This window comes from Paraflavitalea speifideaquila (assembly GCF_032395985.1).
GTDB lineage: Bacteria > Bacteroidota > Bacteroidia > Chitinophagales > Chitinophagaceae > Paraflavitalea > Paraflavitalea speifideaquila.
Genome location: NZ_CP135920.1, coordinates 670,706 through 725,962, shown reverse-complemented (window position 1 = coordinate 725,962; position 55,257 = coordinate 670,706). Strand labels below are relative to the sequence as shown.

The following is a 55,257-nucleotide window of genomic DNA, read 5'->3' as shown; positions in this document are numbered from 1 at the left end:
CAGTGGCATCCATCCAGAAGCCATTAATGGATATCTGTTTGTTCCTTGCAGTATACGCATAGTTTACATCCTCATCACTGGGTCCCATATGGAAGGTTCCAGGTGGTATGTAGACCATGCCGGGGGCTTGGTCAAATTGTACTTGGCTGCCGGAGATACACCATGAAGCTGGCCATCGCTCGGCAATCCTTTGATGACTTCCCCAGCCCACATCCTGTAGCAATGGAAAACATTGCCGCAACGGCTGTAAAGGCGGATAGGTTTTTCATTTTCATCATATTAAAGGGTATTGGGCAAAAATAATGTTTTACCGACTTCATCACAAGTTTAGAATTTATTTTTTAAAACTGCAATACAGAACTCCAGCATAGGAATAAACGATGCTTGAAACCAGATTATTGTATTCTGAAAAAGATTAAGTTTTACACATTTTCCATTAATTGGACCAATGCATCTGCCTCATTTACAGGCTGTTGGCAAGCATAGGCCTGGCACAGAAAAATAACTGTGCCGGCTGAATAAGGCTTATTGGCCAACAGGGGAAATTCCTGATTTGAGGGTTCAGAGGGAGCGGATTGAAGTACGTGGATAGGTATGAATCGTCGTAAAACATCCTCGCGAAGCATTGCAAAATTCCCGCCAATAATCGCTATCTCAGGGATAGTATAAGTAAGCGCCTGGATCATCGTTGCCCATACGCCAAATGACCCCGGATACCTACTTACTGTTTGCTGCAACAAGGCACAGATCTGAACACTTCGCTCACGCCACCCGGGTACATCAAAAATAATACCCAGGCAATAAAGGTTAATGGCCATCACTGCATTGCCCGAAGGCACAGCCCCATCATACACTTCCTTTTACGTACGATAATATCGGCCTGTCCGGTTGGTGTAAAGTAGAAAAACCCGTATCAGTCTCACTAAAATTATCAAGTACATGGGTTGTAAGGGCCCGTGCCTGCTCTAAATAGGCCTTATTGCCAGTAACCTCCTGTAGCTGCAACAATGCCTGAATAAGGCAAGAATAATCGTCCAGGAAGGCGGGATACCTGGCCACACCCTCTTTGTAAGTATGGTGAAATGCCCCATCCGGCCCCTGAAAACGTCCCAACAAAAAGCCATATTCCGTTCCGCCAGCTCCCGGTACAGATCATCTCTCAAAGCTGCAGCAGCCTTGCAATAAGCATGGTTCATAAGGGCATTCCAACCCAGCAATTGCTTATCATCCAACAAGGGCCTGATCCGCCGGTTCCTATATTGCATCAATAGGCCACGGCACCGATCCATCCGGTGCCATAACTCCTCCACGGAGAGGTGGTGTTGGGTGGCAAACACCTCCGGGGCAGTTTTAATGTTCAGTATATTCTTATGCTCCCAGTTACCCGTTTCACTTACATCATAGAATGCGCAAAACAACTCCGCATCTTTCCCAAGCAAGGCATCTACCTCCTGTTTGTCCCACACATAGTACTTTCCCTCCAACCCTTCACTATCCGCATCAAGAGCCGAATAAAAGCCAAATTCGGGCGACAGCATTTCACGTTCTGTAAAAGCAAGGGTTTGACGGATCGCCCGCTCGTATAAGGGCTTGTGGGTGAGTTGATAAGCCTCGCTTAAAACAATTACCAGCAAGGCATTATCGTACAGCATTTTTTCAAAATGAGGTACTAGCCAATCGCCGTCTGTAGCATATCGGGCAAAACCGCCCCCACCTGGTCATAGATACCGCCTTGTATCATCTTATCTAAACTTAAACAGGCTTGCTCCAGCGCAGCAGGATTTTTAGTGTAGTAGTAATGATGCAGCAGGAATTGAATAGTAAAAGTTTGGGGAAACTTGGGCGCCCGGCCAAACCCTCCCTCTTCCTGGTCGGCATTCTTCATGATGTTGGTAAACATCAGCAAAGTCTTATCCTTGCTAAAAGTAGTGGGAAGGTCAATTGCCAGCTCTGTCACCTGCTGCAGACCAAATTCATTCGATCTTACCAGGTGCTGGGTGAGGTTTTCCGCCTGGTCTTCAATGGCCTGTCGTTTATCCCGGAAGGCATTGGAAACCCCGGTAAGTACATCCTTCCAGGAAGGCCGGTTGGCCACCGGCCGGGGTGGAAAGTAGGTGCCTCCGTAAAAGGTTTACCGGCAGGCGTAAGGAAAACATTTAAGGGCCAGCCCCCGCTGCCCGTCATCGTTTGCACAGCATCCATGTAAATATGATCCAGGTCGGGGGCGCTCTTCCCGGTCGATCTTGATATTGATAAAATGCTCATTCATGAGCATAGCCGTGTCTTCATCCTCAAAGCTCTCCCTTTCCATCACATGGCACCAATGACAGGCTGCATAACCAATACTGACCAGGATGGGCTTATTTTCCGCTTTTGCCCTGTCAAGCGCTTCTTCACCCCAGGGATACCAATCCACGGGATTATGGGCATGTTGCAATAAATAGGGACTACTTTCTTTGATAAGCCTATTTGTGGCCATAAAAGGTCAGATTGAGTATTGAAAATTGAGCATTGAACATTACCCGCAAAAGTGCTCAATGTTCAACATACTCCCGATGAATATCGGGACAATTCGCAATAAAATAAAACGACCTTATTTTTTTCTTAAAAATACCCGACAGGTATTGTTCCAGGGCGGCTACCATGGAAGGTGCCTGTGGTTGGGGAGCTTTAATGTCCAAAGTAAGACCGGCATCTTCAATGGCGCGGGATGTATTGCTACCAAAAGCGCCAATACGTGTACCATTTTGCTTAAACCGTGGACAGTTATCAAAGAGGCTTTTTACACCGCTGGGGTGAAAAACAAATAATATCGAATTCGGTATTGTCCAGCACTTCTTTTACATCATTGCTGATGGTGCGGTACATAAAGGGCGTTGCATAGCCACAATTGTTACTCTTCAGCCAGCCCACGATCTCATTATCCTGCTGATTTTCAGAGCATGGGTAGAGGAATTTCTCGTTCTCTTTGTGCTTGTTCACTACATCAAACATGCTTTTATTGGTGCCATCGGCCCCATAAAACACTTTGCGTTTGCGATAGAGGATGAATTTTTGGAGATATAAGGCGACAGCCTCGGTAATACAGAAGTATTTGGTATCCTGCGATACACTTACTTTCATTTCTTCACAAATACGGAAGAAATGGTCAATAGCATTGCGGCTGGTGAATATGACAGCAGAGTATTGCGCAATTTCAATCTTTTGGCGGCGGAATTCCTTGGAGGGAATACCGTCTACGCGGATAAAAGGATGAAACTGCAATTCCACACTGTACTTCCTGGCAAGCTCGAAGTAAGGTGATTTGTCGGTCTCTGGTCTAGGTTGGGTGATCAATATTTTTTAATCACACTAATCGAATTAGGATCAGTTGCTACGTTTTTAGCCCCGTTTTTTACCATATTTGTGCCGTATGGATTTGCAAATTAATAACTTCTTTCCACAAAAATCAATAACACCTTGTAAATCAGCAATAGGGGTGCTATTTCAAAGGCGCAAAGGTATACAAAAAAATGGAACCGACTTACCTTTATTTCGCTTCGTATTGGTTTATAAGAGATTATGAATCGATAAGCCAGTGATAATGCCAACATTATGAATGCCAGCGTCATTGTAACCGGTAAAAACGACCCATACGGGAAGGCCATCAGTATCAAAACCGGCACCAGGATAATACCGACCATCTTATTAACCATAAAGATGATAAATATGTAAGTATCGGTTGCATTGCTCACATTGAAGATCCAGCCGATTATTTTGAGAATGATGAACTTACCCAGGTAGATGGCCAACACCAAAAGACACCCATAACCCCATAATATCCACAGGTTTTGTTCGGGTGTTAGCTGAAAATATAAGGCCACAAAGGCCAGAAACATCCCGCCTGCACACACAAAAAGTACATTCAGGAATAAGGAAGGTAAGGGGCCTGCGACAATTGCTCCCGGAGTTGCTGCTGTCGCATAGTGGCACGGAAGAACAGGGTGGTAATATTGCTCAGGTACTTATAGAAGAATATCCGGATAATGGCATAGTAAAACAGGAGCCCAAAGAGAAAATAGAATAAAATATCCGTGTTGAAAGCCCCGTCATTCTTTAACAGCAGTACCCGGGTATGGCCCTTGAGTTGATAATAGGGATGGTTGCGTAAAACTGCCTGAAAGCCTTCCAGGGTATTTTCGGGCGGGTGATCTTCCTTAGGCAGGATGGCCAATGGAGCCGCCGTGTCTCGCTGAATAGTATCCTTTATGGCTTTAACTGGGGGCTGAATGATTTTCGCACTGGTATCTACCTTTTTCCTGACAATGGGCGTTTTTTTTGATACTGGTGTCTTTTTTACCACAGTGTCCTGCGGCTTTGGAATGGCTGTATCAGGTTGCCGCACAGTAGAATCACCCTGAACTTGTGCATAGGAATACTGGAGTAGCAGGATACAATAAAAGACAAGTAGTACAATTTTTTTCACCAGCAATAATTGGGTGGGCAAAAGTATTAAGAATCCTGAACAATGAATGGAGAACGACAAAGTATATCAATTCATTATCCAAAAAGACAGAAGTTTGTGTAAGAACAAGTAGCCCAGGAATAGGCAGTGCCCCAACAAATGGGATCATCATGTCAAAGCAGGAATGCCGAACTACCTACCAGGCCGATTGAAACCCTAGAAATAGTTCACATACCCAAAATGGATCTTGGCCTGCCGGAGGTTGAATTTGGCATCATCCCGTTTTCCTGCTGCGTAAGAAATATTGAAGATACCCGCCTTGGTTTCAAATGCCATTCCTAGCCCAAGTCCCAAATAAGTATTGCTCTTGTTTACCGAGGGCAAGGTATTTTTGCCCAGCCCAGGTCGGTAAAGGCAAACAAAAAGGAATTCTGGCCCAACAAATAACGGTATTCAACCGTGCCCACTGCATAACGGGAGGCAAATATGCTTTCTTCATCAAAACCACGTAGTAAACGATAACCTCAATCTGGAACAATTCATTCCTGAAAATGCTGGGACTCTGGAACCAGGCCCCGTTTACCGCTGTTTTGAGGGTAGAAGCCCGCGTAAGCCTGAAATAATGGGCAGCAGCCAGCTTAACCTTGAACTGATAGGCGTTCATATTCACCGTATCATACAAGCTATTAAAATTGAAACTGGGATCAGCGGCATCCCTGAGCTTAACAATGGAACTGTTCTTATTGATCTTTTTTTGGTGCCTGCTGAAACATTGATCACAAATTCATTACCCCTGCGTGGATTATACCGGTAATCGGTATTGAACCACTCATAATTGATCCCTACATTCACCGACCTGACATCAGCTTCTATCGGCAAGCGACGCGAATTCTTAACCTGCAATGTATCAACTGTTAACAAGCTGGTACTCAGGTTTTGAATGTATACACTGCCCGTTTGATTGGAAGAAAGGGCATATTGCAGGCCCAGCAGCAGGCTAATATTTACAAATGAAGAATCCTTTTAAAGAGATCAAACCCAAAGTTGATGCCGAAAGGGGTATTAAATAGATAAGGATAGGCAAAAGAAAGGTTGAGCCGGGGAGATTTCACCTGTATCTGCTGCCAGTTTAATCCGATGGTTTCACCGGCGCCGAAGGCATTCTTTAGATTAATGGTAGCTTCGCCCGTAACCAATAATTTGTTGCTCGCCAATTGATCATTGGCTGGTAAAAACCCACCAACACATTGATCTGGCTGCTTTTTTTAGGAGCCAGGTAAAGGTTCAGGATAGAACCCGTTCCCAATAAAGTCATATCCCAGGGTTGCTGTTCTTGTACATAGGGCAGCTCACTGAGTTTTTACTCACCATTTGCAACTTCTCTTTTTTGAAAATAGTACCATTGGGGATACCCAGGTATTGTTGCAAAAATACCGGCGAAAGCTTGGCATTTCCCTTATTATAGATGCTGTCAATCTTGTACAAAGGGCCTTTCTCCACCTTTAAGGTAGCCTGGAAAGTATTTTCCTGCAAGGTTATACTATCCAGTCTGGTACTGGCAAAGGGGTAGCCATTGTTTTCCAGGTAATCCAGTATTTTCTGTTGCAGGTTTTGAAGTTGCTGAAAATCCAACGGCTTTTGAACACTTATTTTTCCCTCCCCAGTTCACTTGTTCCAGTATTTTGCGGTCGACAGAATCAGTGTTTATCCGTGTCCATTTCAGCGGCTCTCCCACAAATAGCTTGATGGTGGCAAAAAGCGTATCATAATACACACTGTCTATCGAAGCTGTGGGATATCCCTTGGATTGAAGGAGTGCGGGTATATTGCTTACATATTCGGCACAAAGCCGGTCATTCTTGAAATCGGTTTGCAATTTCAATTTTTGGTGCACAAATGCAGAATCCCTGTCTACGGAAAGGATGTGTAGCCGGTATTGCGCCTGGAGTAGCATGGGCAATAGGAAGAAGATGACAAAAGGGCCTTTCTGTGCATGTTCTGATATACTGCTACCTTTGTCATCATCCATTTCAAAAATTGAACTGTAATATCCGATAAAAATACGGAACGCAATGGCAGGCATTTACCTACATATACCCTTTTGCAAACGTGCGTGTCATTATTGCAACTTTCATTTCTCTACCTCCCTGAGCCTAAAGAACGATTTTTAACCGCTTTATTGAAAGAGATCGAACTCCGGCCAGAATACCTGCAAGGAGAACAGGTAGAAACCATTTATTTTGGCGGGGGTACGCCTTCCTTATTGGAAAAAGAGGAACTCCAAAGCATATTAACCTCCCTTCACACGCATTATACCGTCAGCAACGATGCCGAAATAACCCTGGAAGCCAATCCGGATGATATAAGTGAACCCACCTTATTGCATTGGCAACAGGCGGGGATTAACCGGCTGAGCATGGGTGTACAATCTTTTTTGAAGAAGACCTGCAATGGATGAACCGGGCACATACTGCCCGGCAAGCTATCGACAACCTGCAACTGGCCCTCCATCATTTCAACAACCTTACCATTGACCTGATCTATGGCACCCCCACCCTTACCGATGAGCGGTGGAAGCAAAATGTAACCCAGGCTATCAACCTGGGCATTCCACACCTTTCCTGTTATGCATTGACAGTTGAACCTAAAACCGCGCTGGACAGTATGATCCGCAAACACCAGGTGAGCAATGTAGAGCCCGACGATCAGGCCAGGCAGTTCCTGCAGTTGATGGACTGGACAGCAGCAGCGGGTTATGAACATTATGAGATCTCTAATTTCGCTTTACCAGGACACCGCAGCCGCCACAACAGCGCCTACTGGCAAGGTGCCCACTACCTGGGCCTGGGCCCTTCGGCTCATTCCTTTAATGGACAAAGCAGGCAGTGGAATATAGCCAATAATGCCCTGTATATTCAATCATTGAAACAAGGTACCATACCTTTTGAGGTGGAGACCTTAACAGCCGACCAACGGCTGAATGAATACATCATGACTTCCCTGCGTACAATGGAAGGCCTTAGCCTCCAGCAGGTACAACAATTAAGTGGAGAAAAAGGCAGTAAGGCATTGCTAAAAAACAGTTCCCGCTTTATCGAGCAACAGTTATTGCAGGAAAAAGACGGGCGGCTGGTACTAACCAAACAAGGGAAACTCTTTGCCGATGGGATTGCAGGCGATTTGTTTGTATAAGGAAACATCAACATAAACAAAATATCCAGGGTACTATCACCTATATGTAATTGAAGTAATACTTGCTAACGATCAATGCTGCCGCTTGTGGCTTTTGAGGTATTTGACCAGTTCCACTACGGAGAGTACCCCTACTATGAGGAGTATCGCAATGGGGCCATATGATTGAAATGAGAGGGGCATAATATTGTATGTAAGTTACATTTTTAGACCAGTACCTCTTCTATTAGTTTAAAGCCATCTCCAGGTTTAACATTTTGCCATAATATGTTATAAACGGCAGTTGCAATGGGCATGTCGGCCTGTATCGTTTGATTAATATCAAAGATGCATTTGCAGGCATAGTACCCTTCTGCTACCATGTTCATTTCCAGTTGGGTAGCCTTTACGGAATAGCCTTTACCGATCATATTACCAAAAGTGCGGTTACGGCTGAACAAGGAATAGCAGGTTACCAGCAGATCCCCCAGGTAAACAGACGCCGAATAATTGGCCGCTTTACGGTGGGTAATGGGATCTTCTTCATGGATACCCACTTCAATATGCTGTATGCCTACCTTTTTAAGAAAACCAGCCATTTCATCGGCACAGTTGGCAATAAGTACACTTAGGAAATTATCACCATACTCCAGTCCATGCGCAATACCCGCTCCCATAGCATAAATATTCTTCAGGATCGCGGCATACTGCACGCCATATACATCATTATTAACTACCGTATTGATGTATTCCGTCTTAAAATAAGTCGCTATTGCTTCAGCAAATGTTACATCCACCCCGAAAAAGTGAGGTAAGACAATTTTTCCGCTGCCACTTCTTCCGCATGACAGGGGCCCATTACTGTAAAATAATCTGATTGAGGCAGGTCATATTCCGCTGCCAGGTAATCATTCAGCAGCAGGTTCTTTTGTGGCAGAATGCCTTTTACAGCCGAGATGACCTTTTTCCTTTAAAGGCATTTTTGTCCAATTGCTGCAAAGTGTCCAATAAATAAGCCGATGGCACGGCAATCAGCACACAATCGCTGTTGGCTACTACCGACGCTACATCAGTACTGAGGGTTAATAAGGAAGTATCGAAATATACGGAATGCAGGTAATGGGGATTGTGGTGCCTTTGTTGCAGGTGCTTAACCACCCCCTCTTTACGTATATACCAGTGAATGGGGTTTTTATTATCAGTAAGGATCTTTGCCAATGCTGTTGCCCAGCTACCGCTGCCAATAACTCCTACGCTCATGGATATCGTTATTTGGCCCAAAAGTAAGTAGGAAAGTCCGAAAGTTGGAAAGTCTGCTGAATGCCTAAAAGGAAGTGGTGACACCTATCTCTAGAGAGGTGACACGGCTTTCGTATAAAGGTGAGTCACCCTGCAGCGCTGCTACGCCGGGCAGCAGGGCTGTTGTGTACCCACAAATAATAGCTTTGTGACTATGAATCAAAGCAATTATAATTACTTATTCGGGGATAAACGAATAGAGCGTCGCGGGGAACAATTACTAAGTTCTTTATTTCGAGCAGGTTATAGTAGTATTCAATCGATATCCAATAGTCGTGCAGAACAAAAAGGATATTATCGTTTTTAAAGAATGATAAAGTACAAGAAGACCTGTTGATCAGGGAGATGGTAGAGCGTTGCGGTAAGGTAAGTGCTGGCAATGTAGTTTTATCGATACAGGATACCACCGAGATCAATCTATGTGATCATAGTGGACGGATCCTCTATGATGAGAGTCTTGGTCCGATCAACGATACGATAAGAGGGATAGGCTTTAAGTTACATCCGAGCCTGGTAATAGATGCCCGAACGAGCTATCCCTATGGGTACTCGGGTATTGAGGTGTGGTCCAGGGAGCATCAGAGACAGGAAGTGTCGCATTATGTTCAGCAGCGCATGAGTGTATCAGAAAAGGAGAGCCAGGTATGGGTGGATTCCAATGAACAGACTTACAAGAGCCTGTCGGCAGCCCAGGCAGTGATCATTATTCAGGACAGGGAGGGCGATTTTTATGAACAGTTTGCCATGGCTCCCCAGGATGGCAAGTTCTTTTTGCTGGTACGCAGCAACCATAACAGGCGGCTGGAACAGGGTGTAAAGCTTTGGGATCATATAGAGGGATTGCCCGTAGCGGGTCATTATAGGACAACCATCAGCTATCAGCATAAAGACAAAACCAGGAAAAAGAGGGAGGCTGACATAGCCGTAAAAATTGGCAAAGTAAAGTTAAAGAAGCCTCATAAGAAGGCAGCGTCCATGCCAGGGTCATCGGTACAGTTAACCGTAATAGAGGCGCGGGAGGTAAACACAGACTTTGAAGACCCGATATTATGGCGTCTATATACTACCTGGCCGGTAGAAGACTTTGAACAGGCCCATACGGTGATAGAATGGTACAGATGCAGGTGGTTTATCGAGGAGGTATTTAAAGTGCTAAAAAGGAATGTTTTAATATTGAAGGCAGTGAGCTGGAAAGTGGTTGGAGCATCCGCAAACTTACCCTCATGCTGCTGGACACGATCATTAAGTTGTTTCAGATGTCAATTGCCTACGGTATGGAGGAAGGGGATAGTCCTGATACGGGAACAATGTTTGAGGATGAGGAAGTAGCGTGTTTGGCAAATATCAATAAAAAGGTACAGGGCAAAACAGAGAAACAATCAAATCCCTTTCAGCAGCAAAACTTAGCCTGGGCATTTTGGATATTAGCACGACTGGGGGATGGAAAGGATATGCATCCCAAAGAAAACCAGGGTTTAATACCCTGATAAATGGACTAACTAAGTTTTACACCATTTATCAGGGATATGCTTTACAAAAAGATGTGGGTACACAATAGCCCTGCAGCGCTGCTACGCCGGGCAGCAGGGTGGCCCACCTTTTCTACCTTGCAAGCGAAAGGTGTCACGGCTCTTAGCCTTATTCGTTGCGTAAGGTGTTTACCGGGTTCACCAGTGCAGCCTTGATGGCCTGTATACTTACGGTGATCAGTGTGATGGCAATGGCTGCCAGGGCCGCCAGGGCAAAAACCCACCAGGTAATTCCAATACGGTATTCAAAATCCTGCAGCCATTGGTTCATGATATACCAGGCAATGGGCGCCGCTATAATAAACGCAATACCCACCAGCTTTAAAAAATCTTTCGACAACAGCGATACGATACCCGTCACGCTGGCGCCCAACACCTTCCGGATGCTGATTTCCTTACTACGCTGGCGTGCGGTGAAAGTAGCCAGGCCAAATAGTCCCAGACAGGCTACAAAAATGGTGAGCCCGGCAAAGATGCCCAATATGCGGCCCGTATGTTGTTCCGCCCGGTACACCTTGGTAAATTGTTCATCAAAAGGTATAGGCAAATGGGGCACCCGTACCCAGCCGTTCCCATTTGTTTTTATCGTGCTTACCAATCCCGCAATGTCTTTCGTATTGGTCTTAATGATCAGCGTACCATAGCCATCATTCAAGGTCATGACCAATGGTGAGATTCGTTCATGCAATGATTTGAAATGAAAATCCCTTACTACACCAATTACGCGATAAGTTGTTTTTTTGCCGTCGTTATCACTATGGGCAATCATCTTCCCCAACGCATCTTTATCCCATCCCATGGCCGCCACAGCGGTTTCATTCAAAATAACACCCATGGAATCAGTACCAAACTCCTTGGAGAAGTTTCGCCCCGCCACCAGTTCCATACCCAGCGTAGGAATATAATTGTAGTCTACTTCGTAGCGAAGCGTTTTAATTTGTTCCGCCGTATTGTGCTCGTACACAAAAAAATTGTTGCCATTGGAAGGGCCGGCCGGCAAATACCAGGAGGCCGTTATACTGGCAGCCCGGGGTCTTGCGCTATTTGTTGATGTAGTACCTGTTGCTTTTGCTGACCCAGCATCCAGGTTTCAGGCAGTATTAAGACCTGCTCTTTGTTATAGCCCAGTTTTTATGCTGGATGTAAGAAAGCTGCTTGTACACAACAGCCGTACTCACCATCAGCGTAATGGAAATAAAGAATTGAAAAACCACGAGGCCGCTACGCAGACCGGCGCTTTTTTTCCCTGATACCATCTGCCCTTTTAATACAGCCACCGGTTTAAAAGAAGAAAGGAAAAAGCGGGATAACCACCGGCCAACAAACCCGTGATCAAACCCAGCAACAATAAACCCGGCAGCAGCCAGCGGTTATTGATCAATTCCAGCCGGAGGTTTTTGCCTGCGATGCTATTAAATATGGGCAGCGCCAGTTGAACCAACACTACAGCCAATACCAACGCAACGGTGGTGAGTAAAAAAGATTCCAGCAAAAACTGTCCTACCAATTGACCTTTTACAGAGCCCATGACTTTTCTGATGCCTACTTCTTTAGCCCGCTTACCGGCACTGGCTGTAGATAGGTTCATAAAATTGATACAGGCTATCAGCAGCATAAACAAGGCGATGGCGCTAAATATGTATACATACCTTATATCGCCAGGCGCTTCAAAATCATTGGTGAAATCAGAATGCAGATGTATATCAGTAAGTGGCTGCAGGTACAATCCAATATCATTACCGCCCTTTCTAAATTCGGCCAGGCTAAGCCCCATAGCCTGCTTTAATTGTGGCCCCATATACTTTTCTACCGTAGCAGGCAACTTCGCTTCCAGTTGTTTGTAATTATATCCCTCGGGCAATACCAGGTAAGTAAAATAGCTTGACTGCATCCAGGACGTAGACCGGGCATTCTGCTGGTTGGCCATGGACACAAACATGTCGAAATGAAAATGTGAGTTCTCCGGCACCTGATCAATGAGCCCGGTTATTTTATAGGAGGCATTCCAATCTTTAAACTCCAGCAGTTTCCCAATAGGGTTTTCATTCCCAAAATATTTTATCGCCAGGGCCTTTGTAATGACCATCGTATTGGGCAACAGCAATGCTGTTCGGGCATCACCTGCTATAAGCGGCAGTGTAAATACCTGGAAAAAATTGGAATCAACGTAAGCAAAGGTCTTTTCCTTAAATGTTTTATCTCCATAGGTTACCAGTGGCGATCCGCCAAAGGATATACGGGTAGCTTCCTGTACCTCGGGATAGTCACTCACCAATGCCTGGGCTACCGGCGGAAATACATTGGCCTCCCGCATTTGCTCGCCCTTTACATGACCACGGAATACCACCCGCACCATACGGTCAGCTTTTTTATTATAGCGATCATAGCTCAGCTCATGCCGTACAAAAAGCATAATGATGAGGCAGGTACCTATACCAATGGCCAGGCCCAATACATTGATAGCAGAAAAAGCACGGCTTCTCCACAGATTACGTAAGGCAATTGTTAAGTAACTCTTTATCACAGAATTGTTTTTATTATGGAAAGCCAATGCAATGCCACTTTACTAGGCCATTGGCAATCAGTTCCTAATCATGTTACAGACACTTGCATCGGTGTCCGGTTTTGTTACAGAGACCGTCCAGTTTTGGGAAGTTCCCACCCCTTTTACCCGAGGTGACACCTTTCCCTTGCGACACAAAGGAAAGGTGTCACCTCTTTACTCCCCTTTTGAGCCTCCTATAAAAAACACAAGGCTCAGACGCAAACGCCTGAGCCCTGGTTACAGCGGTGACTCCTTTTCTTTTCAATTAAGATAAAAGGTGGGCTCCCGCACTGCTGCGGGACCGCGCTGCTATGCCGGGCAGCAGGGTGACTCACCTTTGTTCTAATAATTTTCTCTTCCGAGGTGACACCTTTACCCTTGCAACGCAAAACGAAAGGTGTCGCCTCTTTTACTGTTATTACTATTTCTTTGTTTCAAACAGTTTATCCGCCGGCACTACTTTCACCTTCTGGCCATCTTTAAGCGTTTTGCTGATCACATTATAAGGCGCTGTAATGATCTCATCCCCTTCTTTCAGGCCGCCCAATATTTCAATATAATTGATATCCTGTATACCCGTTCTCACCTTTACCCTTTTTACAGTACCACCAGGCTGCAATACAAAAACAACCTCATCCAGCTCACTCGACAAACCGGGTTTCGTTTCTTCCTGGATACCTTCTTCTTCTTTTTTATCCTTTTGTCCGGCCACTACATTATCCGTTCCTTTTTCACGGGTAGTTACGGCATTGATCGCCGATGCCAATACATTGGGCTTGGTAAGGGTTTGTATATCTGCACTGGCATTCATACCCGGCCTGAAAGGAAACTTCCTGGGTTTGGAAGGGTCCAGCAGGTCCTTATATGAATCCCTTAAGATGCGGATATGTACTTTGTAGTTGGTCACATCATTGGCAGTAGCAGCCGCAGCAGTACCCGCAGTCGTATTGCTGCTGGCTATCTTGGTAACTATGCCTTTGAACTTGCGGTTATTGTAAGCATCCACTTCAATCAGGGCCGAATCGCCCAAATTGACTTTAGGAATATCATTTTCGCCCACATCCACCTGTACTTCCATTACACTCAGGTCGGCTATGCGCATCATTTCCGTTCCCGCCATCATGGAGTTACCTACTACGCGCTCCCCTTTCTTTACATTCATGAGCGACACTACGCCATCCATCGTGGCCAGAACGGCCGTACGGCTAAGGTCTTTATCAGCCCTTTCCAGGCTGGCCTGGGCACTGGCGATGGAAGCTACCCCACTGCGGATATTTTGGACAGCAGCATTATAATTGGCTTTGGCAGTCTTCAGGTTATTATCAGCCTGGTCAAACTCTGAAGCCGAGATCACTTTTTCAGCCGCCAATTGCTTCTGGCGGTCATAAGTGCGCTGGGCCAGGTCCTGTGCCGATTTGAGGCTTTCCAACTGTGCCCTGCTGTTCTCCACACTGGCCTGCTGCTGATCTACTACCGCAGCAGCCTGGTTGCGTTGGGTAGAATAAATATCTGCATAGATACGGGCCAGTACAGCGCCTTTTCTTACGCTATCACCTTCGGCATATTTCAATTCCACGATCTCACCGGAAATATCGGGACTGATCTTTACTTCAATTTCGGGGTATACTTTTCCACTGGCATTAACGGTTTCAATAATGGTGCGTTTGGCCACTTTTTCGGTGGATACTTTTAAGCCTTCCTCTTTGCCGATCACGCCGCCCGATTTAAGCGCCAGCAACGCTACGACCAGGACGATAAGGATTATAATGATCCACCAGAGTTTTTCTTCTTCATTGTTATGTCGGTTTCGTTAACGTGTGACGTCTGATTTGTTAGTTGGTTGGGGTTAAAGTTTAATGCCCTGGCCACGATAAAATTCCAGTACTTTCAGTTTAAACACATAATCATACTGTGCCAGTACCAGGTCTATCTTGGACCGGAATAAGTTGTTCTGATTGGTGAGAAGGTCAATTGTATTCAACAATCCGATCGTATAGCGCTTCGAAGCAAAATCGTAGGCTTTCTGGGCAGTCTCTACTGATTTCTTGCCAGCACTGAACTTTTGCAGCGAAGCCGTAGCATCCGTATAAGCCTTATAAATATCCTGTTTCAGCGTAAGGTTATCCTGTGTCTTTTGAAGTTCCGCCGTTTGCAGGTTCAGCTTTGACCGGTCTACAGCTGCCCGTAAATTGCCCCCGTTAATATGGGCACACTTACACTTACCCCAATGGATTGGCGGAAGTTCTGATCCAACTGCTTAAAATAACCCAGTTTACTTTGATTATAAGCAAAATCCGGCGCAGTGACGTCATACCTCGTTCCTCCTACTGTTACAGACCCAATCTTTTGATCGGGTAATTGGGTAATGCCATCCACCCCCTTTGCCCGACTATTGCTGCTGCTACCCAGGCTGCCAAATAGGGAAAAAGTAGGATACAAGCTACCTTTGGCGGCATCTACTGACTTTTGTGCTGCCTTTACCCGGTAATCATTCACCTTCGAGATAGGCATATTTTGTATGGCCAGTCCGTATACTGTTTCAGGCTGCAGATCGGCAATGCTCTCTACCGGGATCTGTTCCACCGGGGGCATCCACTTCAAAAGGAGTACCTGCATCCAGGTTTAGGAGGGCCTTAATTTGTAATACCGATTGGGCGGTAGTGGCCATGGCTGTTACCAGCGTTGAACTATCCCTTGCCAACTGCGCCTCCAGTTCCAGTGCATTTAATTCAGGCACCGTACCTGCTGCCACCAGTTTGCGGGTATTATCCAGTTGCGCCACAGTTTGCTTCACCTGCACCTCGCTGATGTGCACTTGTTCTTTATTCAGCAATGCCTGCAAATAGGCTGCCGCTACATTGAGGGAAATATCGCTTTTTATTTTTCTACATTGGCCCGCGAAGCTTGTGCATCCAACGAATTGGCCGCAATGGTATTTTGCTTGCTGAACCAGTTAAACAGATTAATCCCTGCCTGCAGGGTATAACCGCTTGACAGGTAGCTTTGCGTAATCAGGCTAAAGCTGGTAGGATCCTGGTTACGACCCGAACTAAATCCCAACTGACCGGTAAAATCAAGATTGGGATATTGCGAACGCTTGGCCTGAGTAAGCGTGACATCCGCCAATTTTGCCTGCACATCCGCCTGTTTAATAGAGATATTATGCGCCACTGCATATTCAACACAACGCCGCAGGTCCCATTTATCCTGGCCAAACCCGGTAACAATTAGCCCAAGCTGTAAAAAACAGGTAATAGAATTTTCCTTTTCATAGAATAAATCAGTGGTTATTATGTAAGGGGATGCCTGTTAAAACTACTTATATAAGCGCAAAACCATAACCCCACAAAATACAGCATGCCCAGCAAAGCATGAAAAAAATACGGTTAAAAAAACCTCCCAATGCCCGCCAGGAGCCTGCCAACGGCCATTTCCAGGGTACCCACTTAAATTTTTAACAGTTCTTTTTATACGCAAGCTGCAGGCCACTATCAGGATAATATTAATGCACAGCCGCAAAGGCCTGCTCAATATCAGCAACCAGGTAGGCGGCCTCTTCCAACCCGATATAAAAACGTATCATCCGGTGTTCCCGGTCGGCCGCATTAAAGGCTTCCGGTTGCAGGGAGGCACAACGGGGTATGGCCAGGCTTTCATGACCGCCCCAGCTTACCGCCATCAGTATATGTCGCAATGATTCGCAGAAGGTTACAATCTCTTCCATTTTTTCTGCTTTCATCACAATGGTCAGCAGTCCGCAGGCGCCTGTCATCTGTACCCTGGCCAGTTCATATTGAGGAAAATTAACATCCAGGGGGAAAAGAACCTCTTCTACGGAAGGATGCTGTTTTAAATAATCGATCACCGTGCGGGTAGTAATGGAAATCCGGTCCAGCCGCAAAGGAAGGGTACGCAGCCCCTGATCAGTAACCAGGCATTAAAAGGCGATATCCCATTGCCCATATTCAGCAACTCATTGTCGAAGATCTTTTTCATCATCGCCTTGGTGCCCGTAAGTACCCCCGCCACCACATCACTATGCCCGCCAATATACTTGGTAGCCGATTGCAGTACCATGTCGATCCCCATTTCTATAGGACGCTGGTACAAGGGCGTACAATAACTATTGTCACAAATGGTAACAATGCCCTCTGCACGGGCCAGTTCGGCCACCGCCCGCAGGTCTTGCAACGCAAAATCCCAGCTATTGGGCGATTCCAGGTAAATGACCCTGGTATTGGGAAGAATGGCCCGCTCAAAATGTTCGATCCTGGTACCATCTACATACGTAGTAGAGACCCCAAAACGGGGCAATACATTGTCAAACATTTTTGCGCCCAGGTATAAGGTTTGCCAACCGATACGATATGATCGCCCGATTGCACATTGGCAAATACAGAAGCAAAGATGGCCGAAGCCCCACTGTTAAAAACCAGGCAATCTTCTGCCCCATCCAGGGCAGCCAGTTTCTTTCGCAGGATATCTATGGTAGGGTTCAATCCCCGGCTATAGAGATATGTACTGTATTCATCTTCAAATACCTTTCGCAACTCCTCCACCTTCTTGAAGGCGAAATTGCTGGTTTGCATTATCGGCGGCGATATAGCGCGGAAGTACTGCTCCCTTTCTTCCCCCAATTCATTGAGGATATATGATAGATCATTGTCAGGCATCATGCTAATTATCAGTTTTCGTTGGGCTTTTTTTCGGCATTAAAAATACAATATCATAAATCCGGTAAGCACCGATACCCCAATCAGGGCCGTCATCGGCTTATTGATCATGATACTAATACAAACAAAGACATAGGCAGCAATGAAAATGATCGGTTGCAGGGGGTATAGTTTCATGGAATAAATACCCGTTCCATTGAGGTGTTTGGTGCGCTTGCGCAGCATGAAGATAGAACCAGCGGATAAGGCCATGCCAAAACAATCCAGGAAAATGGTAAAGCTCAATATTTCATCAAAAGTTTTGGCAAAGAACAATACGATAATACAGATAATGGTAAAAACCGTAAGGGAAGTAACCACCACTTCTTTTTGGCACTCTTGGCTTTAAATACGCTGGGCAATACCCCATCTTCACTCATCGCAAACATTACCCGGGGATTGCTCATCAGCTGTACATTCACATAGGCCAGCACCGAAAGGAATAAAAGCCCTGAAAATACATCCGCGCCATCCTGGCCAAACAGTTTAAAAGCAATGACAGAAGCAATTTCATTCGTATTCTTTAAGTTCTCAAATCCTACAATTTTATAATAACTGTAGTTGACCAGCAGGTATAATATGATAATGGCTGTAATACCAATGAAGATACCCCGGGGAATATTGCGGGAGGCATCCTTGACCTCATGCCCAAAATTGATGGATTGCTGATAGCCGCCATACGTAAAGGATACGGCTACCAGGCTCAAACCAAATGATTTGATGTATTGATCCCATCCCGCTTCGGAACTTGCCACCACAGCAGCTGTATTGTCATTGTATAGAGCCGGAAAGAACAGGGCCGAGATCAGCATCAATACCATACCGATCTTAATAATCATTAATATATTCTGGGTTTTGGCACTCATCTTCAATCCCAGCAAATTCACCCCATAAAAATAATGATGCCTATGGAAGCGATAAACACCTTGGTAAGGTCGGATACAGGACCCGTAAATAATACTTTACTGATGTAGCCGGCACCAATGAGCGCCACGCCCGACAACGATCCGGCATTGGAAACCAATATGAGACAGTTAATAGAAAATGCCAGGGAAGGATGGTAGGCGTAAGAAAATATGCGGTAATAACCTCCGGTGGCAGGATGCCTGGAACCGATCTCGGCATAGGTCAGTGCACCACAAAGGGCCACCAGCCCACCTACGATCCAGGCGGCAAAAAAACACCGGGGGTTAATGCATCCTTTGCTGAATTAGAAGCAGTTCTGAAAATGCCCATTCCGATCACCAGCCCAATCACAATCATGGTGAGATCGAATAAGCTTAGTTTGGACTTCATTCGTGGAAGATAAAGAAAAGCGGCGATCTGGTATTTCACTATTTTTACCTTAATGAAATACACCTTCCTTTTTCTGCTGATCAGCGGATTGGCAACTAACCTGACTGCCCAGCAAACAAGCACCCCTGATTCGGTCACCGCCTTGCAAGCTGTAATGGTGAAGGCTTACGAACAAAACCGTCAACTGAAAGAGGTCTCCGGCGCCATTAATTATATTGGCAAATCGCAATTGGAGCGTTTCAACAATACCAGCTTGTTGCCGGCTTTCAATACTACGCCCGGGGTGCACATGGAAGAACGGTCGCCCGGCAGCTTCCGCCTCAATGTTAGAGGCAGTACCCTTCGCTCGCCCTTTGGTGTACGTAATATAAAAGTGTATTGGAATGGGATTCCCTTTACCGATCCCGGTGGCAGCACCTACCTCAACCAATTAAGCTATTACAATATCAACTCCATAGAAGTGATCAAAGGCCCTGCGGGCAGCCTCTATGGCGCAGGTACCGGCGGCGCCGTATTGCTCAATAGCCAGCCCGAAAGCTGGACGCCCGGTGCAGAGATGAGTTACCTGTATGGCAGCTATAGCCTGCACAACCTGAACGTACAAGTAAGGTTGGGAAGTGAAGAGAACCGCAACACTTTTGGTTATACGCATCAAACCAGTGATGGGTACCGCGATCATACCAATATGCGGCGCGATGTTGCTACCTGGGAAACCCGGCTGAAAATAAACGATAAGCAAACCCTGCAGGCCAGTGTACTGTATGGCGACTTGTATTATGAAACACCCGGTGGACTTACCCGGGCAGAATATACCAGCAATCCCCGTGGCGCCAGGCCCAATGCCGATGCCCTGCAGGCAGCCATCCGGCAACAAACCTTCTTGGCCAGCCTTTCCCATACTTACCAGCTTACGGAACAACTGGAAAATAATTCGGTGGTATATGGCGCTTTTTCACAGATCAGGAATCCCACCTTCCGTAACTATGAAAAAGAATGGAACCTCATTTTGGTGGCCGCACTGTTTTCAATTGGCTACAGCCACTCGATCATGCACAACTTAAGTTGTCTTGGGGAGCCGAAGCCCAACGCGGGTTCTTCAATACCAAAACCTTTCAGAATAAACAGGGGCGCCCCGATACGCTACAAACCGATGATGATATCAATAGCTGGATCTACTCCCTGTTTGTACAAGCTGGCTTGCGCCTGCCCGGCAACTGGAATTTGGATGCGGGCGTAAGTTTCAACAAATCATCCATTACCATAACCCGTCTCTCCATACCTTCCTTTGTACCGGTTAAAAGAACCTACAGCAATGAGTGGGCGCCCAGGATAGCGCTATCCAAAAGATCATCCCCGAACTATTGCTTTATGCCAGCATTGCCAAAGGTTTCTCCCCGCCCACTACCCAGGAGGTGCTGCCCTCTACCTCAGTGATCAGTATCGGGCTCAATGCCGAGCAGGGCGTGAACTATGAAACGGGCATCAAAAGCAGCTGGCTGCAACAAAGATTGTATGTTGAGGTCAATGCCTTTTATTACCGGTTACAAAATGCCATTGTACAACGCCGCGATGCCAGCAATGCAGACTATTTTGTAAATGCAGGCTCCACCAAACAACAAGGACTGGAATCGCAGGCTTATTACCAGTTGCTGCCTTCACGCAAGCGCTTTATTACCAATGCCCGCTTGTGGATCAGCCATACCTGGAGCCAGTTTCGCTATCGCGACTTTAAACAGGGTGCTACAGATTTCTCCAATAAACAATTGCCCAGTGTAGCGCCCCATATCCTCACTGCCGGGCTCGACCTTAGCATCCGGCCCGGCCTCTATACCAACCTTACCTGGTATTACAGTGACCCCATCGCCCTCAATGATGCCAATACCGAAATAGCCTCTTCCTATCAGCTTATGGGCGCCCGGCTCGGCTGGCGTACACGCATTACCCGCACCCTTGCCGCCGACTTCTTTGCCAGCGCCGATAACCTGTTCAATATACGTTATAGCCTGGGCAATGATATCAATGCAGCCGCAGGTCGGTATTACAATGCAGCGGCTGGCGCCAATTATGCAGGGGTATTATCCTTAAATATGTGAGGAGCAACTAATAACTCATGCTACATGAATATCCGGCCGAATGATTTTTTACACGAAATGGTCAACACAAAAAACTACGTAGGACGACAAAACATCGACGGGATTAAAAAGCGAATGCACAACAAAACTTCTAGCTCCTAATTATGATACAACCCGAAAACAGCTACAAAATAGAAAGGAGTTGTACCAACAGCGGACATAATGCCATGGAAGATCGTTCAAAGAAGCGTTAGACTTTATCTATGAGCTTTTAGAAACCCTGCATCCCTGTAGCAATTGTTCAATCAACACTTAATACCCTCAATTTTTCTGGCGAAACCATCATTACGAATTTGAAAATCAACTAATTATCTATTCTACTGGGCCTAAATAAAGCCTGTTCCAGAATGGGCAGGCTTTATTTATGTCCATGCCACGGGCTGGTGTTTTCCCCTTCCAGGGAGCTGTCTTATTCAGTTCATAGTCGTGGATAAACCGTATATAAGCCGTATATAAGCTGTAGATAAGCCGTAGATAAGCTGTCTTTTAATAGATACGGCTTATCTACGGCTTACCTATATCTTATTTACAATTTAAATGCGGGTTATTCTTGTATCAGAACGGTTTATGGTGCGTACCAGGCAGCTTTGATGGCCGGTTCAGGCAGGATTCTGCAGGTACCTGGCGCAGAAACCCAACTCTTTCCTACATTTGCCGCCGTAATTGGTTTCCGGCGCGCCACCAGGCGGCCAGGATTAAAAGGGAAACCGGTGTAACTCCGGTGCTATCCCCGTAGCTGTAAGTTTCAAGTAAGAAGCAAGTGGCTGGTAGTAAATGGCCAGTGGGAAGCCCCACTCGCTACTCGTCATTGGCCACGCGCATCTTACACTGTTCGATCTTCGTACCACTGTTCCATCAGGGAATGGGAAGGTGATGAACCAGGGAAACGAGCCAGAAGACCTGCCAGTTATCAGCAAAGGCATCGACGAGCTTTCGGGTGAAAAGCCGGGATGAAACAGTCTTACTGTAAAAGACATTTCATTTCTGTTTGTATTCATTTTTTCCGAAGGTTCATAGTTCATCACATTTAACAAACTATGAGCATGACAAAAAGGTTACTCACTTTAACAGCCCTGCTGGCTACTATGTACGGGCAGGCGCAAGATTCAACAAGTAAAATGGCACTGGATGAAGTAGTGGTTACCGCTACCAAATACCCCAAAAAACATCCGAAACCGGCAAGGTCATTACGGTGATTACCCGGGCACAACTTGACCGCAGCGCTGGTAAAGACCTCTCGCAGCTATTGAATGAGCAAACGGGTATCTCCGTCAACGGAGCCAATAGCAATCCCGGCAAGGATAAATCGATCTACTTAAGGGGTGCTAAATCCGACTATACGCTGATCATGATTGACGGGGTACCCATCTATGACGCAACAGGGTCCAGCAGTAATTTCGATTTCAGGTTACTGCCTATTGACAATATCGAACGCATCGAAATACTGAAAGGCAGCCAGTCTACCCTATATGGTTCAGATGCAGTAGCCGGGGTGATCAATATCATTACCCGCCAGGGCGGCGGCCAAAAACCGGCTTCACCCTTTGCTACAGCAACATATGGCAGCTACGAAACCCGGAAGATCAATGCAGGTGTCACCGGCAGTACTGACTTCCTGAACTATAATGTAGGTTATAAGCATTTCAAGACAAACGGCATCAGCGAATCATCAGATAAGAATAACACAGGCAAGTTTGACAAGGACGGCTATGAGCAAAACTCCTTTATAGCCAACCTGGGTTTCAAAGTAGCGAACATCGCGAAGATCACGCCTTACTTGCGCTACAGTAAGTTCAATGGCAATCTGGATATCGATGCTTTTAGTGACGATAAAGATTATACCTACAATTTAGAGAACCTGCAAACCGGTATCCGCAATGAGTTTAACCTGGGCAGGGTAAAGCTGAACCTGCTGTATAATTTTACTTCTACGAAAAGAAATTACCTCAATGATTCGCTGATCAAGGAATCTATTTTTGATGGCTTCAGCACCGGCTATTACAAAGGGAAAGAGCATTTTGTAGATGCCTATGTACATGTACCCTTAACCCAGGAGCTTTCTTTTACTGGAGGAGCAGATTACCGCAATGGTATTACGGATGTAACAACAATGGGCATTTACAAGTATTATGATTTGGGTGGTGTACTTACAAAGGGCCAGTATGGCGGCACCATCAATTCTGATTCGGCCAAACAGAACCAGGTAGGTGTTTATGGCGCCTTAACCTTTGCCAGTAAAGAAGGTTTCAATATTGAAGCGGGCGGCCGTTTCAACCACCATTCGGTTTATGGCAATAATGGGGTGTTTAATATCAACCCCTCTTTCCTGATCGACCGCCAGTTTAAGGTATTTGCCAATATTTCTACAGCTTATAAGGTACCTACCTTGTATCAGATGTATTCTGAATACAAAAACCCCACTACCGACCTGGACCCTGAAAAGGCCATTACCTATGAAGGAGGTATCCAATATTACTCTACCGATAACCTGGTGAATGTACGGGTATCGGTGTTTAAGCGCGATGTAAAGGATGCCATTGTGTTCTATACCAACCCCAATACATTTGCCAGCTATTATATTAACCAGGACAAACAAAAGGATTGGGGTTTTGAGATAGAGCCCGCCATTAATTTCATGGATAAGATCAAGCTCACCCTTTCTTATGCTTATGTAGATGGCAAGGTACATACCAGGGCCGGCGCCAAGGATACGGCTTTCTACAACCTGTACCGCAGGCCCAAGGGCATCTTTGGGGCCACGCTCAATTACCATATTACCAAAAACCTGTTTGCCAGCGCCGGGGTACAGAACTTTGGCAAGCGTTCTGACCTGGATTTTAGTACCTTTCCCACCTCAATTGCTAAATTAAAATCTTATACGCTGGTGAATTTCTATGCAGAATACCAGCTTATTAAGTCGCTAAAGTTGTTCATAGATGTGAAGAATATTACCAATACTTCTTACGTGGAAGTGCTTGGATATAACACTTTAGGGCGTAATTTCAATGCGGGTTTATCCGTACGTTTATAATTATAAAAACAAAGAATATGTCATTGAAGAAATTCAATCCCCGTATGATGGTGCTGCTGGCAATTATGGTCTTGGCAGCCGTGGTGAGGATTGTACTTACGAAAGAAGCTAAAATGTCGCCCCTGGCTACGCTTACCCCCTGGGTGCTATGGCCCTGTTTGGAGGCGCCTATTTCAGCAAAAGCTATAAGGCTTACTTGTTTCCTTTATTGACCCTTTGGATGAGCGATGTCATCTTGAACCGGTTTGTGTATTATGGGGAATGGCGTTTCTTCTATGAAGGTTTTTACTGGACGTATGGTTCTTTTGCCTTGATTGCTTTTGCTGGTCAGTGGATCATCCGCAAAGTAACTGTTACCAATGTGGTACTGGCTTCTTTTGTGGCGGTACTCATTCACTGGATTGGTACCAGCCCAGGCTGTTTTATGGTTGCCGAGTCGATGTATCCCAAAACCTGGGGTGGATATTTCGCCAGCCTGGTAGCAGCGATTCCCTACGAATGGAATTTCCTGTTGGGCACTTTACTGTATAGTGGTATCTTTTTGGCGGCTTTGAGCTGCTGCAAAAAAGGTTCTCCGCTTTGCGCCCCGCCGGTTTATAATTTATAATAATAGTATTGGGAAGTGAAGAATAGGCAGGAGCTTCCTGGATTATTCTTCACTTCTTGTTTTATTCAATATTCAAATATCCCGTATGGTTGCCTGTTCTTTTCTTCCTGCCGCCACCCAAATGATCTACGATATGAACCTGCAGCACCTGTTGCAGGGGATCACTTTTGAATGTCCTCCGGCAGCCCTGGCTCAAAAGAGAAAGTAGTACGCTGCGTACTGGAAGGCAAGCATTATAGCAGTATTGAGATCGACCGCATCTTCTCGGCCTCCAAAGCACAGGGTAAAAGTCTGTATTATGTGGATGAAGTACTGCTGCAGGCAATTAGGCCCGATGTGATCTTCACCCAGGATGTATGTGAGGTATGCCAGATAGATACAGCCTGTACAGCCGCGGCGGTAGCCAAATTGGACAAACAGCCACAATTGGTACCGCTTACGCCTAACAACCTGGAAGATGTTTTTGGAACAGCCATCACCATTGCTACAGCACTTGGACAGGAAGAAGCAGCCTATCCCTACCTGGCTTCTCTGCAAAAAAGAATTGATACGATCATTGATACCTTAAGGGCCCATAAAGCGCCACCCAAAAGGGTAATGGTGATGGAATGGGTAGAACCGGTCTATAATTGTGGCCACTGGATACCTTACCAGATCGCTTATGCAGGTGGCATCGATATGCTGTCGAACCCGGCCGGCGATAGCATTGTAACACCCTGGGAAAAGATCGTACGGTACAACCCGGAAGTACTGGTCATAGCGCCTTGCGGCTTTACCATAGAACGTACGGCCGAAGAATTACACCTGCTGACGCGAAAACCGGAATGGCAGCAACTAGCCGCCGTACAGCGGAAGGCGGTATACCTGGCCGACTATGACCTGTTTACCCAACCCAGCGCCAGTACACTCACCGATGGTATTGAAATACTGGCCGCCATGTTTCACCCCACCCTCTTCAACGTACCCGCCCACCTGCAACATAAATGTACTTCGCTCTTTAAATCAGTAGCCCATGTGTAAGCATGAACAAAAAAACTGCCCCCGTTGCCAACAACACTTTGAATGCAAAGTGGGCGATGTACACCATTGCCAGTGCTTTGACATTAGCTTCAATGAAGAAGAAAAAGCATTTATAGAAGGTCGGTATCAAGACTGCCTGTGCAGGAATTGTTTACTGGAACTGAAACAACGTTCTGTTTTATTTACCGAGAAATATTCATTGGATGCCAATAAGTGAAGAGGAGGCGAGTGGTTCCGGAACCTTTTGGGAGTAAATGGTGAATGGGGAAGAAGCGACGCAGCAATAATCAGTAATTAATAATCAATCATGGAGGAAGTGTTTATGAATGGACGTGAGGATAAGGCTGGTATTATTTTTGTAACCGGAGGTGCCCGCAGTGGAAAAAGTCGTTATGCACAAGACCTGGCGCTTCAATTAAGTCCTTCCCCTATCTACGTGGCTACTGCCCGCAAATGGGATGAGGATTTTCAGCAACGGGTAAAAGACACCAGGATGACCGTGATGAGCGCTGGACTTCTATCGAAGAAGAAAAACAGCTCAGCAAACTTGACCTCAACGATAAAGTAGCGGTAATAGATTGTGTAACGCTATGGCTTACCAACTTCTTTGTGGATAACAAATACGATATTGATCAATGCCTGGCCGAGTGTAAGCAGGAGATTCAACAGCTCATGCAGCAATCAGGCACTTTTATCATCATCAGCAATGAGATAGGCATGGGCGTACATGCAGAAACGGCCATTGGCCGTAAATTCACAGACCTGCAAGGCTGGATGAATCAGTATCTTGCTGCGCAAGCCCGCAAGGTGGTGTTCATGGTGAGTGGGATACCGATGGAGATCAAGGGGTGAGTCGTGGATCGTGAATCGGCAGTCGGCAATCTTTTGCTTCGTTTTTTGAAGGGAGTGGATATAAAATAATCAGTAATAAATAATCAATAATTGGGAGCGACAAAAGCGTATATGAATTGGAGCGGGGGCAAGGATAGCTCGCTGTGCCTGCATAGGATACTGCAGGATGAACGATACAGCATTGATTGTTTACTTACCAGTGTCAATGCGGCGCATAACCGTGTTTCGATGCATGGGGTACGGCGGGAGCTGTTGCATGCACAGGCCAAAGCCATTGGCCTGCCCTTGTATACGATTGAACTGCCGGAACAACCGGGTATGCAAGAATATGAACAGGCCATGATGGTACAAGTGGAAGCACTCAAAAAGGAAGGATACACACAAGCGGTATTCGGAGATATTTTCCTGGAGGACCTCAAAACGTACCGGGAGCAAAAACTGGCTACAACCAATATACAGTGTGTGTTTCCGCTATGGAAAATATCCACGCAGGAATTGATGGATGAATTCCTGTCCCTGGGCTTTAAAGCCATCATTGTATGTGTGAATGAAAAGTTCCTGGATAAAAGTTTCTGTGGCCGGCTGATCGATGATTCCTTTGTACGCGACCTGCCATCCCATGTAGATGTTTGTGGAGAGAATGGCGAGTATCATTCCTTTGTATTTGATGGGCCGGTATTCGATCAGCCTATCGCCTATACCAAGGGCGAGATCGTATACAGGCGGTATGAAGCGCCACAAACTACCGACAATTCCTGTAACCCCATGGACCAGCCATCGCTGTATGGCTTTTACTTTTGTGATCTATTAATGCCATGATAACAAATACCATTACCGCCGCCTCCCTGGAGGCCGATCTACAACACAAGATCAACAACAAAACAAAACCACCGGGATCGCTGGGCCTGCTGGAAGATATTGCCCTGCAGGTAGGGCTGATCCAGGACACCTTAAAGCCGGAAATCACGCAGCCGCATATCGTTGTATTTGCGGGCGATCACGGTATTGCCAAAACAGGTTTGGTGAATCCCTACCCACAGGAAGTAACGGCACAGATGGTGCTGAACTTTTTGAATGGAGGGGCTGCCATCAATGTGTTTTGCCGGCAACACAACATCACCTTACAGGTGGTAGATGCCGGGGTAAATTATGAACTGGTACCGGCTTCTACACAATTGCGGGTGAAGAATGGCGAGATCTTCGTCAATGCTAAATTGAATTATGGCACCGACAATTACCTCACCGGCCCGGCCATGAGCGAAGAGTCTGCCTTATCCGCTATTGAAAAAGGCAAAGCCATTGTAAAAATGATTGCCGACCGGGGCAGTAATTGCATAGGCTTTGGCGAAATGGGTATCGGCAATACTTCATCGGCCTCGCTCATCATGAGTGCGGTAACAGGTTTACCGGTATCCGCCTGTGTGGGCCGGGGTACGGGTGTGAACAACGACCAATTACAAACGAAGATCAGCACGCTGGAGCAGGTACATGCCCTGCACCAATTGCAGCAGCTCCACGACCAACCCATTACCTTGCTATCGCGGGTAGGAGGTTTCGAGATCGCTATGATGACGGGAGCTTACCTGCAGGCAGCGGAACAAAACATGGTGATCGTAGTAGATGGGTTCATCGCTTCTGCCGCGCTGTTATTGGCCAAACTGATCGAACCAGGCGTAATGCGTTATTGCATTTTTGCACATACCAGTGGAGAACATGGTCATGAACAAATGCTGCAATACCTGCAAGCCAAAACATTATTGCAACTGGGTATGCGGTTGGGCGAAGGAACAGGAGCAGCACTGGCCATCCCCTGATACAATCGGCCGTTAAGTTCCTGGAAGAAATGGCCTCCTTTGAATCGGCAGGAGTATCGAATAAAGAGTAGTCGGAAACACGGGAAGTCGGAAAAGACCGGAAGAAAAACACCAATACTTATTGTATCATTTACCGACTTTCGGACTTTGCTGACTTTCGGACATCTTGTATTTCTTTCCGACTTTACTGACTTAGGGCTTTTCCGGAAGTTTACTTATACCATTATGAAAAAGGAAATTCGTATATTCTTTACGGCATTGATGTTCCTTACCCGTCTGCCGGTACCTAAGTTTACCGACCATTCGCAGGAATACCTGGAAAAATCGGCACGTTATTTTCCCTTAATAGGCTGGATCGTGGCGCTCATCAGCGGCCTTACCTTCCTGGTATTTAATAAATATGTAAGTGAGGATATTGCCATCCTGGCTTCTATCATTGCAGGGATATTTACTACGGGGGCCTTTCATGAAGATGGCTTTGCCGACGTATGTGATGCTTTTGGAGGCGGCTGGACGAAAGAAAAATACTGCTGATCATGAAAGACAGCCGACTGGGTACCTATGGGGTAACCGGTCTTATCGGCATCCTGTCGGCCAAGTTCCTGCTGCTGAAAGAACTGCCCAAGTTTTCACCTGATCTGGCTAATCCCTCCATCAATATCTTCCTCAACTATAAGAACTTCTTATTGGTATTGATAGCCGCACATGCCATCAGCCGGCTGATGGGCGTATTCACCATTTGTCTATTTGATTATGTTACTGACCCTGATGGCAGTAAATCGAAACCGGTTACCAGCAGCCGACCTTCTTTTGTTACTATCCTGATGGCTTGTCTCTTTGCTTTGTTGCCTTTTGTTTTTCTACCCTGGCATTTCGCATTGGCTATTATTCCTGTACTGCTGATCGCTTACCGAATGGCCGTGTATTTCAAAAAATGGATCGGAGGATATACGGGCGATTGCCTGGGTGCTATTCAGCAGGTAAGTGAACTGACGTTTTACCTGGGGGTATTGATCGTTTGGCAGTATATAATTTAACAAGAGGGTGAGCCGCCCAGGAAGGGCGACCTGTCAACAAGTAATCTTTAAACAATAGGTGAGTCACCCTGCAGCCAGGCATAGCAGCGCGGCAGGGTGGCCCACCTTTAACAACTGATTTGCTTATTATTGCGCTATGAGTATTTATGTTATCCGCCATACTACCCCACTCATTGATAAAGGAACCTGTTATGGACAGGCAGATATTGATGTAACTGGCAGTTTCCTGGAAGAAGCCAACATCATTGGTCAATACCTGCCTGACGAGTTAGCAGCTGTTTACAGCAGCCCGCTGCAACGATGCAGTAAACTGGCAGCACATTTATTTCCGGCTCATCCTATCAAATTTGACCATGATCTGAAGGAGATCAGTTGCGGGAATGGGAACTGCAAAAGTGGAATGATATTCCCAAGGAGGTGATCGATCCCTGGATGAATGATTTTGTGCATGTTTGTATTCCGGGTGGAGAGAGTTATGTACATGTATTTGACCGGGTAAGCCGTTGTTTTGAAGGCGTAGCAGCTACCGGGCAGCAGGCTGCCATTATAACGCATGGTGGAGTGATCAGGAGTATCCTGGCTCATATTACACATACTCCTTTAAAAGATTCTTTTGCGGCTTTTTCCCTGCATTATGGATGTGTAGTAAAGATCGACCAGGAAGGCAATGGATTTCGCTATGAAATGCTATCCAATATTAATACAGGCAAAGAACAGCATAAGCCAAGTTATAAATAGTAGTAACTTGTAGTATTCCTTGTCAGTAAAATCGAATGCCATGGACTTGCGTTTTGACGACCTGATAACAGTTACCTTCACTTTATTCGCCATCATTGATATCCTGGGATCTATTCCCTTGCTGATCACGCTGAAAAAAAGATGGGCGGTATTCATGAACTAAGGGCCACGCTGGTTTCGGGGGCCTGATGATCCTGTTCCTGCTTACGGGCGAAAAGTTTTTGAAGGTCCTCGGCCTGGATGTAAGCTCTTTGCGGTAGCAGGTTCGATCGTGATTTTTATCCTGGGGATGGAAATGGTATTGGGGATGGAGTTCTTTAAAAGTGATGGCGATCACAAATCGGGTGCGGTGGTACCCATTGCCTTCCCGCTGATAGCGGGTTCCGGCACACTCACCACCATTATTTCCCTCTCGGCCAATTATAGCCAATGGACTGTTTTATTCGGTATTTTGATCAACCTCATAATTGTTTTCCTCGTTTTGAAATCCCTGAACTATATTGCGAAACTTTTGGGACCGGCAGGATTATTAGCGGTGAGAAAGTTTTTTGGCGTAATTTTGCTGGCCATTGCCGTAAAGCTTTTTGCGAGTAATATAGGCACCTTGATAAAATAGTGTAATTGGCTTCGTAGTACAATGGATAGTATAAGAGTTTCCGAAGCTCCAGATCCAGGTTCGATTCCTGGCGAAGCCACTTCAATTTCACTATGATCAGTATTACTTCCCTTTCCACTTTCACCATCGAACAAAGGGCCTCCTTTGGTCATAATGGCTATACTTCCCCGCAGGTTTATCGCGTTCGCAAAACCACCAATGCTAATGGGTTTCAATGGCAGGTTCAATTGGAAGACCTGGCAACTCCCTTCCTTAAAAACTGGAAAGACTACCCCGCCGATTTTGCTGAATATGCCACCCTCCTGGAAGAAGGACATTCCTTTGGCGCTTACGACAATGATCGATTGATTGGGGTTGTCATTTGCACAGCCAGGTCATGGAACAACACGCTCTATATTGAGAACATTCATGTATCGCAATTTTACCGCCAGCAGGGAGTAGGCGGCCTGCTGCTCAACCGGGTATTGCAACACGCCAGTTTACAGGGCTTCCGGCATGTAGAACTGGAAACGCAAAATACGAATGTGCCGGCGATCGCCTTTTACCAACGCTATGGCTTTGACATCACCGGGTTTAATTACCACCTCTATGATGGTCTGGACGAATTTGCCTTTTATATGACCAAAGCTACCGGACAGGGATACTGGCGTAAGCCCCATGACTAGCTGATATTGAATGGAATAGGGGCTAGGTATCAGGAATGCCGCTCAATTTATAGCAACCTGCCCCCTGGGGGTAACAAAACAGGAGTTGTGTTGATATGCTGTTGTAATGAGTAGCATTTAAACGCTCATCACAAACAACAACATGAAAACGGCTTCCCAACCCTTCTATTCTTACTGGTAAGCACAATAGCAATAGCCCAGGAATCAACACAAAAATCAATTACCATTTCCCTTGGTGGTGGAAGAAGTTTCAGTTCCACGGCATTAAAACAGCAAGGGCTGATTGGCAATGGTATGCAGGCTGGCGCCGATGTATTTGTTCCTCTTCTTAGAAAAGGATGGGATGGATCAGTGAAAGGTAGCGGCAAATTCACCTTGGGTATCCTGGCCGGGGATATTATCAGTCGGCCAGGAATCAACAGCCGGACATGGCCGGTGTACAATCGAAATACCAATTACCCAGCGGCAACCTGGAGATCACCAATAAGCAATACGGTTCTTCCAACAGCCAGGCTTATTCTTTTTATACCGGACTACAGGCTGATTTCACATTTGGAAAAATATCGCTATCGCCTTCCGTAAGTGCCGGATACTTTCATTCAACCCGTGATACGTTTACACAAAGCAGCCAGGTGATGGTCAATGGCGGCTCCCGCATGGTAATACTTGCAGGTTCCCCAAGGCAAAAAGCCAGGGTATGATCATCATCCCACAGGTAAAAGTAGGCTACCAGTTAACCGGCAACTTAAGTGTGTATGCCGCCACATCGGTTAATGCAGGTCCTGGAAGTGGCAGTTAGCAATATAAACTGGTGCCTGCCGGCGGCTTCAATGATAAGCAAACGTATGAACCCTCACAATTGGCTGCAGGTAAGTTGGCATTAGCGGGCGATTCAAAAGAACCTGCTCACCTTACTACTACTGTACAAGCTGGCTTTAGCTGGAGTTTTGGGAAAGGCAAGGCTGCCCGCAGGATAGGTAAAGTAACGAAGGGTGGTGGTGTAGCCTCTGCTTCGTATGCAGCCGGGCGTGCAGCAATCTCTACTGATACGCCCAGCACGGGAAGACAAACGCAAGGCAAAACCTTTGGTGAAAAAGTAAATGCAGGATTGCAGTCTGGCGCGTCAGCTGTTGCACAGGGTGCAGCTCGTCCGGGGCAGCCTATCAAGGGAGTTATAGTAAAAGGCGGTAAGAATCCTGGTGGTAACCTGATGACGCTTACTACTGATAACAAGGGTGTGTTTGAATTTACATTTAAGGAAACAGGCGACTATCGCTTTGTACTCACAGCTCCTGGGGAAGCAGCACCACAAGGCAGAAGTATCAGCGAAAAAGGAGTTAAGAAGTCGGAGAATCCTTTGTACCAGGGCAACGGACAATCGGGCAATAATCCATTAAACAATGGACTTGTTGCCAGCCCTGGTAATCCAATCGGTGGCATTATTGTAAAAGGCGGCAAAAACCCTGGACCCAGCATGATCACGATCACAACCAATAGCAATGGTGAGGTTAATTTGAATGGGCTTACAGCCGGCAGTTACCGGTTTATTGTCACAGCGCCTTAAGCACCAGTACCAATCGCTTTAGGTATCATGACCGGAAAAAGTTGACTGTTGATCAGCAGTCAACGGCCAGTTCGCGGAAACCTGGGAATTTCGATCGGGGTGAGCCGTTCCGCCAACTGGCGGGAAGGGCGCCCACCCTAAGTTGGTTTCGCCAGGCCTGATGCAGCGCTTCAATCAACGAATGAACAGATTAATCTTTTAATGTGAATTTTAATTACGAACGGGGCTGGCTTTTATTCATTCCTTAATACTTTCGGTGGATAAAGTAAACCCAATCGTTCGTTATGAGAAGAAACGTTACTGTATTTGCCCTTGGCTTATTGCTAGTAGGCAATGAGGTGATAGCCCAAACCAGGGACTCCCTAGTCGTTAAAAGTATTGTTGAAGAAGCTACTAAGAACTCGCAACTGCAACAGCTGGCACATGAATTAATGGATGGCATTGGCCCACGGCTGGTGGGTACGCCGCAAATGAAAAAGCCAATGACTGGGCAGTGGCCAAATACCAAAGCTGGGGTATCCAGGCTAAAAATGAGCAGTGGGGCGAATGGCGCGGATGGGAAAGAGGGGTTACGCATATTGATATGGTATTGCCCCGGGTGAAATCATTGGAAGGCACGCAGTTGGCCTGGAGTCCCTCTACTGCTGGCAAAACAGTAACGGCCGAACTGGTGATCGTGCCCGACCTGGCCGATTCTATCGCCTTCCAGCAATGGCTGCCAGCAGTGAAAGGCAAATTTGTAATGATCTCCATGCCGCAACCCACAGGACGGCCTGATTATAATTGGGATGAATTTGGCACCAAAGAGTCCGTAGAGAAGATGAAGAAAGAGCGTACAGCACAATCAGAAGCCTGGCGCAACCGGATCAGCAAAACAGGTTATACAGCGCGTACCTTACCGGCAGCGCTGGAAAAAGCCGGGGCAGTAGGTATTGTTATGTCCAACTGGTCAAATGGCTTTGGTGTTAATAAGATCTTTGGCGCCTATACTACCAAGGTACCCACGATTGATATTGCATTGGAAGATTATGGCTTATTGTACAGGCTTACGGAAGATGGCACCAAAACATCCATCAGTGTTCGTGCCGACTCGAAGGAGCTGGGTATAGTGCCCACCTTTAATACGATTGCCGAGATAAAAGGAAGTGAAAAACCTGATGAATATGTGATCCTGTCAGCGCATTTTGATAGCTGGGACGGTGGTACGGGAGCAACGGATAATGGCACCGGAACATTGGTGATGATGGAAGCGATGCGGATATTGAAGAAGATCTATCCCAATCCTAAAAGAACGATCCTGGTAGGCCACTGGGGCAGTGAGGAGCAGGGACTGAATGGTTCCCGGGCTTTTGTAGAAGACCATCCTGAAATAGTAAAAAATATCCAGGTGCTCTTTAACCAGGACAATGGAACAGGCCGGGTAGTGAATCTTTCGGGACAGGGATATTTGCATGCCTATGATTACCTGGGCAGGTGGTTATCGAAAGTACCTGGTGATATACGCAGTCAGGTTGAAACACGGTTTCCCGGCGCACCGGGTGGTGGTGGATCGGACTTTGCTTCTTTTGTTGCAGTAGGTGCACCAGCCTTTTCTTTAAGCTCGAATAGCTGGTCGTATGGCAACTATACCTGGCATACGAACCGCGACACTTATGATAAGATCGTATTTGATGATGTACGTAGTAATGCGATCCTTACGGCCATTCTGGCATATATGGCCAGTGAAGATCCGACCAAAACATCGCGTGAAAAGAGTGTACTGCCTGTGAATCCCAGAACAGGAGAACCAGGCACCTGGCCCGCGCAGACAAAAAGTTACGCGGAAGGGAGGGGTGAATTAGAGATCATAATTAGTCTAGTTTTTAATTATAAGAAAGGCTGTCCATGATAAGTGGGCAGCCTTTTTCGTGAATCGGCAATCTTTTGCTTCGTTTTGGCAATCGGCAGTCGACAATCGGCAGTCGCTTGCTACGAATGACTCTGGCCTTTTGCTTGGACTTGGGTATCGTTACAAGTGTAGTCTGATCTTTAGTTTGTTAAGCAGGATGGCGATGCCCATAATAATGATGGCATAAACAGCCGACCATGCCACACCCAGCCATCCCTGGTGAAAAGTGGATGGCATAAAATACAACCCAAACCATACCTGTACATGATAGATAATGGCGGGTAGTATGTAAATGAGAAGGGGGTTGGAAGCTGCAGGTTTGAAGAAGGCCGTCCATCCGCTTATTTTTTTAACATCGAGCAGCCAATACAGGAGGCTGAACAAAAGTGTACAGATGGCTACGGAATACAAACACCAGGAAGGGGTAGCGTATATTTTTGAAATATGGTACCAGGGCCTGAGTATCCAGGCAGCAATGGCGGCCAATACCATGAACACAATGGCCTGAATAAACCGCTGGGTATTGGTTTGATGCTCTTCCGTTCAAAAAATATAAGGGACAATACGATGCCGCTTAATACAATGCTGGTATGAGATGCGTTGCCAGATTGGGACCCGATCCAACGCAAAGCAGCATTGATTCGGCAGCAGGCAGTCGCCCGGCAATATACCACCCCACGCATACCAGGATCATAAATAGCAATCCGCCGATGCTACCGCGCACCAATTGGTAAATGGTACAGCTAAGGAAATAAGCCCAGCCAATAAGGCCCAATATACCCCACCAATGGGGTGTGAGCCCTTTGAACCATCTTCGCCTGCCTTGTAGATGATGCCCAGGTAAATTAAACCAGCCACCCCCAGGGCTTGCAAAACAAGGGCTACGCGCTTATTTTTAAAATAGTACACATTCCAGACCAGGATGGCACAAGCGTAAAATAATAATGACCAAATATGGATGGACATGCCCATGGCAGCTTCGTTATAGCCTCCTTCGGCATTGACCATAAAAATGCCTAATACGAGCAAACCAATGGTTCGCCAGATAATATGGGCCTGAGCTTCCAAAAGGAATCGCCCTTGGCCAGGCGGTTATTCAGTGCGAAAGGTAGTGACATACCCACTATAAACAGAAAAGCGGGAAACACAAGATCTACAAATGTCATAGCATCAGCATCCGCCGGCACGTGCTTCATCCAGCTGGGAATACCGGATACACCAGCTACATCATTCACGAAGATCATGACAAGAATGGTGATACCTCTAAAAACATCGATGGAGAGAATACGCTGTGTAGTTAACGTATTATACTTCATTGGCAGGGAGTTGGGTTGCTTAAAAATACAATGAAGTACACGATTTTCAACGTATAGGAGTAGAAATATATGGGTGGATGCGCAAACCGGTTGGCACGACGAGGGGCCTTCGGGTGACTGATAATCAATGAAAATCAGAATACAAGGGCTATTCTTACGCCGAGGAAGCTGTAGCCTCCCTTGCGCAGTAAGGGAGCTTCGGGAATGGAGAAACCTGTTGGAATGGTATAAAAACGGAGGCCAAGGTCTATTTGCTTACCAGCCACGGGCATCAACATACCAATAGCTGGAACGAGGGTAAGTTTGGTAGCAGCATGCTTGTGTGCTTTGATGCTAAAGCCAGCTTCAAAGCCTGCATAGTAATTATTCCAAACATAATATTTCAAACCAGGTAATACACTTATAAAGGCAAAGTCCTTGGTTTCCTTGTCATCAAAGGCATGAATGGTTCCTTTAAAATAGTTGTATCCTACGCTTGCGGTAGCAGCCAGCCCATTGCGACTGCGCCATTCTTTTTAATGAACAGTCCGGTAAGCACTCCCTTCATATCACCTACCATGGTGTACACAGGAGTAGCCAGATCAACACCTACAGAGAGGGTGTTTTGCTTGTTTTGCGCACAGGTAGCCAAGGCTCCTCCCCATATTGCTACTAAGAGTAGAAGTGTTTTCATCTGAATCCATTTCATAAAGTCCATTACAAGCCGGCTGTTTTCAACACTAGTATGAATAAGGTGTAAGCCGGCAGTATTTGCATTATGACAAGGATATTTATACAGGCGTTGCGGGCAAGATCAAATATTAGTTCATCATTAATATAGGTCGGTGAGCGAAAAACGGCGATGACACCACGGAAAAACTGTAAATTGGCTCAACGAGTTAACCAACACATTAAAACTAATGTTCAAACAACTGCTATTTGTTTGCCTTACCCTCTCTGGGTATGCATCGGTGGCCCAGGAAACTGCCCCCACTGACAGTGTGCCGGCCATAGCACTTCACAATGCCATTACGAGTTACCACCACTACATCGACAAGCAATCGCGCTTATACAATGGAGTAGAGTTTTTGGTTATTCGCCCAAGATCGAAGGCATACCTTATTACCTGGAAAATACCTGGCAGCGTGGAAGCATTGTATATGATGGTATTGCTTATGATACGGTTCAAATGATGTATGATATTGTGAAAGACCGGATCGTTATCCTGCACTTCAATAATTTTTTCCGGATGTCTCTGTTCAGTGAAAAGATAAAAAGCTTCTCACTGATGAACCACCATTTTATCCGTATCCTTAAAGATAGTTTGAGTAATTCTCCACTTTCCACGGGGTTCTATGATCAAATGTATACAGGCCCCACCAGTGTATTGGTACGTCGAAGCAAATTCATTGAAGAAACAGTAAAGGAAATATTGGAAAGGAAATTTGTAGAGCAGTACCAGTACTATGTTTACAAGGATGGGAACTATCATACGATCAGAAGTAAAAAGGTCTTTTCTCACTGATGAAAGATCATGCCCGTGAGGTAAAACAGCACCTGAAAAGAAAAAGCTGAAATACAGAAAGGACAAAGAGAATACTATTATAGAAGCTGCCATCCATTACGATTCTTTAAAACACTGATATGAGACGACTGCCTTTCCTAATGATCCTTGGTTTTGCATTGGGGTGTTTTTGTAGCAAGGTATCAGGGCAACAAAATGACGCCAAACGGGTCAGTATCATTTTATCCGACACTGCGGTTGATGTGATCTTACAGGAGCTAGAGCGACAATCGGGTTATCATTTTTATTATGACAAGGTACAATTTGATAGTATGCGCGTAAGCATAGCTATTAATAACCAGCCGCTGAAAAGGGCACTGGAGCAACTTTTTGAGAACACGGCTTTTCATTGTACGATCCTGGCCGATAAGGGAACTGTATTTATTACCAAGGGGCTGCGATCAAAACGACCTTGCCGGATGGGTTCTTTGCAAAAGCGACCAAGGATACTGTACGCCGGGACCTGGGAGGGTGCCTGATTACGGGGATAAAAAGAAAGTGCGGGCAGATGCCTCTATTGAAAACAAGTTATTTGAAATAGGCAATAAAAGTAATACAGGAGGGCCAGCCAATGTAACACTGGCAGGCAATATTCGCAATATCAAAAGTGGTGAACCGCTTGTAGGAGCCATTATAACGATACACAATTCTTCGATTGGAACCGCCACAGATCAATATGGATATTTTTCATTGACGGTTCCGAAGGGCAGGTATGTATTGAATGTACAAGGAATTGGCATGAAGGATACGAAACGGCAAGTAGTGTTGTATGCCGGCGGGGGAAAACTGGACATCGATATGGAAGAACGGGTAACCTCACTGAAGGAAGTTATTGTATCTGCGCAGAAGCTGGCCAATATCCGGAATGTACAAATGGGTACGGAACGGTTAACGATCCGGGCTATCAGGCAAATACCCACGGCTTTTGGTGAAGCCGATATATTAAAGGCGGTGCTCACATTGCCAGGTGTAAAATCGGTAGGGGAAGCCAGTACGGGTTTCAATGTACGGGGAGGCGCTGCGGACCAAAACCTGATCCTGTTCAATGACGCTACGATCTATAATCCTTCGCACTTCTTTGGATTCTTTTCTGCCTTCAACCCTGATATTGTAAAGGATGTAGAATTGTACAAGAGTAGCATACCCGCCAAATACGGAGGCCGTTTATCATCGGTATTGGATATATCGAGCCGGGAGGGTAATAAGAAGAATTTTACGGGGAGTGCCGGCTTAGGTTTGATCACCAGCCGTTTTAATATTGAAGGACCCATCCAGAAAGATAAGACCTCGTTCATTCTGGGAGCCCGCACTACGTATGCACGCTGGCTTTTAAACTTATTGCCTGATGAATATGAGAATAGCAAGGCATCGTTTTATGATGTTAACCTGAATATCAGTCACCAGTTCAACAACAAGAATAACCTTTACGTCACCGGATATACCAGTAAGGACCGATTTAACCTGAACAACGATACTACTTATGGATACAATAACAACAATGTATCGATCAAGTGGAAGCATATATTCAATAATAAATTAACGGGTATATTGACAGGGGGTTATGACCGGTATGCTTATCATATCAGCAGTGAAAAAATAAGATCACTGCTTATAAGCTGGGTTTTGACATTAACCAGTTCAATGTTAAAGCAGACTTTACCTGGTACCTGAGTCCAGAACACACCATCGATTTTGGAGCCAGTACCATCCATTACAAACTTCATCCGGGTGAATATGAACCGATCGGCAAGGAATCATTGATTGTAGGTGATAAGGTGGCTACGGAACAAGCTCGGGAAAGTGCAGTTTACTTATCGGAAAAATGGAATATTACGCCCGAGCTTTCGTTGCAAGGGGGTGCGCGCTTTTCGTTGTACCAATACCTGGGGCCAGGAAATGTGAACAGGTATGCACCAGGGCTTCCCAAGAATGAGGACAATATCCTGGAGGTAAAGCGGTACGAAAAGGGTGATGTAATCCAAACTTATTCAGGTCCGGAATGGCGGCTTTCGGCACGGTATAGCATCACGCCCAGTTTCTCCATAAAGGCGGGCTATAATTCGTTGCGTCAGTATATCCACATGTTGTCGAATACAACGGCAATTTCGCCTACGGATATCTGGAAATTGAGTGACCCTAATATTAAACCACAATATGGAGACCAGGTTTCATTGGGTTTGTACAAGAACTTCAAGTCGAATTCGATTGAAACTTCGGTAGAGGTGTATTATAAGCGCATAAAAGATTACCTGGACTATAAGAGTGGCGCTTCATTGGTGATGAACGATCATATTGAAACGGATGTAATTGGCACTAAGGGCCGGGCTTATGGGGTGGAGTTGATGATCAAAAAGCAAAATGGCAAATTGAATGGGTGGGTCAGTTATACTTACTCACGTATTGAATTAAAGATGGATGATGCTACTTCGGGTGAGATCATAAACCGGGGTGAGTATTACCCTGCTAATTACGATAAGCCGCATGATGTAACAATGGTGGGCAATTACCGCTTTACGCACCGGTTCAGTATTTCATTAAATGCTACGTATAGTACGGGCCGGCCAATAACCCTTCCTATTGGCCGCTATTACTATGGCGGTTCCTGGCGAGCCTTGTATTCAGACAGGAATGCCTACCGGATCCCCGATTATTTCCGCACTGATTTCGCCATGATCGTGGAAGGTAATCATAAGTTAAAACAGAAAACGCATAATTCCTGGACATTCGGCCTCTACAATCTTACGGGAAGGAAGAATCCCTATTCGGTTTATTTCACTTCGGAGCAGGGGCGTGTAAACGGATATAAGCTATCCATATTTGGCAATATTATCCCTTTTATTAATTACAATATTCGTTTCTAAATATAGTGGTATGAAAAAGCTTTTATATTGTTGTATTGTGTTGCTGGGCTTGTGTTGCAAGCAACGTTTTGACCCTCCTGTAATGACCCCTGTTAATGGGTACCTGGTGGTGGAGGGAAGCATTAATAGTGGATCGGGGCCTACCAATATCAAAATCTCGCGGGCTATCCCCTGGCCGATAGTTCGCGCATGAAATATGAACGGAATGCAGTAGTACGGGTAGAGGGGGAAGACAATAGCTCCTACCCGCTATCAGAAACATCGACGGGAAATTATAGTACACCCCAGCTATTTCTCAATAACAATGTGAAATACCGTTTATACATTAAAACTTCTGATGGAAAGGAATACAACTCGGAATATACAACGCGCATCAAGACACCTCCTATCGATGCTGTTCGCTGGGAACAGCCAACCGATCTTTATTTCTATATCAACACGCATGATCCGTTGAACAATACGCGCTATTACCAATGGGATTGGGAAGAGACCTGGGAGTTTCATTCGGCTTTTAGTACTACGCTGGAATATGCCAGGAGTACTACGGGTGAAATAACAGGCATCAAGTACCGGTATCCCAACCAGATGCACGATACCACCAACTATATATGCTGGAGAACAGAAGCTTCTACCAGTATACTCATTGGTTCATCGGCCAAATTGGCCAAGGACAGTATTGATATGCAGATCCATTCTATCAAGCGAGCTTCACAAAAGGTAAGTGTTTTATATAGTATTAAAGTAAGGCAGCATGCACTTAGTAAAGCGAGGTATGAGTTTTTACAAAGAATGAAGAAAAATACAGAACAAACAGGTACTTTATTTGATGCACAGCCTTCGGAATTGGTGGGGAACATACATGCCAAAAATGATCCGAAAGAAATTGTGATTGGACTTGTGGAAGTTTCGGATATGCAGGAAAAACGTATTTTCATCCGGATGACGGATCTACTTAACTGGGGATTCCGGCAACCCTGTGAGGAAATAAGGGTGCCCAATAATTTAGATAGTATACGTGCGCATAGCTATCTCACGCCTACGAATGTAGCAGAGTTTGGTGTGAGTGGGATTTTAGCCTTTTTGGATCCAGTCCAACCTGTGTCCTTTGTACGCTGACGGGGGTCCATCTAAAACCTCCCTTCTGGCCTTAATCATACATCCAATAGTACAACCTAAAACAATTTTGATGTACCTGACATCACATACGATACGAAAAAGTTTATTAGCAATACTGGCAGCCGGCCTGTTGCTGCCCAATTGGGCTTTGCAGGCACAAGACTTTGGCAAAGTGATCAATACCCGGTTCAATGAATACCGTGAAAAAGCGATCCCGGAAAAGGTGTATGTACATACAGACAAAGGGTTTTACCTGGCTGGCGAGATCTTATGGTTTAAGCTATACTATGTAGACGGCACAAGCAATAAACCATTTGACCTGAGTAAGGTAGCTTATGTGGAATTGCTTGACAAAGACAATAGACCGGTGATGCAAGGGAAAGTGGCAATTATTAAGGGCTTTGGAAATGGTTCGTTCTACTTGCCTGCTTCGATCAATGCGGGCAATTATATTTTGCGCGCCTATACAAACTGGATGAAAAATTTTGGGCCAGATTGTTTCTTTGAGCAGCAGGTAAGGATCGTCAATACACTAAAGCCGTTGCCGTTGGTAAAACCTGATAGCAGCAGCATGTACGCAGTGCGTTTTTTCCCAGAAGGGGCAATCTTGTAAGGGGCATTCATAGCAAGGTAGCTTTCCAGGTTACGGACCAATATGGCAAGGGGATGAGGTTTAGCGGAAGGCTGACCAACCAGCGTAATGAAGAGATCGTACAGTTTAAACCTGATAAATTTGGGATTGGGCAATTTTCCTTTACACCGGCAACCGGGGACGTTTATACAGCTACGGTCGTAACAGAGGATGGGAAAACGATCAATCGTGAGTTACCGGCTATTTATGAGCAAGGATATGTGATGCAATTACAGGATGGAGGGAATGGGCAATTGCAGGTAAGTGTGCGTAGCAATATGCCATCCAGGGCGCCGGCGGAAGAAGTATTTCTTTTTGCACACAGCCACCAGGAAGTGAAAGCAGCTATCAAAAAAGCCATTGTAAATGGGATAGCACAGTTCACCATCGACAAAAACAAACTGGGGAGGGTATTTCCCAGCTCACGGTATTCAATGAACAAAAGCAACCGGTATGTGAACGCTTGTATTTTAAACCATTGAAGGAAATGCTTACCATTGAAGCAAGTGTGCAGGAAAGGGAATACGAAAGTCGAAAAAGGTAAACCTTTGGCTAAATACTTTCACTACGCCCGGAAAAGGGATACCAGCTAATTTATCGTTATCGGTTTACCGGGTAGATTCTCTTCCCGCACAAGACCAGGGAAATATCCTGAGTTACCTGTGGTTGAGTTCTGATCTGAAAGGCACGATAGAATCGCCAGCGTATTATTTTACGTCACAAAGTGCCGAGGTAATGACTGCACTGGACAATTTGTTGCTGGTACATGGCTGGCGAAGGTTTGATTGGGAGGCTGTATTAAAGAGTAGTGAGGCTTCATTTCAATATATTCCCGAGTTTACCGGGCATTTCATTTCCGGAATGATTACGCACGGGAATGATGGCACACCCGTAAAGGAAACGAAAACCTATTTATCGATCGCAGGCACCAAATTGCAATTCTACCCTGTTCACAGTGACAGGGATGGCAATGTTCGGTTTGATGTTCGAAATTATTATGGCCCTGGGGAAATCATCATACAAACAGAGGATCAGCAGGATAGTAGTTACCATGTTGACATTCAGAATCCCTTTTCAGATAAATATATAGGGCATGAGCCTATTCCGCTCAACGTATCGCCAGCGCTTGAACAAACGCTAACGGAGGGCAGTATCAACATGCAGGTACAAAATGCTTTTTACAGTGATCGTTTAACGCAGTTTGCGATACCCAATATTGACACGACAGCCTTCTTTGGAAGCAGTTATCCCAAATACCTGATGGATGATTATGTGCGTTTTACGACTACAGAGGAGATCTTAAGAGAGTATGTTCCAGATGTTGCAGTACGGAAGAGTGACGGGCAGTTTCAGTTGTACATTTTCAACTGGGAAACGGAAAGGCATTACAGGAGCAGCCCGCTTGTTTTGTTGGATGGCGTTCCGGTAAGTATCCAAAAGATCATGACATACGATCCTTTAAAGCTTCGTCAATTGCAGGTAGTTACAGACCGGTATGTGGCAGGTGATTTTACGTTTGACGGGATCATTAGTTTTACTACCTATCATGGCGATCTGAATGATCTGAAGTTAGATAGCCGGGCTGTTATTTTGGATTATGACGGATTGCAAATGCAACGGGAGTTTTATGCGCCGGTTTATGAAACACCTGAACAGGTAGCCAGCCGGTTACCAGACTTCAGAAATTTACTTTATTGGAACCCCGATATTCAAACAGACGCTTCGGGCAAGGCTGGTATCCATTTTTGGACGTCGGACCTGAAAGGCAGGTATGCAGGGGTATTACAAGGCATTGACAGTAATGGTCATGCTGGTAGTTATTCTTTGTATTTGAAGTGAAATAAGTTCAACAGCCTGCGGATTTCCAGTATACCTTCGTATTCAAAGTAAAGGGTCTCCACTCGGTGGGACCCTTTTCTTTGTATGCGAAGACTAAAGATTAAGTCTATTGTTGGACCAACAGTTTAGCAGCTTATTGGCGTTCAAAAAGATAATCAATGGCTTTTCCATCCCCTGAAATGGTGGCTCTTAGTTTATTGCCATCTAGCTTATAATCTATTTTCTTGGGAAAGTCGTGGTTGGGATTTTCACAGGTAAACCCATCCTTTGTGATGGCGGTGAGCTTAAAATAAACAGGTTCTTTGTTTTGAGGTACATCGGCCACATACCAAATATTATTGTCCTTTATCAGGAGTTGTATCTTTTCTACAAAAGTGTATCCTTCTCTTTCAGGGAAACACCAAAGCCTTTCATAAGGAATGGCCCGGTCATTTCCCAACGCTCATGGGCTTTGCGGCCGGGTTTTACATTGGTCCTGTTCCAGGTACCTGTAAGCCAGCTTAGCTTATTAAAGTTTTCGGTAGTTGCCTTGTTAATATCCTGTGCCTGGGCTTGGTTAATGAATAAGGCCAATAAAAGTGTCATGAAGGGATGGCTCATTGTCATATAGTATTTATGGCGAAATTAAAAGGAGGATTGACCTGGTATTGTACAAAGCCAAAAATACCGGCTTATCTGCCCTGCCAATAGATGAATGGATTGTTGTTCCCAGGTATTGGTAAGGCGTATCCGATAGGGATCGCCATAATGAAAAATGAGCTCACAGAAGCCATCAGGAATGATCTTTTGTTGATGGTGGGTTGGGTCTTCGTTCTCTATGATCCAATAGCAATCGATGATTTTCTCCAGGCCAGCCCCTGGATTTACTCTTTTAAAGATCATGTAATTAGCTGTTAGGTATTGACTATTAGGTGTAAGCTATCAGCCGTAATAGGTAGCTAAAGGCCATTTATACCATACAAAAATAAGGAGTAACCGCTGGAAAGTCAGGAAGTCTGAAAGACGGAGGTCGATTATTTGGTCTGGGAGAGATCGAAGCCGAAGAGGCTGCCTTCACCTATAAGGCTATTTACCCAAATAGATCCTCCCTGAGCTTCGATAAATTCTTTGAAATGGCCAGTCCCAGGCCGGTGCCGTTGCGTTCATGAGTGCCTGGCACTTTGAAATAGCGATCGAAGAGGCGGGGAAGGTATTTTTCGTCAATGCCCTTGCCATAATCGGTAACGGTGAAAAGCACTTTATTGTCTTTGGCATTAATGGCAATGTCAATGAAAGAAGTATCAGTGGAATAGCGGATGGCATTGGTAAGAAAATTGATCATTACCCAGGAGGTTTTTTCTACATCGGCCTGTACAGCTGGGAGGTCGGCAGGCAGGCTAACGCGAAGTGTTATGTTCTTTGCTGGGCCTGGAATTGGACAGCCTGAACTGCTTGCTCGACTATGGTAGCGGGCCGGGCGGGTTGGAGTTTCAGTTGTATATTACCAGTCTCTACCTGCGACATGTTGAGGAGCTCGCTGGTGATATTGAGGAGGCGGTCGGCATCTTCGGTAATGCTTTTGGATAGCTCCTGTTGTTCTGGATTTAATTGCCCTATCCTATTATCGGTAAGGAGACGTGCACTCATCTTAATAGAAGAAATGGGAGTTTTGAGTTCATGAGATACGGTGGCAATAAAGTTGGTCTTGGCTTCATTGAGCTCATGGAATAAAGTAATATTGCGCAAGACAATTACCTGACCTGCCACCTCTCCATTGTTCATGACGTTCAATACATCCTTATTGAAATAGCTTTCTTTGTTATCGGCATAGATCTTTAATTCTTTCCTGGCTTTATCGTCCTGCAGGAGGGTGCGCATGAGGTCATTTTTCAGCGCCAGGTCGGGTGCATACTTACCGACGATATCGGCTTCTTTCCATCCCAATAGTTTTTCGGCCACTGCGTTGAGGAAGAGGATATGTCTTTTTCGTCGAGACCGATAATCCCATCGCGCATTTGGTTGATGATGGTTTCGATGCGTTTTTTTTCAAAGGTAAGTTTGGCCAAATTACTGTTCTCGTATTCATCCAATTTACTGGCCATGCTATTAAAGGCCTGGGCCAGTTCGCCAAACTCATCTTCCTGTTTGAGATAAATCCGTTTGCTGTAATTCTTATTATAATCTCCCGAATCCCTTCGGCCAGTTTGGCTACGGGTTCGGCAATGACGCCAGGGAAATTATAAATGAAGGTGAGCACGATCAGGATAAGGGTGGTAAAGATGATGGTAAGCCATAGTTGGGCGCTTTCGGCGGTGGCGCCGGCGATGGCATTTTTTTTCAGAATAGCTTCCTGGTTAAGGTCGTTGATCATGCGGATGGATTCGCGCAATTGTGCGTAATTGGCAGAATCGTCACGATGGCTTAACAATTCTTTAAAGTTTTTACGCAATGCTTCAGTGACCTCTCTTTCGCCCGCCTCTGTAATATTGGCTTCCTGGTTTCGCAGGTTGGCATTGAATATGGTAATGGCGTTCGAGTCGCTCGGAATATCTTCCAGGGCCTTGAGCATATTGTTGGAATATACCAGGGACTCGTAATTGTTTTTGAGGATGCGGTTGGCATCTCCGCTAAGGCGGTTGATATAATAGAGGCTAAGGATTCCAAAGGTGAGGATAACCAGGAAGAGAAAGCCGAGGCCCAATGATAATTTTGTTTTTAGACGGACAGCCATAACATAAATTATGAAAGGATAACAATGTCGATATCGGCCGCTGACAATTTGTTCAATAGCTGATTGAATACAGCGGTGCTTAAAATGACATTGAACAGGTTAAGGTGTGGCTTGCCTACGCAAATGGTGGTTACTTTGCGTTGTTCGGCCACTTCAATAATACCTTTAGCAATATTACTGTGTTTAATTTTAATGACTTCACCACCCAGTTCAGTTGCCAGTTTGAAATTATTGATGAGGTGGCGTTGAGCAGCCAGGCCAATCTTATCACCATCTTCGCGTGGGGTTTGTACATACAATAGGTACCATTTTGAATTGTAGTAGCTGGACAGCCGGGCGGTTTTCCGTATTACCTTTTGGCTATTTCATGGTTGCTGCTGATGCAAGCCAGGAAACGTTCCTGCCGGCTATTGGCATTGCGGGGCAATTCGGTTTCTATTTTACGCTCCACCTGGCTAGCTACTTCCTTAAGGGCCAATTCGCGCAACTGCAGGATCTTTTCAGATTGAAAGAAGTTGCGCAAAGCTGTTTCTACTTTTTCTGGCGTATATATTTTTCCTTCGCGCAGGCGCGTTACAAGTTCATCGGCCGTAAGGTCTATATTCACCACCTCATCGGCTTGCTTCAAAACGTTGTCTGGCACACGTTCGGCTACCTCGATGCCGGTAATTGCTTTCACTTCTTCATTGAGGCTTTCGATGTGTTGGATGTTAACAGCGCTGATCACATTGATACCGGCATCGAGGATATCCATTACATCCTGCCAGCGTTTTTCATTTTTACTGCCTTCAATATTGGTATGGGCCAATTCATCCACGATCACTACTTCGGGGTGAAGGTTTAGGATGGCCTGTACGTCGAGCTCATCCAATTCTTTGCCCTTATAGAAAAGCTTGCGGCGGGGAATTACGGGCAGGCCTTCCAGCAAGGCATGGGTTTCTTTGCGGTTATGGGTTTCAATATAACCTATTTTCACATCCACACCATTGCGCAGCAAGGTATGGGCCTCCTGTAACATACGGTAGGTTTTACCTACGCCGGCACTCATGCCAATATAGATCTTGAACTTGCCTCGCCTGGACTGGCGGATAAGTTCAATAAAATGTTCTACGTTTTTATCTTTATCGGGCATGGCTGTATTGTAAGTTACCGTTTTTCTGGGTAGGTGTAAAGAGCATGGCTGTGCAGAGGCAGTTTCGGCATTGTTTTCCTTGCAGGATGTCGTAATTGACACAGCTTTTACAGCCCTGCCAGAAGGCTTGTTCCTGTGGAATGTGTTCGAATGTTACGGGCTGGAAACCGAAACTTGTATTCATTTTCATAATGGCCATGCTGGTGGTGATACTGAATATCTTTGCCTCTGGGTATTTTTCCCTGGACAGTTGGAATATCTTTTCTTTTGTGGCTTTTGCTACGCCCATTTCACGGTAAGCGGGGTTTACAATGAGGCCAGAGTTGGATACAAACTCGCCCTTCGCCCACACTTCTATATAAGAAAACCCTACCCATTGGCCTTTTGTAGTAATGGCAATCACGGCTTTACCTTCTTCCATTTTGGTCATGATGGAGGTAGGTGATCGTTTGGAAATACCTGTTCCCCTGATCTTGGCAGAACTTTCCATTTCATCTACTATCTGTTGTGCATACTGCTTATCGTTGTTGTCCGCTACGCGGACGATAATACTGTCTGGTTCAGTTTTACTATCGGGTTCCATTGTGGTTCATTTTATAGTTTAGCAACCGCTTCCCATTACCTGTTTTATATAAACGGCATATAATACAGCGGGAATCATAGATTGGAGGATCAGCTTTTCGACCCTATCGTTGGGCATAAAGGAAGTGAAGGAAAATACGAAGGTATTCTCGATCACGTTTTTCACCATATGATCGCCCTGACGGTATAATTTACCAGCCAGGGAAAAGCATTTTTTTGCCAGGTGGAAATTATGGTCCAATACAGCGGTTTTGGTGTAATCAGAAAAGCACTGCATGGATTTATAGACATCCATATTTAATCTTGCTGGAAAATTGTCACTGGTAATCGTAGGTAATTCCTCTTTGAGAAGGGAGGGGACTTCATACTGGGTAATCATATTAGATCGTTATTTTGAATAAAGTCTGCTTAGGTATGACAAATCCCGTTCCATGACTCATCGAAAAAGGCCGACTGGCTACAAACCAATATGGTCGAGGCTTCTACGAAAATCCCCTATTCCGGAATGACGGCAGGCTTTGCACATCCCTTTCATTTTGGTAAGGTGGTTTTTCAATTTGGAAGGATGGGGAAAAGAAAATCCCCTCCACGGGGGAAGGGATCTTCGAGAAAGGAGTAGGTAAAACACAAATTTTTAGAAACTAATGGCTACAGAAGCTGTAACAAATGCATTATTTTTCCTGGTATTGGTTTCTTTTATAAAGACCTCGTCCTTGCTACTGAGGTTTCTGCCCTCCAGGCGTACCAGGACATTGGAAGCGGGAGCATAGTCGACATTGAGGGAAAGGCCGGTAGTTTTAAAGCCGTTGGGGTACCCGTAGCAATGATCACCCGTTTTTATCTTCATAATATTCGCCCCGGGCAGCAATGGCCCATTTGTTATCGATCGTGTATTTCAGGATGACAATGGGGGCATACCAGGTATTCATATCGCTACTGCCTTTTGTTTTCTGTTCGGAACCGATGTCAACACCCACAGTAACGCCCAGTTTGTTACTCAGGTTGAAGATGGCATAGAGGTTATGAAAATAGCGCATGAGTCGGGCACTATCCGGTTTATCGGTACCAATAAATGTGCTGTAATTAAGGGTGGTAGTACTATTGGGCTTGAACTGCACCTGGGTACCAAAGCTCATGAGGGAATTGCCGTCAACTCTTTTGATGCGCTGCCAGCCATTGAGGGCCATAGCGCTGATGAGCCACTTGTTGTTGTCGCTGGTATAGGTAAGTTTGGCACCGGCTTCATAGTAGGGTGAATTATCGGCCATTATACTGCGGGTGAGTGTCCAGCAGTCTTTTGACACCGCGCTTTCAAACCCTATATGGGAGCCAAAAATACCGGCATCGAGCCAGAGGTTTTTCTTTTTGGAGAGTTTAACACCGGCATTGGCCTCATAGATGTTTTTTAGCACGCCGGGTTCGGCGGCATAGTTGGCGTTCATGTAAGTACCGGCTGCAAAAGCCAGGTTGGCCCTTACGTTTTCGGTATTGTACGCTGCCTTCAAAAATCCGAGGTTGAGGTTGAATTCATTGTGGCGGTTGTAGCTGTAAATAAACCCTGCTTTGTTGTTATCTACGGGTTTATTCAAATCATAGGAATAATACAATTCTGCATAGCCGCTGAAAGTCAGTGGTGAAGGTTTAGATTCCTGGGCTATAGTTCCCATACTGATCAATAAAGCTGCACCGGTAAAAATCTTTTTCATCTTTTGTTCTGTTATTGTGAATGGTCATTAGTGAATCGTTTGCGTCGAAAACGTCGGCAGACGGCAGTCGTGAATCGGCAATCTTTTGTTTCGTTGGCACAGGTACGCCCACACGCAGGCTGGGCTGCATACTCGCGCCAGGGGCCAAGAGGTGACACCTTTTCGTTTTCGTGGTAAGGGAAAGGTGTCACCTCTTTCCTGATGAAGGTGAGCCGCTCTACAACGCTGCATTTGCCAGTCTGCAGAGCGACCCACCTTTCGCCAGGGGCAAACAAATAAAATTTGGATGACAGTTCCTTGCGACAGTTGAGGGTAAGGACATGCTGATGGCACCCGCCTTCGTATAAAGGCCGAAATACTGACAATTTATCTGCAACAACCTTCAGTTACATCCTAATACTGCAATTTGTCTAACGCGATGTTGAGTTTCAGGATATTTACTTTAGCAGGGCCAGCAATGCCTAGTAAAGGGGCTTCGGTTTGCTGATCGACCAAGGCGATCAATTTGCCTTCATCGATCTTGCGGATGGCAGCTACTCTTTTTATTTGAAGTTTAGCAGCAGCAGGTGAAAGATCGGGATCGAGGCCACTACCTGAGGCGGTTACCAATTCGGCAGGTATCTCTTCTTTCTTTACACCAGGATTGTGAATGAGGAAAGTATCAATCCTATCCTGCACTGTTTTTAAATAATCAGGATTGGAAGGGCCTTTATTGGAACCGGCTGATCCGGCTGCATTGTAGTCAACTGCAGATGGGCGTCCCTGGAAATATTTATCGTCAGTGAATTTTTGTCCCACAAGGGCATAACCTACCACCTTACCATTTACAGATAATGTTTCGCCTTTACCTGCTCCGGGCGCCATTTTACCAATGGCGGCTATCAGGATGGGATAGATGAGGGCCAGCAGGAGAACCATCACTATGGTAAGTTTGAGGGAAGGCAGTATATACTTTTTCATTATTGTTTAATTATTGCTGATTGTATATTGTGGTCGTTAAAGGGGACATTTTATTACATGAACAGTCCTAACAGCATATCAATTAGTTTGATACCAATGAACGGAACTATCACGCCACCAAGGCCATAAATGAACAGATTTCTCCTTAGTAAGGCACTGGTGCCGATTGGTTTATAAGCCACTCCACGCAATGCCAGCGGTATCAATACGGGAATAATAATGGCATTGAATATTACGGCCGACAGGATGGCGCTTTGAGGACTTTGCAGGTGCATAATATTAAGTGCCTGCAAGGCTGGAATGGACGTAATAAACAAGGCTGGTACAATGGCGAAATATTTAGCCACATCGTTGGCAATGGAGAAAGTGGTAAGGGTGCCTCTTGTCATGAGCAATTGCTTGCCGATCTCAACGATCTCAATGAGCTTGGTGGGATCGTTGTCGAGGTCTACCATATTACCTGCTTCTTTGGCTGCCTGGGTGCCACTGTTCATGGCTACGCCAACATCGGCCTGAGCCAGTGCGGGGGCATCGTTGGTACCATCGCCCATCATGGCAACCAGTTTGCCACCTTGTTGTTCTTTTTGATGTAGTTCATTTTATCCTCGGGTTTGGCCTCGGCAATAAAATCATCCACACCTGCTTTTTGGGCAATGTATTTGGCCGTAAGGGGATTGTCGCCCGTAACCATCACTGTTTTAACGCCCATTTTACGTAAGCGCTCAAAGCGCTCCTGGATACCGGGCTTGATGATGTCCTGTAATTCTATAACGCCTAGTATGGTTTCATTACGGCTTACTACAAGTGGGGTGCCTCCATTATTGGCTATTTCCTTCACGCGTTCTTCTGTTTCAATGGGGTATCCGTTACCGGCTTTTTTAACCAGTGTTTTAATGGCATCAGAAGCACCCTTGCGGATCTTTGTTCCGTCGCCGAGATCAATGCCACTGCTTCTGGTTTCGGCTGTGAAGGGGATAAACTTTACGCCATTGGCAGAAGGTGTATGTTTGATGCCTTTATTAGCAGCCAGTTCAATGATGGATTTACCCTCTGGTGTTTCATCGGCCAGGGAAGCGAGTATACAGGCTTCTATAAAATCATTTTCGCGGGTATTACCTGAAGGCCAGAAGTGGGTAGCTTTACGGTTTCCGATGGTAATGGTACCGGTTTTATCGAGCAGGAGGGTATCCAGGTCGCCGGCAGTTTCTACCGCCTTACCACTTTTGGTGATCACGTTTGCCCGTAAGGCCCTGTCCATTCCAGCGATACCGATGGCGGAAAGCAAACCTCCAATGGTGGTAGGTATGAGACATACGAACAAGGAAATGAAAGCCGCGATGGTGATAGAGGTATTGGCATAGTCGGCAAAAGGTTTTAGTGTTACGCATACGATAATGAATATGAGTGTGAAGCTGGCCAATAAAATAGTGAGGGCTATTTCGTTGGGTGTTTTTTGGCGGGAAGCTCCTTCTACGAGGGCGATCATCTTGTCGAGGAAGCTTTCGCCGGGTTCGGTGGTTACTTTGACCACGATCCTGTCTGACAATACCTTGGTACCGCCGGTTACGGAGGATTTGTCGCCACCGGATTCTCTAATAACGGGAGCTGATTCGCCGGTGATGGCAGATTCATCAATGGTAGCGAGGCCTTCAACGATCTCACCATCCATGGGGATCACATCTCCTGCTTCGCATACAAACCTGTCGCCCTTACGCAGTTGAGAGGAGGGAACGATCTTTATTTCGTTGGTATAGATATCTCCTACGGGAAAGATCTTTTGGCAGGTGTATCTTCTCTTGTTTTACGGAGGCTATCGGCCTGTGCTTTACCACGTGCTTCGGCAATGGCTTCGGCAAAGTTGCCAAAGAGTACGGTAATAAAGAGGATGGCTGTAATGAATGCGTTGTAGGCCAGGGTGCCTTGTGAGGTTTCGCCGGCGGCAATCCACACACATACGCCCAGCATGATGAAGGTACCCAGTTCGACCATGAACATGACCGGATTGCGGAACATGCTGCGTGGGTTGAGTTTTACAAATGACTGCTTCAGGGCAGCGGCTACCATCGCACGGGGGAACAGGGTATTGTTATTGTTTGTTTTCATTTGTTTAGTTTTTAGTGAATTGCCAGTGGTGAGTGGTAAATGGCGGGTGGCTGACTTCTATTTTAAGATGCTGATTACAGGTAGACAACTCTACTTCAGCCATTTCCCACCTACCCTACTCACAACAGGCTACTAACAACTCACATTTTCATGCTGAAATATTCAGCGAGGGGTCCCAGTGTGAGAGCAGGGAAAAGGATAAGGCATTAATGATTATAATTACGGCGAATGTCATCATGCCAAACGTCATGGAATCGGTACGCAGGGTGCCGGGTGATTCGGGAATAAATTTCTTATTAGCTAATAACCCTATGATCGCAACGGGTCCGATGATGGGAATAAACCTTGACAGGATGAGTACAACACCTGTGGATAGGTTCCAGAATATATTGTTATCGCCCAAACCTTCAAATCCGCTACCGTTATTGGCGTTGGCGGAAGTAAATTCGTAGAGGATTTCAGAGAAACCATGATAGCCAGGGTTATTGAGCCAGTTACCGGGTTTTACGGCCCAATCCATTTCGGGGTGATGGGCTATAAAGTAAGCAGCCAATGCTACGCCTGCTTTAAGCAGGAAAGCGGAGAACAGGGTCACGATGGCGGCAATTTTCACTTCCCGGGCTTCTACTTTATGCCCCATGAATTCGGGGTACGGCCCACCATGAGTCCGGCAATAAATACGGCTATTATAATATAGATGAGGTAGTTCAATATACCTACGCCACAACCACCATAGAAAGCATTGATCATCATGCCCAGTAATTGCATCATACCGGATAAAGGCATGGAACTATCGTGCATGGAATTGACGGAACCGGTGGAAATAATGGTGGTGACAATACTCCAGTATCCTGAAGATGCGGGACCAAAGCGTACTTCCTTGCCTTCCATGGCTCCGGTGGGTTGTGCTACGCCCAGGTGTGCAATGGCAGGGTTACCGTTTACTTCCCAATTAATGGTGGGTATGAGGAGGCAAAGCATACCCAGGGTCATGACTGCAAAAATTACATAAGCAAACTTTTTGCGGTTAATGTAAAAACCCAGTGCAAAGATCATGGCAATAGGGATGATCATCTGTGCAATCAGCTCTACTATATTGGTGAAATAGTTAGGATTTTCCAAGGGATGGGCGGAGTTGACACCAAACCAACCTCCTCCATTAGTACCCAGGTGTTTGATGGCAATCATACCGGCAGCAGGGCCACGGGAAACCTGTACGGTATCGCCTTGCAGGGTAGTAATGGTGTCTTTACCATCAAAGCTGGCAGGAGATCCGTTGAATGCAAGTATAATAGCAACTATTACGCACAGGGGCAAAAAGAGCCTTGTAATAGACTTTGTAAAGATGCTCCAGAAGTTACCGAGGTTATTGGTGGTTTTTCTTTCAATCCATTCATTACACCCACCAGGGCAGCAATACCGGTAGCGGCGCTAACAAACTGAAGGAAAGTGATCACGAATAATTGGGTAAAGTAAGTAAGCCCCGATTCGCCGGAATAGTGCTGCAGGTTGCAGTTTACCAGGAAGCTGATGGCGGTATTAAAAGCCAGGTCAGGTGTTTGCCCGGGGTTGCCATCAGGGTTGAGTGGCAGCTTATCCTGGAAAATAAGGAGGAAGAAAGCATATACAAACCACAGCAAATTAATGGTAAGCATCGCTTTCAGGAACTCTTTCCAGTTCATTTTTTTATTGGGATCGATGCCCGTGATGCGGAAAATGAACCGTTCTATGGGGTTCATGAAGTCGGTGATTGTCCGATCGCCGCGAAACATGCGGGCAATGTACCTTCCCAATGGAA

General features: G+C 45.7%; 76 protein-coding genes, 1 tRNA gene, 8 pseudogenes and 1 riboswitch (1 of these 86 running past the window's edge). Of the genes and pseudogenes, 38 read left to right on the top strand and 47 right to left on the bottom strand.

Annotated features, from left to right (window positions below):
• The 13 genes and pseudogenes from RS881_RS05145 to RS881_RS05090 form a co-directional block, all read right to left on the bottom strand.
• A protein-coding gene (locus tag RS881_RS05145; RefSeq protein WP_315820089.1) for an SUMF1/EgtB/PvdO family nonheme iron enzyme crosses the window boundary here: on the bottom strand, positions 1 to 88 show its beginning. The gene continues 320 nt to the left of window position 1, outside the view; the window shows 88 of its 408 coding nt (coding positions 1–88); the start codon lies at positions 86 to 88; its stop codon lies beyond the left edge, outside the window.
• 334 nt (positions 89 to 422) lie between these two features.
• Positions 423 to 854, bottom strand: coding sequence for a YyaL domain-containing protein (locus tag RS881_RS05140; protein ID WP_315820088.1), 432 nt, complete (start codon positions 852 to 854; stop codon positions 423 to 425).
• A gap of 111 nt (positions 855 to 965) precedes the next feature.
• Positions 966 to 1,652 carry a YyaL domain-containing protein gene (locus tag RS881_RS05135; RefSeq protein WP_315820087.1) on the bottom strand — a complete coding sequence of 229 codons (687 nt, stop codon included), beginning with the start codon at positions 1,650 to 1,652 and terminating at the stop codon, positions 966 to 968.
• A gap of 17 nt (positions 1,653 to 1,669) precedes the next feature.
• Positions 1,670 to 2,184, bottom strand: a pseudogene (locus tag RS881_RS05130) (DUF255 domain-containing protein).
• The gene (locus RS881_RS05125) at positions 2,132 to 2,479 is read right to left on the bottom strand and encodes a DUF255 domain-containing protein (RefSeq protein ID WP_315820086.1); all 348 of its coding nucleotides are present in this window, start codon (positions 2,477 to 2,479) and stop codon (positions 2,132 to 2,134) included. Before RS881_RS05125 ends, RS881_RS05130 begins: the two are co-directional and overlap by 53 nt.
• Before the next feature lie 290 nt (positions 2,480 to 2,769).
• On the bottom strand, positions 2,770 to 3,336 hold the full coding sequence (locus RS881_RS05120; RefSeq protein ID WP_315820085.1) for a uroporphyrinogen-III synthase: 567 nt from the start codon (positions 3,334 to 3,336) through the stop codon (positions 2,770 to 2,772).
• An 89-nt stretch (positions 3,337 to 3,425) separates the two neighbouring features.
• Positions 3,426 to 3,878 carry a DUF4271 domain-containing protein gene (locus RS881_RS59040; protein ID WP_350340190.1) on the bottom strand — a complete coding sequence of 151 codons (453 nt, stop codon included), beginning with the start codon at positions 3,876 to 3,878 and terminating at the stop codon, positions 3,426 to 3,428.
• A 26-nt stretch (positions 3,879 to 3,904) separates the two neighbouring features.
• Complete coding sequence (locus RS881_RS05115; protein WP_315820084.1) at positions 3,905 to 4,465, bottom strand: hypothetical protein; 561 nt, start codon at positions 4,463 to 4,465, stop codon at positions 3,905 to 3,907.
• Between the two features lie 195 nt (positions 4,466 to 4,660).
• On the bottom strand, positions 4,661 to 4,798 hold the full coding sequence (locus tag RS881_RS05110) for a hypothetical protein (RefSeq protein ID WP_315820083.1): 138 nt from the start codon (positions 4,796 to 4,798) through the stop codon (positions 4,661 to 4,663).
• Between the two features lie 312 nt (positions 4,799 to 5,110).
• Positions 5,111 to 5,365, bottom strand: a complete 255-nt coding sequence (locus RS881_RS05105; RefSeq protein WP_315820082.1) for a hypothetical protein — start codon at positions 5,363 to 5,365, stop codon at positions 5,111 to 5,113.
• Between the two features lie 83 nt (positions 5,366 to 5,448).
• A complete protein-coding gene (locus tag RS881_RS05100) occupies positions 5,449 to 5,658 on the bottom strand; it encodes a hypothetical protein (RefSeq protein ID WP_315820081.1) in 210 nt (69 codons plus the stop codon).
• Positions 5,659 to 5,755: 97 nt separating this feature from the next.
• Positions 5,756 to 5,977, bottom strand: coding sequence for a hypothetical protein (locus tag RS881_RS05095; protein ID WP_315820080.1), 222 nt, complete (start codon positions 5,975 to 5,977; stop codon positions 5,756 to 5,758).
• A gap of 7 nt (positions 5,978 to 5,984) precedes the next feature.
• Positions 5,985 to 6,473, bottom strand: a complete 489-nt coding sequence (locus RS881_RS05090) for a hypothetical protein (protein ID WP_315820079.1) — start codon at positions 6,471 to 6,473, stop codon at positions 5,985 to 5,987.
• A gap of 84 nt (positions 6,474 to 6,557) precedes the next feature.
• Between RS881_RS05090 and RS881_RS05085 the strand changes: the two genes are divergently transcribed.
• The gene (locus RS881_RS05085) at positions 6,558 to 6,902 is read left to right on the top strand and encodes a radical SAM protein (protein WP_315820078.1); all 345 of its coding nucleotides are present in this window, start codon (positions 6,558 to 6,560) and stop codon (positions 6,900 to 6,902) included.
• Positions 6,899 to 7,636 (top strand): coproporphyrinogen-III oxidase family protein, encoded by a 738-nt coding sequence (locus RS881_RS05080; protein WP_315820077.1) that lies wholly within the window; start codon positions 6,899 to 6,901, stop codon positions 7,634 to 7,636. Before RS881_RS05085 ends, RS881_RS05080 begins: the two co-directional genes overlap by 4 nt.
• 206 nt (positions 7,637 to 7,842) lie before the next feature.
• Here the strand turns inward: RS881_RS05080 and RS881_RS05075 are convergent, their stop codons facing one another.
• From RS881_RS05075 to RS881_RS05065, 3 genes are read right to left on the bottom strand one after another with little or no spacing between them, the layout of a single operon-like run.
• The gene (locus RS881_RS05075) at positions 7,843 to 8,412 is read right to left on the bottom strand and encodes an NAD(P)H-dependent glycerol-3-phosphate dehydrogenase (RefSeq protein ID WP_315820076.1); all 570 of its coding nucleotides are present in this window, start codon (positions 8,410 to 8,412) and stop codon (positions 7,843 to 7,845) included.
• Positions 8,403 to 8,531, bottom strand: a complete 129-nt coding sequence (locus RS881_RS05070) for a hypothetical protein (RefSeq protein ID WP_315824361.1) — start codon at positions 8,529 to 8,531, stop codon at positions 8,403 to 8,405. Before RS881_RS05070 ends, RS881_RS05075 begins: the two co-directional genes overlap by 10 nt.
• Positions 8,532 to 8,560: 29 nt before the next feature.
• Positions 8,561 to 8,875 (bottom strand): NAD(P)-binding domain-containing protein, encoded by a 315-nt coding sequence (locus RS881_RS05065; RefSeq protein ID WP_315820075.1) that lies wholly within the window; start codon positions 8,873 to 8,875, stop codon positions 8,561 to 8,563.
• A 193-nt stretch (positions 8,876 to 9,068) separates the two neighbouring features.
• On the opposite strand from RS881_RS05065, the gene RS881_RS59035 reads away from it, so the two are divergent.
• Positions 9,069 to 9,221 carry a transposase DNA-binding-containing protein gene (locus RS881_RS59035; RefSeq protein WP_350339978.1) on the top strand — a complete coding sequence of 51 codons (153 nt, stop codon included), beginning with the start codon at positions 9,069 to 9,071 and terminating at the stop codon, positions 9,219 to 9,221.
• 26 nt (positions 9,222 to 9,247) lie between these two features.
• Positions 9,248 to 10,243: an IS4 family transposase gene (locus RS881_RS05060; protein ID WP_315820074.1), complete on the top strand. Its 996-nt coding sequence runs from the start codon at positions 9,248 to 9,250 to the stop codon at positions 10,241 to 10,243.
• A 309-nt stretch (positions 10,244 to 10,552) separates the two neighbouring features.
• Here RS881_RS05060 and RS881_RS05055 read toward each other — a convergent pair whose 3' ends face one another.
• From RS881_RS05055 to RS881_RS05005, 11 genes and pseudogenes are all read right to left on the bottom strand, one after another.
• Complete coding sequence (locus RS881_RS05055; RefSeq protein WP_315820073.1) at positions 10,553 to 11,407, bottom strand: ABC transporter permease; 855 nt, start codon at positions 11,405 to 11,407, stop codon at positions 10,553 to 10,555.
• Positions 11,408 to 11,707: 300 nt separating this feature from the next.
• Positions 11,708 to 12,967, bottom strand: a complete 1,260-nt coding sequence (locus RS881_RS05050; protein WP_315820072.1) for an ABC transporter permease — start codon at positions 12,965 to 12,967, stop codon at positions 11,708 to 11,710.
• Between the two features lie 442 nt (positions 12,968 to 13,409).
• Positions 13,410 to 14,702, bottom strand: a complete 1,293-nt coding sequence (locus RS881_RS05045) for an efflux RND transporter periplasmic adaptor subunit (RefSeq protein WP_315820071.1) — start codon at positions 14,700 to 14,702, stop codon at positions 13,410 to 13,412.
• Between the two features lie 132 nt (positions 14,703 to 14,834).
• Entirely contained in the window at positions 14,835 to 15,143 is a 309-nt protein-coding gene (locus tag RS881_RS05040) for a TolC family protein (RefSeq protein ID WP_315824360.1), read from the bottom strand.
• A 17-nt stretch (positions 15,144 to 15,160) separates the two neighbouring features.
• Positions 15,161 to 15,571: a TolC family protein gene (locus tag RS881_RS05035; protein ID WP_315820070.1), complete on the bottom strand. Its 411-nt coding sequence runs from the start codon at positions 15,569 to 15,571 to the stop codon at positions 15,161 to 15,163.
• Positions 15,528 to 15,830 (bottom strand): TolC family protein, encoded by a 303-nt coding sequence (locus tag RS881_RS05030; protein ID WP_315820069.1) that lies wholly within the window; start codon positions 15,828 to 15,830, stop codon positions 15,528 to 15,530. The genes RS881_RS05035 and RS881_RS05030 overlap by 44 nt, the downstream gene beginning before the upstream one ends.
• Positions 15,831 to 15,865: 35 nt before the next feature.
• Positions 15,866 to 16,159 carry a TolC family protein gene (locus tag RS881_RS05025; protein ID WP_484557615.1) on the bottom strand — a complete coding sequence of 98 codons (294 nt, stop codon included), beginning with the start codon at positions 16,157 to 16,159 and terminating at the stop codon, positions 15,866 to 15,868.
• Positions 16,160 to 16,490: 331 nt separating this feature from the next.
• Positions 16,491 to 17,317, bottom strand: a pseudogene (locus RS881_RS05020) (trans-sulfuration enzyme family protein).
• Positions 17,269 to 17,664: a PLP-dependent transferase gene (locus tag RS881_RS05015; protein ID WP_315820068.1), complete on the bottom strand. Its 396-nt coding sequence runs from the start codon at positions 17,662 to 17,664 to the stop codon at positions 17,269 to 17,271. The pseudogene RS881_RS05020 and the gene RS881_RS05015 overlap by 49 nt, the downstream one beginning before the upstream one ends.
• A gap of 36 nt (positions 17,665 to 17,700) precedes the next feature.
• The gene (locus RS881_RS05010) at positions 17,701 to 17,946 is read right to left on the bottom strand and encodes a hypothetical protein (protein WP_315820067.1); all 246 of its coding nucleotides are present in this window, start codon (positions 17,944 to 17,946) and stop codon (positions 17,701 to 17,703) included.
• Positions 17,943 to 18,850 (bottom strand): annotated as a pseudogene (locus RS881_RS05005) (amino acid permease). The gene RS881_RS05010 and the pseudogene RS881_RS05005 overlap by 4 nt, the downstream one beginning before the upstream one ends.
• Positions 18,851 to 19,048: 198 nt before the next feature.
• On the opposite strand from RS881_RS05005, the pseudogene RS881_RS59030 reads away from it, so the two are divergent.
• From RS881_RS59030 to RS881_RS04880, 24 genes and pseudogenes are all read left to right on the top strand, one after another.
• Positions 19,049 to 19,450, top strand: a pseudogene (locus RS881_RS59030) (TonB-dependent receptor plug domain-containing protein); the annotation flags it as partial.
• A gap of 539 nt (positions 19,451 to 19,989) precedes the next feature.
• Entirely contained in the window at positions 19,990 to 20,430 is a 441-nt protein-coding gene (locus RS881_RS59025; RefSeq protein WP_350340089.1) for a TonB-dependent receptor domain-containing protein, read from the top strand.
• Positions 20,313 to 21,089 (top strand): TonB-dependent receptor, encoded by a 777-nt coding sequence (locus RS881_RS04995; protein ID WP_315820065.1) that lies wholly within the window; start codon positions 20,313 to 20,315, stop codon positions 21,087 to 21,089. The genes RS881_RS59025 and RS881_RS04995 overlap by 118 nt, the downstream gene beginning before the upstream one ends.
• 686 nt (positions 21,090 to 21,775) lie before the next feature.
• A riboswitch (cobalamin riboswitch) is annotated at positions 21,776 to 22,050 on the top strand.
• A gap of 121 nt (positions 22,051 to 22,171) precedes the next feature.
• Entirely contained in the window at positions 22,172 to 22,324 is a 153-nt protein-coding gene (locus RS881_RS04990; RefSeq protein ID WP_315820064.1) for a hypothetical protein, read from the top strand.
• Positions 22,321 to 24,159 (top strand): TonB-dependent receptor plug domain-containing protein, encoded by a 1,839-nt coding sequence (locus tag RS881_RS04985; RefSeq protein ID WP_315820063.1) that lies wholly within the window; start codon positions 22,321 to 22,323, stop codon positions 24,157 to 24,159. The genes RS881_RS04990 and RS881_RS04985 overlap by 4 nt, the downstream gene beginning before the upstream one ends.
• 17 nt (positions 24,160 to 24,176) lie before the next feature.
• A complete protein-coding gene (locus RS881_RS04980; RefSeq protein WP_315825054.1) occupies positions 24,177 to 24,371 on the top strand; it encodes a hypothetical protein in 195 nt (64 codons plus the stop codon).
• A complete protein-coding gene (locus RS881_RS04975) occupies positions 24,308 to 24,766 on the top strand; it encodes a DUF6580 family putative transport protein (protein WP_315820062.1) in 459 nt (152 codons plus the stop codon). Before RS881_RS04980 ends, RS881_RS04975 begins: the two co-directional genes overlap by 64 nt.
• An 85-nt stretch (positions 24,767 to 24,851) precedes the next feature.
• Positions 24,852 to 24,974, top strand: coding sequence for a hypothetical protein (locus RS881_RS04970; RefSeq protein ID WP_315820061.1), 123 nt, complete (start codon positions 24,852 to 24,854; stop codon positions 24,972 to 24,974).
• Positions 24,938 to 25,786 carry an ABC transporter substrate-binding protein gene (locus RS881_RS04965; protein WP_315820060.1) on the top strand — a complete coding sequence of 283 codons (849 nt, stop codon included), beginning with the start codon at positions 24,938 to 24,940 and terminating at the stop codon, positions 25,784 to 25,786. The genes RS881_RS04970 and RS881_RS04965 overlap by 37 nt, the downstream gene beginning before the upstream one ends.
• Before the next feature lie 49 nt (positions 25,787 to 25,835).
• Complete coding sequence (locus tag RS881_RS04960; protein WP_315820059.1) at positions 25,836 to 26,003, top strand: cysteine-rich CWC family protein; 168 nt, start codon at positions 25,836 to 25,838, stop codon at positions 26,001 to 26,003.
• Between the two features lie 90 nt (positions 26,004 to 26,093).
• A pseudogene (locus tag RS881_RS59020) lies at positions 26,094 to 26,638 on the top strand (bifunctional adenosylcobinamide kinase/adenosylcobinamide-phosphate guanylyltransferase).
• A gap of 111 nt (positions 26,639 to 26,749) precedes the next feature.
• The gene (locus RS881_RS04945; RefSeq protein WP_315820057.1) at positions 26,750 to 27,457 is read left to right on the top strand and encodes a Dph6-related ATP pyrophosphatase; all 708 of its coding nucleotides are present in this window, start codon (positions 26,750 to 26,752) and stop codon (positions 27,455 to 27,457) included.
• Positions 27,454 to 28,452, top strand: a complete 999-nt coding sequence (gene cobT / locus RS881_RS04940; protein ID WP_315820056.1) for a nicotinate-nucleotide--dimethylbenzimidazole phosphoribosyltransferase — start codon at positions 27,454 to 27,456, stop codon at positions 28,450 to 28,452. Before RS881_RS04945 ends, cobT begins: the two co-directional genes overlap by 4 nt.
• 225 nt (positions 28,453 to 28,677) lie before the next feature.
• Positions 28,678 to 29,489: pseudogene (locus RS881_RS59015) on the top strand (adenosylcobinamide-GDP ribazoletransferase).
• Positions 29,490 to 29,625: 136 nt separating this feature from the next.
• Complete coding sequence (locus tag RS881_RS04925; RefSeq protein ID WP_315820053.1) at positions 29,626 to 29,910, top strand: histidine phosphatase family protein; 285 nt, start codon at positions 29,626 to 29,628, stop codon at positions 29,908 to 29,910.
• Positions 29,862 to 30,227 carry a histidine phosphatase family protein gene (locus RS881_RS04920; protein ID WP_315820052.1) on the top strand — a complete coding sequence of 122 codons (366 nt, stop codon included), beginning with the start codon at positions 29,862 to 29,864 and terminating at the stop codon, positions 30,225 to 30,227. The genes RS881_RS04925 and RS881_RS04920 overlap by 49 nt, the downstream gene beginning before the upstream one ends.
• A gap of 40 nt (positions 30,228 to 30,267) precedes the next feature.
• Positions 30,268 to 30,390, top strand: coding sequence for a hypothetical protein (locus tag RS881_RS04915; protein WP_315820051.1), 123 nt, complete (start codon positions 30,268 to 30,270; stop codon positions 30,388 to 30,390).
• Positions 30,391 to 30,498: 108 nt separating this feature from the next.
• A complete protein-coding gene (locus RS881_RS04910) occupies positions 30,499 to 30,843 on the top strand; it encodes a MarC family protein (protein ID WP_315820050.1) in 345 nt (114 codons plus the stop codon).
• Positions 30,844 to 30,850: 7 nt separating this feature from the next.
• Positions 30,851 to 30,922: transfer RNA gene (locus RS881_RS04905), tRNA-Arg, on the top strand.
• A 13-nt stretch (positions 30,923 to 30,935) separates the two neighbouring features.
• Positions 30,936 to 31,508 (top strand): GNAT family N-acetyltransferase, encoded by a 573-nt coding sequence (locus RS881_RS04900; RefSeq protein ID WP_315820049.1) that lies wholly within the window; start codon positions 30,936 to 30,938, stop codon positions 31,506 to 31,508.
• 428 nt (positions 31,509 to 31,936) lie between these two features.
• The gene (locus RS881_RS04895; RefSeq protein WP_315820048.1) at positions 31,937 to 32,209 is read left to right on the top strand and encodes a hypothetical protein; all 273 of its coding nucleotides are present in this window, start codon (positions 31,937 to 31,939) and stop codon (positions 32,207 to 32,209) included.
• 110 nt (positions 32,210 to 32,319) lie between these two features.
• Positions 32,320 to 33,072 (top strand): collagen binding domain-containing protein, encoded by a 753-nt coding sequence (locus tag RS881_RS04890; protein ID WP_315820047.1) that lies wholly within the window; start codon positions 32,320 to 32,322, stop codon positions 33,070 to 33,072.
• Positions 33,073 to 33,356: 284 nt separating this feature from the next.
• Entirely contained in the window at positions 33,357 to 33,674 is a 318-nt protein-coding gene (locus tag RS881_RS04885; RefSeq protein ID WP_315820046.1) for a hypothetical protein, read from the top strand.
• A complete protein-coding gene (locus tag RS881_RS04880) occupies positions 33,566 to 34,960 on the top strand; it encodes a M20/M25/M40 family metallo-hydrolase (protein ID WP_315820045.1) in 1,395 nt (464 codons plus the stop codon). Before RS881_RS04885 ends, RS881_RS04880 begins: the two co-directional genes overlap by 109 nt.
• 120 nt (positions 34,961 to 35,080) lie before the next feature.
• Here RS881_RS04880 and RS881_RS04875 read toward each other — a convergent pair whose 3' ends face one another.
• The 5 genes from RS881_RS04875 to RS881_RS04855 all read right to left on the bottom strand — a co-directional run bounded on the left by RS881_RS04875 (position 35,081) and on the right by RS881_RS04855 (position 36,949).
• The gene (locus RS881_RS04875) at positions 35,081 to 35,458 is read right to left on the bottom strand and encodes a hypothetical protein (RefSeq protein WP_315820044.1); all 378 of its coding nucleotides are present in this window, start codon (positions 35,456 to 35,458) and stop codon (positions 35,081 to 35,083) included.
• Between the two features lie 192 nt (positions 35,459 to 35,650).
• Positions 35,651 to 35,989 (bottom strand): hypothetical protein, encoded by a 339-nt coding sequence (locus RS881_RS04870; RefSeq protein ID WP_315820043.1) that lies wholly within the window; start codon positions 35,987 to 35,989, stop codon positions 35,651 to 35,653.
• Entirely contained in the window at positions 35,977 to 36,276 is a 300-nt protein-coding gene (locus RS881_RS04865; RefSeq protein WP_315820042.1) for a DUF5009 domain-containing protein, read from the bottom strand. Before RS881_RS04865 ends, RS881_RS04870 begins: the two co-directional genes overlap by 13 nt.
• Before the next feature lie 134 nt (positions 36,277 to 36,410).
• On the bottom strand, positions 36,411 to 36,662 hold the full coding sequence (locus tag RS881_RS04860; protein WP_315820041.1) for a hypothetical protein: 252 nt from the start codon (positions 36,660 to 36,662) through the stop codon (positions 36,411 to 36,413).
• Positions 36,663 to 36,745: 83 nt separating this feature from the next.
• On the bottom strand, positions 36,746 to 36,949 hold the full coding sequence (locus tag RS881_RS04855; protein WP_315820040.1) for a hypothetical protein: 204 nt from the start codon (positions 36,947 to 36,949) through the stop codon (positions 36,746 to 36,748).
• 226 nt (positions 36,950 to 37,175) lie between these two features.
• Between RS881_RS04855 and RS881_RS04850 the strand changes: the two genes are divergently transcribed.
• From RS881_RS04850 to RS881_RS04805, 10 genes are all read left to right on the top strand, one after another.
• Positions 37,176 to 37,448, top strand: coding sequence for a hypothetical protein (locus tag RS881_RS04850; protein WP_315820039.1), 273 nt, complete (start codon positions 37,176 to 37,178; stop codon positions 37,446 to 37,448).
• Positions 37,445 to 37,780, top strand: a complete 336-nt coding sequence (locus tag RS881_RS04845) for a hypothetical protein (protein ID WP_315820038.1) — start codon at positions 37,445 to 37,447, stop codon at positions 37,778 to 37,780. Before RS881_RS04850 ends, RS881_RS04845 begins: the two co-directional genes overlap by 4 nt.
• A gap of 119 nt (positions 37,781 to 37,899) precedes the next feature.
• Positions 37,900 to 38,298, top strand: a complete 399-nt coding sequence (locus tag RS881_RS04840) for an RNA-dependent RNA polymerase family protein (protein WP_315820037.1) — start codon at positions 37,900 to 37,902, stop codon at positions 38,296 to 38,298.
• Positions 38,291 to 39,490 (top strand): TonB-dependent receptor, encoded by a 1,200-nt coding sequence (locus RS881_RS04835; protein WP_315820036.1) that lies wholly within the window; start codon positions 38,291 to 38,293, stop codon positions 39,488 to 39,490. The genes RS881_RS04840 and RS881_RS04835 overlap by 8 nt, the downstream gene beginning before the upstream one ends.
• Positions 39,421 to 40,680, top strand: coding sequence for a TonB-dependent receptor plug domain-containing protein (locus RS881_RS04830; protein WP_315825030.1), 1,260 nt, complete (start codon positions 39,421 to 39,423; stop codon positions 40,678 to 40,680). The genes RS881_RS04835 and RS881_RS04830 overlap by 70 nt, the downstream gene beginning before the upstream one ends.
• Before the next feature lie 10 nt (positions 40,681 to 40,690).
• Entirely contained in the window at positions 40,691 to 40,873 is a 183-nt protein-coding gene (locus tag RS881_RS04825) for a hypothetical protein (protein WP_315820035.1), read from the top strand.
• Complete coding sequence (locus RS881_RS04820) at positions 40,870 to 41,796, top strand: DUF4249 domain-containing protein (RefSeq protein WP_315820034.1); 927 nt, start codon at positions 40,870 to 40,872, stop codon at positions 41,794 to 41,796. Before RS881_RS04825 ends, RS881_RS04820 begins: the two co-directional genes overlap by 4 nt.
• A gap of 70 nt (positions 41,797 to 41,866) precedes the next feature.
• The gene (locus RS881_RS04815) at positions 41,867 to 42,409 is read left to right on the top strand and encodes a hypothetical protein (protein WP_315820033.1); all 543 of its coding nucleotides are present in this window, start codon (positions 41,867 to 41,869) and stop codon (positions 42,407 to 42,409) included.
• Positions 42,410 to 42,462: 53 nt separating this feature from the next.
• Positions 42,463 to 42,909: a hypothetical protein gene (locus RS881_RS04810; protein ID WP_315820032.1), complete on the top strand. Its 447-nt coding sequence runs from the start codon at positions 42,463 to 42,465 to the stop codon at positions 42,907 to 42,909.
• A gap of 184 nt (positions 42,910 to 43,093) precedes the next feature.
• Positions 43,094 to 44,266, top strand: a complete 1,173-nt coding sequence (locus RS881_RS04805) for a hypothetical protein (protein ID WP_315820031.1) — start codon at positions 43,094 to 43,096, stop codon at positions 44,264 to 44,266.
• 133 nt (positions 44,267 to 44,399) lie between these two features.
• On the opposite strand, the gene RS881_RS04800 is transcribed toward RS881_RS04805, so the two are convergent.
• From RS881_RS04800 to kdpA, 15 genes and pseudogenes are all read right to left on the bottom strand, one after another.
• The gene (locus RS881_RS04800) at positions 44,400 to 44,591 is read right to left on the bottom strand and encodes a DUF6265 family protein (RefSeq protein WP_315820030.1); all 192 of its coding nucleotides are present in this window, start codon (positions 44,589 to 44,591) and stop codon (positions 44,400 to 44,402) included.
• Positions 44,592 to 44,632: 41 nt separating this feature from the next.
• Positions 44,633 to 44,866 (bottom strand): hypothetical protein, encoded by a 234-nt coding sequence (locus RS881_RS04795; RefSeq protein WP_315820029.1) that lies wholly within the window; start codon positions 44,864 to 44,866, stop codon positions 44,633 to 44,635.
• Between the two features lie 24 nt (positions 44,867 to 44,890).
• The gene (locus RS881_RS04790; RefSeq protein ID WP_315820028.1) at positions 44,891 to 45,148 is read right to left on the bottom strand and encodes a DUF6597 domain-containing transcriptional factor; all 258 of its coding nucleotides are present in this window, start codon (positions 45,146 to 45,148) and stop codon (positions 44,891 to 44,893) included.
• A gap of 187 nt (positions 45,149 to 45,335) precedes the next feature.
• Positions 45,336 to 45,587: a sensor histidine kinase gene (locus tag RS881_RS04785; RefSeq protein WP_315820027.1), complete on the bottom strand. Its 252-nt coding sequence runs from the start codon at positions 45,585 to 45,587 to the stop codon at positions 45,336 to 45,338.
• Positions 45,588 to 45,655: 68 nt separating this feature from the next.
• Positions 45,656 to 46,204 carry a histidine kinase dimerization/phospho-acceptor domain-containing protein gene (locus RS881_RS04780; RefSeq protein ID WP_315820026.1) on the bottom strand — a complete coding sequence of 183 codons (549 nt, stop codon included), beginning with the start codon at positions 46,202 to 46,204 and terminating at the stop codon, positions 45,656 to 45,658.
• Positions 46,135 to 46,401 (bottom strand): HAMP domain-containing protein, encoded by a 267-nt coding sequence (locus tag RS881_RS04775; protein WP_350340377.1) that lies wholly within the window; start codon positions 46,399 to 46,401, stop codon positions 46,135 to 46,137. Before RS881_RS04775 ends, RS881_RS04780 begins: the two co-directional genes overlap by 70 nt.
• A gap of 583 nt (positions 46,402 to 46,984) precedes the next feature.
• Positions 46,985 to 47,275, bottom strand: a complete 291-nt coding sequence (locus RS881_RS04770) for an adenine nucleotide alpha hydrolase family protein (RefSeq protein WP_350340088.1) — start codon at positions 47,273 to 47,275, stop codon at positions 46,985 to 46,987.
• Positions 47,276 to 47,325: 50 nt separating this feature from the next.
• Entirely contained in the window at positions 47,326 to 48,108 is a 783-nt protein-coding gene (locus tag RS881_RS04765) for a histidine kinase (RefSeq protein WP_315820025.1), read from the bottom strand.
• Positions 48,098 to 48,691 carry an N-acetyltransferase gene (locus RS881_RS04760; RefSeq protein ID WP_315820024.1) on the bottom strand — a complete coding sequence of 198 codons (594 nt, stop codon included), beginning with the start codon at positions 48,689 to 48,691 and terminating at the stop codon, positions 48,098 to 48,100. Before RS881_RS04760 ends, RS881_RS04765 begins: the two co-directional genes overlap by 11 nt.
• An 18-nt stretch (positions 48,692 to 48,709) precedes the next feature.
• Entirely contained in the window at positions 48,710 to 49,069 is a 360-nt protein-coding gene (locus RS881_RS04755) for a DUF7674 family protein (protein ID WP_315820023.1), read from the bottom strand.
• 255 nt (positions 49,070 to 49,324) lie between these two features.
• The gene (locus RS881_RS04750; RefSeq protein ID WP_315820022.1) at positions 49,325 to 49,537 is read right to left on the bottom strand and encodes an outer membrane beta-barrel protein; all 213 of its coding nucleotides are present in this window, start codon (positions 49,535 to 49,537) and stop codon (positions 49,325 to 49,327) included.
• The gene (locus tag RS881_RS04745; RefSeq protein WP_315820021.1) at positions 49,518 to 50,396 is read right to left on the bottom strand and encodes a porin; all 879 of its coding nucleotides are present in this window, start codon (positions 50,394 to 50,396) and stop codon (positions 49,518 to 49,520) included. The genes RS881_RS04750 and RS881_RS04745 overlap by 20 nt, the downstream gene beginning before the upstream one ends.
• A 393-nt stretch (positions 50,397 to 50,789) precedes the next feature.
• Positions 50,790 to 51,356, bottom strand: a complete 567-nt coding sequence (locus RS881_RS04740; protein ID WP_315820020.1) for a K(+)-transporting ATPase subunit C — start codon at positions 51,354 to 51,356, stop codon at positions 50,790 to 50,792.
• A gap of 53 nt (positions 51,357 to 51,409) precedes the next feature.
• Positions 51,410 to 53,459: pseudogene (gene kdpB / locus RS881_RS04735) on the bottom strand (potassium-transporting ATPase subunit KdpB).
• A 148-nt stretch (positions 53,460 to 53,607) separates the two neighbouring features.
• Positions 53,608 to 55,231, bottom strand: a pseudogene (gene kdpA, locus RS881_RS04725) (potassium-transporting ATPase subunit KdpA).
• Positions 55,232 to 55,257: the final 26 nt, after the last annotated feature.

Bases quoted from the DNA above. Each gene is read 5' to 3' on its own strand.
- RS881_RS05135 (WP_315820087.1), bottom strand. From the start codon at position 1,652: ATGCTGTACGATAATGCCTTGCTGGTAATTGTTTTAAGCGAGGCTTAT.
- RS881_RS05125 (WP_315820086.1), bottom strand. From the start codon at position 2,479: ATGGCCACAAATAGGCTTATCAAAGAAAGTAGTCCCTATTTATTGCAA.
- RS881_RS59040 (WP_350340190.1), bottom strand. From the start codon at position 3,878: ATGTTTCTGGCCTTTGTGGCCTTATATTTTCAGCTAACACCCGAACAA.
- RS881_RS05090 (WP_315820079.1), bottom strand. From the start codon at position 6,473: ATGGATGATGACAAAGGTAGCAGTATATCAGAACATGCACAGAAAGGC.
- RS881_RS05080 (WP_315820077.1), top strand. From the start codon at position 6,899: ATGAACCGGGCACATACTGCCCGGCAAGCTATCGACAACCTGCAACTG.
- RS881_RS05065 (WP_315820075.1), bottom strand. From the start codon at position 8,875: ATGAGCGTAGGAGTTATTGGCAGCGGTAGCTGGGCAACAGCATTGGCA.
- RS881_RS59035 (WP_350339978.1), top strand. From the start codon at position 9,069: ATGAATCAAAGCAATTATAATTACTTATTCGGGGATAAACGAATAGAG.
- RS881_RS05015 (WP_315820068.1), bottom strand. From the start codon at position 17,664: ATGATGCCTGACAATGATCTATCATATATCCTCAATGAATTGGGGGAA.
- RS881_RS59025 (WP_350340089.1), top strand. From the start codon at position 19,990: ATGGAACCTCATTTTGGTGGCCGCACTGTTTTCAATTGGCTACAGCCA.
- RS881_RS04990 (WP_315820064.1), top strand. From the start codon at position 22,172: ATGACAAAAAGGTTACTCACTTTAACAGCCCTGCTGGCTACTATGTAC.
- RS881_RS04980 (WP_315825054.1), top strand. From the start codon at position 24,177: ATGTCATTGAAGAAATTCAATCCCCGTATGATGGTGCTGCTGGCAATT.
- RS881_RS04975 (WP_315820062.1), top strand. From the start codon at position 24,308: ATGGCCCTGTTTGGAGGCGCCTATTTCAGCAAAAGCTATAAGGCTTAC.
- RS881_RS04970 (WP_315820061.1), top strand. From the start codon at position 24,852: ATGGTTGCCTGTTCTTTTCTTCCTGCCGCCACCCAAATGATCTACGAT.
- RS881_RS04965 (WP_315820060.1), top strand. From the start codon at position 24,938: ATGTCCTCCGGCAGCCCTGGCTCAAAAGAGAAAGTAGTACGCTGCGTA.
- RS881_RS04945 (WP_315820057.1), top strand. From the start codon at position 26,750: ATGAATTGGAGCGGGGGCAAGGATAGCTCGCTGTGCCTGCATAGGATA.
- cobT (WP_315820056.1), top strand. From the start codon at position 27,454: ATGATAACAAATACCATTACCGCCGCCTCCCTGGAGGCCGATCTACAA.
- RS881_RS04925 (WP_315820053.1), top strand. From the start codon at position 29,626: ATGAGTATTTATGTTATCCGCCATACTACCCCACTCATTGATAAAGGA.
- RS881_RS04915 (WP_315820051.1), top strand. From the start codon at position 30,268: ATGGACTTGCGTTTTGACGACCTGATAACAGTTACCTTCACTTTATTC.
- RS881_RS04900 (WP_315820049.1), top strand. From the start codon at position 30,936: ATGATCAGTATTACTTCCCTTTCCACTTTCACCATCGAACAAAGGGCC.
- RS881_RS04895 (WP_315820048.1), top strand. From the start codon at position 31,937: ATGGCCGGTGTACAATCGAAATACCAATTACCCAGCGGCAACCTGGAG.
- RS881_RS04885 (WP_315820046.1), top strand. From the start codon at position 33,357: ATGAGAAGAAACGTTACTGTATTTGCCCTTGGCTTATTGCTAGTAGGC.
- RS881_RS04865 (WP_315820042.1), bottom strand. From the start codon at position 36,276: ATGAAGTATAATACGTTAACTACACAGCGTATTCTCTCCATCGATGTT.
- RS881_RS04855 (WP_315820040.1), bottom strand. From the start codon at position 36,949: ATGAAAACACTTCTACTCTTAGTAGCAATATGGGGAGGAGCCTTGGCT.
- RS881_RS04850 (WP_315820039.1), top strand. From the start codon at position 37,176: ATGTTCAAACAACTGCTATTTGTTTGCCTTACCCTCTCTGGGTATGCA.
- RS881_RS04845 (WP_315820038.1), top strand. From the start codon at position 37,445: ATGATGTATGATATTGTGAAAGACCGGATCGTTATCCTGCACTTCAAT.
- RS881_RS04840 (WP_315820037.1), top strand. From the start codon at position 37,900: ATGAGACGACTGCCTTTCCTAATGATCCTTGGTTTTGCATTGGGGTGT.
- RS881_RS04825 (WP_315820035.1), top strand. From the start codon at position 40,691: ATGAAAAAGCTTTTATATTGTTGTATTGTGTTGCTGGGCTTGTGTTGC.
- RS881_RS04820 (WP_315820034.1), top strand. From the start codon at position 40,870: ATGAAATATGAACGGAATGCAGTAGTACGGGTAGAGGGGGAAGACAAT.
- RS881_RS04815 (WP_315820033.1), top strand. From the start codon at position 41,867: ATGTACCTGACATCACATACGATACGAAAAAGTTTATTAGCAATACTG.
- RS881_RS04810 (WP_315820032.1), top strand. From the start codon at position 42,463: ATGAGGTTTAGCGGAAGGCTGACCAACCAGCGTAATGAAGAGATCGTA.
- RS881_RS04795 (WP_315820029.1), bottom strand. From the start codon at position 44,866: ATGAGCCATCCCTTCATGACACTTTTATTGGCCTTATTCATTAACCAA.
- RS881_RS04790 (WP_315820028.1), bottom strand. From the start codon at position 45,148: ATGATCTTTAAAAGAGTAAATCCAGGGGCTGGCCTGGAGAAAATCATC.
- RS881_RS04785 (WP_315820027.1), bottom strand. From the start codon at position 45,587: ATGATCAATTTTCTTACCAATGCCATCCGCTATTCCACTGATACTTCT.
- RS881_RS04765 (WP_315820025.1), bottom strand. From the start codon at position 48,108: ATGCCCGATAAAGATAAAAACGTAGAACATTTTATTGAACTTATCCGC.
- RS881_RS04760 (WP_315820024.1), bottom strand. From the start codon at position 48,691: ATGGAACCCGATAGTAAAACTGAACCAGACAGTATTATCGTCCGCGTA.
- RS881_RS04755 (WP_315820023.1), bottom strand. From the start codon at position 49,069: ATGATTACCCAGTATGAAGTCCCCTCCCTTCTCAAAGAGGAATTACCT.
- RS881_RS04750 (WP_315820022.1), bottom strand. From the start codon at position 49,537: ATGAAGATAAAAACGGGTGATCATTGCTACGGGTACCCCAACGGCTTT.
- RS881_RS04745 (WP_315820021.1), bottom strand. From the start codon at position 50,396: ATGAAAAAGATTTTTACCGGTGCAGCTTTATTGATCAGTATGGGAACT.
- RS881_RS04740 (WP_315820020.1), bottom strand. From the start codon at position 51,356: ATGAAAAAGTATATACTGCCTTCCCTCAAACTTACCATAGTGATGGTT.